This window comes from Mesorhizobium sp. WSM4844 (genome assembly GCF_055811775.1).
In genome coordinates this window covers 1-56,388 of record NZ_JBVVQB010000013.1, presented here as the reverse complement: position 1 = coordinate 56,388, position 56,388 = coordinate 1, and the positions used below count along the sequence as shown (strand labels likewise).

General features: G+C 62.5%; 53 protein-coding genes, 1 tRNA gene and 1 pseudogene. 29 read left to right on the top strand and 26 right to left on the bottom strand.

The features are described from left to right. Positions 1-217: 217 nt before the first annotated feature. The 3 genes from AC0L2A_RS13250 to AC0L2A_RS13240 form a co-directional block, all read right to left on the bottom strand. Complete coding sequence (locus AC0L2A_RS13250) at positions 218-457, bottom strand: DUF2188 domain-containing protein (RefSeq protein WP_023798198.1); 240 nt, start codon at positions 455-457, stop codon at positions 218-220. A gap of 31 nt (positions 458-488) precedes the next feature. Further along, complete coding sequence (locus AC0L2A_RS13245) at positions 489-797, bottom strand: DUF982 domain-containing protein (RefSeq protein WP_287376131.1); 309 nt, start codon at positions 795-797, stop codon at positions 489-491. Positions 798-898: 101 nt separating this feature from the next. Further along, positions 899-2,002: an NADH:flavin oxidoreductase/NADH oxidase gene (locus AC0L2A_RS13240; RefSeq protein WP_473609182.1), complete on the bottom strand. Its 1,104-nt coding sequence runs from the start codon at positions 2,000-2,002 to the stop codon at positions 899-901. A gap of 198 nt (positions 2,003-2,200) precedes the next feature. Here AC0L2A_RS13240 and AC0L2A_RS13235 point away from each other — a divergent pair, with 198 nt between their 5' ends. Next, entirely contained in the window at positions 2,201-2,779 is a 579-nt protein-coding gene (locus AC0L2A_RS13235) for an NUDIX domain-containing protein (protein WP_091591316.1), read from the top strand. A 112-nt stretch (positions 2,780-2,891) separates the two neighbouring features. Here the strand turns inward: AC0L2A_RS13235 and AC0L2A_RS13230 are convergent. Continuing rightward, positions 2,892-2,980 (bottom strand) — tRNA-Leu (locus tag AC0L2A_RS13230). Between the two features lie 678 nt (positions 2,981-3,658). Here AC0L2A_RS13230 and AC0L2A_RS13225 point away from each other — a divergent pair. Then, on the top strand, positions 3,659-3,838 hold the full coding sequence (locus tag AC0L2A_RS13225) for a hypothetical protein (protein WP_091591311.1): 180 nt from the start codon (positions 3,659-3,661) through the stop codon (positions 3,836-3,838). Positions 3,839-4,257: 419 nt separating this feature from the next. Next, the gene (gene ade / locus AC0L2A_RS13220) at positions 4,258-6,069 is read left to right on the top strand and encodes an adenine deaminase (protein ID WP_287376098.1); all 1,812 of its coding nucleotides are present in this window, start codon (positions 4,258-4,260) and stop codon (positions 6,067-6,069) included. Between the two features lie 25 nt (positions 6,070-6,094). Here ade and AC0L2A_RS13215 read toward each other — a convergent pair whose 3' ends face one another. Both AC0L2A_RS13215 and AC0L2A_RS13210 read right to left on the bottom strand, forming a co-directional pair. Then, entirely contained in the window at positions 6,095-7,255 is a 1,161-nt protein-coding gene (locus tag AC0L2A_RS13215) for an alpha/beta hydrolase (RefSeq protein ID WP_473609180.1), read from the bottom strand. A 1-nt stretch (position 7,256) separates the two neighbouring features. After that, positions 7,257-8,324, bottom strand: a complete 1,068-nt coding sequence (locus tag AC0L2A_RS13210) for an alpha/beta hydrolase (protein ID WP_023798191.1) — start codon at positions 8,322-8,324, stop codon at positions 7,257-7,259. Positions 8,325-8,546: 222 nt separating this feature from the next. On the opposite strand from AC0L2A_RS13210, the gene ilvA reads away from it, so the two are divergent. Both ilvA and AC0L2A_RS13200 read left to right on the top strand, forming a co-directional pair. Further along, positions 8,547-9,803 (top strand): threonine ammonia-lyase IlvA, encoded by a 1,257-nt coding sequence (gene ilvA, locus AC0L2A_RS13205; RefSeq protein WP_287376102.1) that lies wholly within the window; start codon positions 8,547-8,549, stop codon positions 9,801-9,803. Then, positions 9,800-10,360, top strand: coding sequence for a DUF1697 domain-containing protein (locus tag AC0L2A_RS13200; protein WP_473609179.1), 561 nt, complete (start codon positions 9,800-9,802; stop codon positions 10,358-10,360). The genes ilvA and AC0L2A_RS13200 overlap by 4 nt, the downstream gene beginning before the upstream one ends. 4 nt (positions 10,361-10,364) lie before the next feature. Here the strand turns inward: AC0L2A_RS13200 and AC0L2A_RS13195 are convergent, their stop codons facing one another. Beyond that, the gene (locus tag AC0L2A_RS13195; protein ID WP_128182250.1) at positions 10,365-10,658 is read right to left on the bottom strand and encodes a DUF2218 domain-containing protein; all 294 of its coding nucleotides are present in this window, start codon (positions 10,656-10,658) and stop codon (positions 10,365-10,367) included. A 27-nt stretch (positions 10,659-10,685) separates the two neighbouring features. Then, positions 10,686-11,126 (bottom strand): lactoylglutathione lyase, encoded by a 441-nt coding sequence (gloA, locus tag AC0L2A_RS13190; protein ID WP_236378228.1) that lies wholly within the window; start codon positions 11,124-11,126, stop codon positions 10,686-10,688. Positions 11,127-11,365: 239 nt separating this feature from the next. Here gloA and AC0L2A_RS13185 point away from each other — a divergent pair, with 239 nt between their 5' ends. The 3 genes from AC0L2A_RS13185 to AC0L2A_RS13175 all read left to right on the top strand — a co-directional run bounded on the left by AC0L2A_RS13185 (position 11,366) and on the right by AC0L2A_RS13175 (position 13,405). Then, positions 11,366-11,941, top strand: a complete 576-nt coding sequence (locus tag AC0L2A_RS13185) for a cold-shock protein (protein ID WP_329608822.1) — start codon at positions 11,366-11,368, stop codon at positions 11,939-11,941. 163 nt (positions 11,942-12,104) lie between these two features. After that, positions 12,105-12,617, top strand: a complete 513-nt coding sequence (locus tag AC0L2A_RS13180) for a DUF192 domain-containing protein (RefSeq protein WP_473609177.1) — start codon at positions 12,105-12,107, stop codon at positions 12,615-12,617. Between the two features lie 20 nt (positions 12,618-12,637). Next, positions 12,638-13,405: an alpha/beta fold hydrolase gene (locus tag AC0L2A_RS13175; RefSeq protein ID WP_473609176.1), complete on the top strand. Its 768-nt coding sequence runs from the start codon at positions 12,638-12,640 to the stop codon at positions 13,403-13,405. Positions 13,406-13,576: 171 nt separating this feature from the next. On the opposite strand, the gene AC0L2A_RS13170 is transcribed toward AC0L2A_RS13175, so the two are convergent. Further along, the gene (locus tag AC0L2A_RS13170; RefSeq protein ID WP_473609175.1) at positions 13,577-14,176 is read right to left on the bottom strand and encodes an HD domain-containing protein; all 600 of its coding nucleotides are present in this window, start codon (positions 14,174-14,176) and stop codon (positions 13,577-13,579) included. Positions 14,177-14,328: 152 nt separating this feature from the next. Here AC0L2A_RS13170 and cysE point away from each other — a divergent pair, with 152 nt between their 5' ends. Together cysE and AC0L2A_RS13160 are read left to right on the top strand one after the other, a co-directional pair. Next, entirely contained in the window at positions 14,329-15,177 is an 849-nt protein-coding gene (cysE, locus tag AC0L2A_RS13165) for a serine O-acetyltransferase (protein ID WP_023798183.1), read from the top strand. A 196-nt stretch (positions 15,178-15,373) separates the two neighbouring features. Next, complete coding sequence (locus AC0L2A_RS13160) at positions 15,374-15,577, top strand: DUF3126 family protein (RefSeq protein ID WP_013531334.1); 204 nt, start codon at positions 15,374-15,376, stop codon at positions 15,575-15,577. A 219-nt stretch (positions 15,578-15,796) separates the two neighbouring features. Here the strand turns inward: AC0L2A_RS13160 and AC0L2A_RS13155 are convergent, their stop codons facing one another. Then, complete coding sequence (locus AC0L2A_RS13155; protein ID WP_473609173.1) at positions 15,797-16,528, bottom strand: hypothetical protein; 732 nt, start codon at positions 16,526-16,528, stop codon at positions 15,797-15,799. A gap of 320 nt (positions 16,529-16,848) precedes the next feature. Here AC0L2A_RS13155 and AC0L2A_RS13150 point away from each other — a divergent pair, with 320 nt between their 5' ends. Continuing rightward, complete coding sequence (locus AC0L2A_RS13150) at positions 16,849-17,376, top strand: gamma carbonic anhydrase family protein (RefSeq protein ID WP_473609172.1); 528 nt, start codon at positions 16,849-16,851, stop codon at positions 17,374-17,376. 53 nt (positions 17,377-17,429) lie between these two features. On the opposite strand, the gene AC0L2A_RS13145 is transcribed toward AC0L2A_RS13150, so the two are convergent. Beyond that, a complete protein-coding gene (locus tag AC0L2A_RS13145; protein WP_473609171.1) occupies positions 17,430-18,056 on the bottom strand; it encodes an ankyrin repeat domain-containing protein in 627 nt (208 codons plus the stop codon). A gap of 467 nt (positions 18,057-18,523) precedes the next feature. Here AC0L2A_RS13145 and AC0L2A_RS13140 point away from each other — a divergent pair, with 467 nt between their 5' ends. Together AC0L2A_RS13140 and AC0L2A_RS13135 are read left to right on the top strand one after the other, a co-directional pair. Further along, a complete protein-coding gene (locus AC0L2A_RS13140; RefSeq protein WP_473609248.1) occupies positions 18,524-20,536 on the top strand; it encodes a BTAD domain-containing putative transcriptional regulator in 2,013 nt (670 codons plus the stop codon). 1,461 nt (positions 20,537-21,997) lie between these two features. Further along, positions 21,998-22,837, top strand: coding sequence for a hypothetical protein (locus AC0L2A_RS13135; protein ID WP_473609169.1), 840 nt, complete (start codon positions 21,998-22,000; stop codon positions 22,835-22,837). Between the two features lie 152 nt (positions 22,838-22,989). Here AC0L2A_RS13135 and AC0L2A_RS13130 read toward each other — a convergent pair whose 3' ends face one another. The 4 genes from AC0L2A_RS13130 to AC0L2A_RS13115 form a co-directional block, all read right to left on the bottom strand. Further along, positions 22,990-23,406, bottom strand: a complete 417-nt coding sequence (locus AC0L2A_RS13130; protein ID WP_473609168.1) for a hypothetical protein — start codon at positions 23,404-23,406, stop codon at positions 22,990-22,992. 710 nt (positions 23,407-24,116) lie between these two features. Then, positions 24,117-24,725, bottom strand: coding sequence for a transglutaminase-like cysteine peptidase (locus tag AC0L2A_RS13125; RefSeq protein ID WP_287074461.1), 609 nt, complete (start codon positions 24,723-24,725; stop codon positions 24,117-24,119). A 271-nt stretch (positions 24,726-24,996) separates the two neighbouring features. After that, the gene (locus AC0L2A_RS13120) at positions 24,997-25,614 is read right to left on the bottom strand and encodes a PilZ domain-containing protein (RefSeq protein WP_027154470.1); all 618 of its coding nucleotides are present in this window, start codon (positions 25,612-25,614) and stop codon (positions 24,997-24,999) included. Between the two features lie 117 nt (positions 25,615-25,731). Further along, positions 25,732-26,370 (bottom strand): PAS domain-containing protein, encoded by a 639-nt coding sequence (locus AC0L2A_RS13115; RefSeq protein ID WP_473609167.1) that lies wholly within the window; start codon positions 26,368-26,370, stop codon positions 25,732-25,734. A 420-nt stretch (positions 26,371-26,790) separates the two neighbouring features. Between AC0L2A_RS13115 and AC0L2A_RS13110 the strand changes: the two genes are divergently transcribed. From AC0L2A_RS13110 to AC0L2A_RS13090, 5 genes are all read left to right on the top strand, one after another. Continuing rightward, entirely contained in the window at positions 26,791-27,549 is a 759-nt protein-coding gene (locus tag AC0L2A_RS13110; protein ID WP_473609165.1) for a rhomboid family intramembrane serine protease, read from the top strand. A 102-nt stretch (positions 27,550-27,651) separates the two neighbouring features. Next, a complete protein-coding gene (locus AC0L2A_RS13105) occupies positions 27,652-28,083 on the top strand; it encodes a CBS domain-containing protein (protein WP_023798170.1) in 432 nt (143 codons plus the stop codon). Between the two features lie 344 nt (positions 28,084-28,427). Continuing rightward, on the top strand, positions 28,428-29,927 hold the full coding sequence (gene gatB, locus AC0L2A_RS13100; protein ID WP_473609164.1) for an Asp-tRNA(Asn)/Glu-tRNA(Gln) amidotransferase subunit GatB: 1,500 nt from the start codon (positions 28,428-28,430) through the stop codon (positions 29,925-29,927). 4 nt (positions 29,928-29,931) lie between these two features. Continuing rightward, complete coding sequence (locus AC0L2A_RS13095; RefSeq protein WP_128168559.1) at positions 29,932-30,420, top strand: GNAT family N-acetyltransferase; 489 nt, start codon at positions 29,932-29,934, stop codon at positions 30,418-30,420. A gap of 256 nt (positions 30,421-30,676) precedes the next feature. Then, positions 30,677-31,129, top strand: a complete 453-nt coding sequence (locus tag AC0L2A_RS13090; RefSeq protein WP_027154463.1) for a phasin — start codon at positions 30,677-30,679, stop codon at positions 31,127-31,129. A 134-nt stretch (positions 31,130-31,263) separates the two neighbouring features. Here the strand turns inward: AC0L2A_RS13090 and panC are convergent, their stop codons facing one another. Continuing rightward, positions 31,264-32,115, bottom strand: a complete 852-nt coding sequence (panC, locus tag AC0L2A_RS13085) for a pantoate--beta-alanine ligase (protein WP_473609163.1) — start codon at positions 32,113-32,115, stop codon at positions 31,264-31,266. Continuing rightward, positions 32,112-32,954 carry a 3-methyl-2-oxobutanoate hydroxymethyltransferase gene (panB, locus tag AC0L2A_RS13080; protein WP_473609161.1) on the bottom strand — a complete coding sequence of 281 codons (843 nt, stop codon included), beginning with the start codon at positions 32,952-32,954 and terminating at the stop codon, positions 32,112-32,114. Before panB ends, panC begins: the two co-directional genes overlap by 4 nt. Positions 32,955-33,202: 248 nt before the next feature. Between panB and AC0L2A_RS13075 the strand changes: the two genes are divergently transcribed. From AC0L2A_RS13075 to AC0L2A_RS13065, 3 genes are all read left to right on the top strand, one after another. Further along, a complete protein-coding gene (locus AC0L2A_RS13075) occupies positions 33,203-33,601 on the top strand; it encodes an NADH:ubiquinone oxidoreductase subunit NDUFA12 (RefSeq protein ID WP_023798164.1) in 399 nt (132 codons plus the stop codon). Positions 33,602-33,867: 266 nt separating this feature from the next. Then, positions 33,868-34,461: a DUF2155 domain-containing protein gene (locus AC0L2A_RS13070; RefSeq protein ID WP_473609159.1), complete on the top strand. Its 594-nt coding sequence runs from the start codon at positions 33,868-33,870 to the stop codon at positions 34,459-34,461. Positions 34,462-34,578: 117 nt separating this feature from the next. Continuing rightward, on the top strand, positions 34,579-34,947 hold the full coding sequence (locus AC0L2A_RS13065; protein ID WP_287234631.1) for a hypothetical protein: 369 nt from the start codon (positions 34,579-34,581) through the stop codon (positions 34,945-34,947). Between the two features lie 25 nt (positions 34,948-34,972). Here AC0L2A_RS13065 and aat read toward each other — a convergent pair whose 3' ends face one another. The 6 genes from aat to AC0L2A_RS13035 all read right to left on the bottom strand — a co-directional run bounded on the left by aat (position 34,973) and on the right by AC0L2A_RS13035 (position 40,531). Beyond that, positions 34,973-35,590 (bottom strand): leucyl/phenylalanyl-tRNA--protein transferase, encoded by a 618-nt coding sequence (gene aat, locus AC0L2A_RS13060; protein WP_091591262.1) that lies wholly within the window; start codon positions 35,588-35,590, stop codon positions 34,973-34,975. Between the two features lie 29 nt (positions 35,591-35,619). Then, complete coding sequence (gene accC / locus AC0L2A_RS13055; RefSeq protein ID WP_128246567.1) at positions 35,620-36,963, bottom strand: acetyl-CoA carboxylase biotin carboxylase subunit; 1,344 nt, start codon at positions 36,961-36,963, stop codon at positions 35,620-35,622. A gap of 19 nt (positions 36,964-36,982) precedes the next feature. Further along, a complete protein-coding gene (accB, locus tag AC0L2A_RS13050) occupies positions 36,983-37,441 on the bottom strand; it encodes an acetyl-CoA carboxylase biotin carboxyl carrier protein (protein ID WP_023798158.1) in 459 nt (152 codons plus the stop codon). A gap of 26 nt (positions 37,442-37,467) precedes the next feature. Next, positions 37,468-37,902 carry a type II 3-dehydroquinate dehydratase gene (aroQ, locus tag AC0L2A_RS13045; RefSeq protein ID WP_031254564.1) on the bottom strand — a complete coding sequence of 145 codons (435 nt, stop codon included), beginning with the start codon at positions 37,900-37,902 and terminating at the stop codon, positions 37,468-37,470. A 307-nt stretch (positions 37,903-38,209) separates the two neighbouring features. Beyond that, positions 38,210-39,013 (bottom strand): DsbA family protein, encoded by an 804-nt coding sequence (locus AC0L2A_RS13040; protein ID WP_473609158.1) that lies wholly within the window; start codon positions 39,011-39,013, stop codon positions 38,210-38,212. 123 nt (positions 39,014-39,136) lie between these two features. After that, the gene (locus AC0L2A_RS13035) at positions 39,137-40,531 is read right to left on the bottom strand and encodes a M48 family metalloprotease (protein WP_473495172.1); all 1,395 of its coding nucleotides are present in this window, start codon (positions 40,529-40,531) and stop codon (positions 39,137-39,139) included. 207 nt (positions 40,532-40,738) lie between these two features. Here AC0L2A_RS13035 and AC0L2A_RS13030 point away from each other — a divergent pair, with 207 nt between their 5' ends. Continuing rightward, complete coding sequence (locus AC0L2A_RS13030) at positions 40,739-41,887, top strand: pyridoxal phosphate-dependent aminotransferase (protein ID WP_473609157.1); 1,149 nt, start codon at positions 40,739-40,741, stop codon at positions 41,885-41,887. Between the two features lie 4 nt (positions 41,888-41,891). After that, positions 41,892-42,821 (top strand): glutaminase, encoded by a 930-nt coding sequence (locus AC0L2A_RS13025; RefSeq protein ID WP_254017964.1) that lies wholly within the window; start codon positions 41,892-41,894, stop codon positions 42,819-42,821. Positions 42,822-42,915: 94 nt separating this feature from the next. Here the strand turns inward: AC0L2A_RS13025 and AC0L2A_RS13020 are convergent, their stop codons facing one another. Beyond that, positions 42,916-45,948, bottom strand: coding sequence for an Rne/Rng family ribonuclease (locus AC0L2A_RS13020; RefSeq protein ID WP_473609155.1), 3,033 nt, complete (start codon positions 45,946-45,948; stop codon positions 42,916-42,918). 688 nt (positions 45,949-46,636) lie between these two features. Here AC0L2A_RS13020 and AC0L2A_RS13015 point away from each other — a divergent pair. The 6 genes from AC0L2A_RS13015 to AC0L2A_RS12990 all read left to right on the top strand — a co-directional run bounded on the left by AC0L2A_RS13015 (position 46,637) and on the right by AC0L2A_RS12990 (position 54,138). Beyond that, positions 46,637-47,929 carry an N-acetylmuramoyl-L-alanine amidase gene (locus AC0L2A_RS13015; RefSeq protein WP_473609154.1) on the top strand — a complete coding sequence of 431 codons (1,293 nt, stop codon included), beginning with the start codon at positions 46,637-46,639 and terminating at the stop codon, positions 47,927-47,929. Positions 47,930-48,141: 212 nt separating this feature from the next. Then, a complete protein-coding gene (locus tag AC0L2A_RS13010; RefSeq protein ID WP_473609153.1) occupies positions 48,142-50,598 on the top strand; it encodes a penicillin-binding protein 1A in 2,457 nt (818 codons plus the stop codon). 137 nt (positions 50,599-50,735) lie between these two features. Continuing rightward, positions 50,736-51,867 (top strand): peptide chain release factor 2 gene (gene prfB / locus AC0L2A_RS13005; RefSeq protein ID WP_128173254.1). Its coding sequence is split into 2 segments (ribosomal slippage): positions 50,736-50,801 and positions 50,803-51,867, totalling 1,131 coding nucleotides; the frame shifts between segments, so codons are not numbered across the junction. 444 nt (positions 51,868-52,311) lie between these two features. Next, entirely contained in the window at positions 52,312-52,698 is a 387-nt protein-coding gene (locus AC0L2A_RS13000) for a hypothetical protein (protein WP_287223767.1), read from the top strand. A 220-nt stretch (positions 52,699-52,918) separates the two neighbouring features. Further along, complete coding sequence (locus tag AC0L2A_RS12995; protein ID WP_473609151.1) at positions 52,919-53,287, top strand: GFA family protein; 369 nt, start codon at positions 52,919-52,921, stop codon at positions 53,285-53,287. Positions 53,288-53,487: 200 nt separating this feature from the next. After that, a complete protein-coding gene (locus AC0L2A_RS12990) occupies positions 53,488-54,138 on the top strand; it encodes a YiaD family glycine zipper/OmpA-like lipoprotein (protein ID WP_031254560.1) in 651 nt (216 codons plus the stop codon). A 77-nt stretch (positions 54,139-54,215) separates the two neighbouring features. Here AC0L2A_RS12990 and AC0L2A_RS12985 read toward each other — a convergent pair whose 3' ends face one another. Together AC0L2A_RS12985 and AC0L2A_RS12980 are read right to left on the bottom strand one after the other, a co-directional pair. Further along, positions 54,216-55,859, bottom strand: a complete 1,644-nt coding sequence (locus AC0L2A_RS12985; RefSeq protein WP_473609150.1) for a DEAD/DEAH box helicase — start codon at positions 55,857-55,859, stop codon at positions 54,216-54,218. A 190-nt stretch (positions 55,860-56,049) separates the two neighbouring features. Beyond that, positions 56,050-56,388 (bottom strand): annotated as a pseudogene (locus AC0L2A_RS12980) (NAD kinase); the annotation flags it as partial.

The following is a 56,388-nucleotide window of genomic DNA, read 5'->3' as shown; positions in this document are numbered from 1 at the left end:
GCTCCTCCCTGGTCACGCGCGATGATGAAACGGTAGCGCTACCAGACTGCCCTGTAAAGCGGCTGCGTGGCAAGCGCCCTTCTTCGTCGCGCCTGATCGTACTTGTCCCCAATGGGATTGGAGTTCGCCATGTCCAGGGTCGTAGCAGGAGCATGATTTGCCCAGCCCCAGCTCTTAAAACCGGAGGTGCGAGAAGCTATCAGCGACGACACCAGCCTTAATCGGAAACTTCGGTTTGCGGCCGGTCCCGACCGTCGGCAAGCTCGTCGTGCCATTTGCCTTCGGCGTCCTCGTACTGGATGCCGTCGGTGGTGCCGGCGACCTGCTGTTCGGCCGAAGCGATCTCGGCGGCGCGCAACGCATCCTCGTGCGTAGGGAACGTCTCCGAAAATGTCTCGCCGACCTTATAGGCCCAGCCCCCGTCATGCTCGACGATCTTGTAGGTCAGCTTGGCCATGAAATCCTCCAGTGGAAAAAGCTCAGGTTGCTCAATGCGGTTTGCCTTGGGGCAGTTTGCGGTCGGGCAGTTTGCCTTGGGGCAATCTCTCGTCGGGAACCAGCACGTCCGATTCCTTCGCGGCCTCGACCAATGCCCGGCGCGCATCCGCTGTCGAACGATAACCTTCCAGCACTTTTAGGCAAGTGTCGAGAGCATCGCGATGCCGAGGGCCACGATTGAGCGGCCAGACGGTCATCAGGCACTCCGCAGCTTCCTGGGTGCTGCGGATCTCACGGTATTTGCCGACACGGCCAAGTTCGACCACGACCGGCTTTTCAAAAGGCTTGCTGTCCATCATCGCCGCCAACGCGGAGCCGCTGATTTGGTTGCACGCCCCTTGGCGTGCGCAAATGTCTCGGGGTAACGGTCGTTGCGGCGGCGGCCCTGCAATCGGGCCGGTCAGCCGGCCGCCTTCATCCAGTGCTGCATCGTCGTCACCGAGCGGGCAAGCTGCGGCGCCGGCTGGATTTTTTCGCCGAAGGTGGCCGCGGCGCGCCACGCCCAGCGCGGATCGGCGAGGAAGGCGCGGGCCAGGGCCACCATGTCGGCACGGCCCTCGGCGACGATCGCCTCGGCCTGCTTCGGATCGTCGATCAGGCCGACGGCCCTTGTTGGGATTCCGGCGCCGTTGCGAACGGCCTCCGCCAGGTGCACCTGGTAGCCGCGACCTGCCGGCAGCTTCTGCAGGGGCGAATTGCCGCCGCTCGAGCAGCAGAGATAGGCGACGCCCGTTGCCTTCAGCGCCTTGGCCACTTCGATTGCGTCGGCGACGTCGAAGCCGCCATCGACCCATTCCTTGACCGACAGGCGCGCCCCGAGCATCAGCCCGGGCACTGCCTTTCTCACCGCCTTGGCGATCTCGACGACAAAACGCATGCGGTTTTGCAGCGAGCCGCCCCAGCGGTCGGTGCGCTGGTTGGAAAGCGGCGACAGGAACTGGAAGATCAGATAGCCGTGCGCCGCGTGCAATTCGATGAAGTCGAAGCCGGCACGTTCGGCCCGCCGTGCCGCCTCGGCGAAGCGTTCGATGATCTGCAGGATCTCCTCGTCCTCCAGCGCCCGCGGCACCTGCCAGCCCGTGTCGTAGGCGATTGCCGAGGCAGACACGATCGGCCAAGGGTCCTGATCGGCGTTCAGCGGCCCGCCGCCTTCCCAAGGTTTTTGGTTGGAGGCCTTGCGGCCGGCATGGGCAAGCTGCGTACCGAACCTGGTGCCGGGAGCGGCAACGCGCTTGGCCGCATCCAGCGCGCGCCGGGCGGCCGCCTCGTTGTCGTCGGAATAAAGGCCGAGGCAGCCATGCGAGATGCGGCCGCGCCGCTCGACGTCGGTCATCTCGACGGTGACCATGCCGGCGCCGGACATCGCCAGGTTCATCCAGTGATACAGGTGCCAGTCGCTCGCCGAGCCGTCTTCGGCGGAATACTGGCACATCGGCGCCACCGCGATGCGGTTGGGAAAGGTGAGGCCGTCAAGCGTGATCGGCTGGAAAAGGGAAGGGGTCATCGGGAAACTCCGGGGAGGGGCTGTCGCTATTTAGGCAATGGTTTGCGCCTGCGCCATACACGAGGCGGTGAAGCGCTGCCCGTCTACCCCTGCCGGGCACCTCAAACGTTCCGCAGCAGGCACCGTCGGCCAAGCTGCTGTCGGGATTGCGCGAAGGCCCGATCACCGCTACGCCTCGCCGGCAACACGGAGTTCACCATGGAAGACCGCATTCGCATCCGTTCGGAGGAAGTCCTTTCCGACGACTGGGCAGTCCTGAAAAAGACCGTCCTCGATTATCGCCGGCGCGACGGGCAGTGGGAGACGCAGATCCGCCAGACTTACGATCGCGGCGACGGTGCGGTGATCCTGCCTTACGACCCGGAGCGCTCGACGGTTCTGCTGGTGCGGCAGTTCCGCTACGCGGCCTACGCCACCGGCCACCGCGAGCCGCTGATCGAGGCCTGCGCCGGCCTGCTCGATGAACACGATCCCGAAACCTGCATCCGCAAGGAGGCGGAAGAGGAACTCGGCTACCGGCTGAAGGACGTGGAGCGGCTGTTTTCGCCCTATATGAGCCCTGGCAGCGTGACTGAGCGGCTTTGGTTCTTCGTCGCCCGCTATTCACCGACCGACCGCATCTCCGACGGCGGCGGTGCATCGGACGAAGGCGAAGACATCGAGGTCCTGGAAATGCCGCTCGACGAGGCGCTGGCCGGCATCCACGACGGCAGCATTATCGACGCCAAGACCATCATCCTGATCCAGCATCTGAAGCTGAATCCGATCCGGGTTTGATCCAAGCCCGAACCTGGATGCGCCAGCGCAGTGGCGCCGGCGTTGCTGGTGCGGACGACGGGAATCGAACCCGTACGATCAGAGATCGAGGGATTTCAAGTCCGATGTGAGGTGGTGCGAGCGACGGGGATCGAACCCGTAAGCCATTGTAGTGGCGGCAGATTTTAAGTCTGCTGAGTTTACCAGTTTCTCCACGCTCGCTGGCACAGTTGGCCCTGTTTGGCACAGCCGTGGCACTGTGTCACGAAGGTTTCTCAGCAGGATTGGCACGGGCAAACTTGGTGCGCTGCTGCGGTGCAGAACCTTTTGATGGCGGAGCGAGGCGCCCCCCTCTTTCCTGCCGGACAGAGGGGGGCGCGAAGGATCGCTACGGAGCGCGTTTATTCTGAGCCGTTGCATTCTTCGGCGGATGTCACGGAATGGATCCCAGGGTCTGCGCCGCGTCGCTAGGATGACGAAGGCGCGGCGGCTTTCGGCCAATCGCAGACGTTGGAGAATTGGCGGCTGCAGGCCGGTCAGCAGCGACGGGCCATCCACTGGTTCAAACTTGATCAAAATCATCCCGGAACCATTTCGCAACGCCTGAGTTTCGGGCTAAAGCTACTGGAACCCCTGACATGGCAGAGTTTGACACAGGACAAGGGAAGTCTGTTGCCAACGCGGTACGGCAATTGCTGCGTTCCGAAGACTATCGCCGGCACTTGCACGGCGTGCTGAATCTTGCCGTCGACCCACGACTGCCCAGCACCTTTGTCCCATTGCTTGAGGCGCTTGATCAGGCCGGGCGGGAACCGTTTTCGCATTCCCGGAGCCCAAACGAGCGATAACCGAGAAAACGCGCTGATCTTCTCCTGCACCCGCTAATCTCTCCTGCACCCCATGACTCAACGCTACGACACTGAGAAGACACCTGAAGGCACATGGGACATCATCGATGTGTTCACGGGACTGCCGGTTGTCGAGGTCGGCGTCCCGTTGATCGACATGCCGATCGAAGAGGCCGACGATCTGGTCGAGCTTCTCAACTGCCGCGACAGGGAACTGCGGGGCGATACTTGAGCGCCCGATTGCCTGATCGAAACTCCCGAACGTCAATTCAAAGAAAGATCCGCTAGCGAGTGGCGAGCTGATTTAGGCCCGCGCCTGATCGTCTGCGTTCCAGCGCTGGCGGTTGGCGAAAGCCGACGCGACACCAGATCTCCCCCCTTGCGGGGGAGATGTCCGGCAGGACAGAGGGGGAGGATCGCGGCTTCATTCCAGCTTGGGTTCCTCTCCCACGGAGGCAGCTCAGATCTTGAGAAGTCGGAGGGACAGCACCCCCCTCTGCCTTGCCAGGCATCTCCCCCGCAAGGGGGGAGATCGGCAGCTTCGCCGACGGCGCCTACTTTGGAGAGTCCGGCGACGAAAGGTGAAGACCCAGTTCTCCGCTGGTCAAAATCCGCGCGGCTTGGCACAGTCGGGAAAACAGGAGTCTCCTCATGGCGAAGACCGCGCGTGCGACGAAACCAAAACCGTGGGCCGAGTCGGCGACGCATCTGGTCGACGTCGCGATGGGCAGGAGGCCCGCCGATCTCGTCATCCGCAACGGGCGCTGGGTCAACGTTCATTCCGGCGAGATCATCGCCGGCACCGACATTGCCATTGCCGGAGGCCGTTTCGCCTATTGCGGGCCGAATGCCGGCCATGCCATCGGCCAAGGCACCAAGGTGGTCGACGCCGGCGGGCGCTATCTGGTGCCGGGCCTTTGCGACGCGCACATGCATGTCGAGAGCGGCATGGTGACGGTGACGGAGTTTTGCCGCGCCGTCATCCCGCATGGCACCACCTCGATGTTCATCGACCCGCACGAGATCGCCAATGTGCTCGGCCTGCCGGGTGTGCGGCTGATGCATGACGAGGCCGTCGCCATGCCGATCAACGTGCTTGTGCAGATGCCGTCCTGCGTGCCTTCCGCACCTGGGCTGGAGCATGCCGGCGCCGAGCTGACGGTTGCCGATGTGACCGAGGCGATGGGCTGGGAAAACATCGTCGGACTTGGCGAGGTGATGAACTTTCCCGGTGTCGCTGCCAACGATCCGGTGATGGCCGGCGAGATCGCCGCGACGGTGAGGGCGGGCAAGACCGTCGGCGGCCATTATGCCTCGCGCGATCTCGGCCTGCCGTTCCACGGCTATGTCGCTGGCGGCCCCGAGGACGACCACGAAGGCACGCGCGCCGAGGACGCCATCGCTCGCGTCCGCCAGGGCATGAAGGCAATGCTGAGGCTGGGCTCGGCATGGTACGACGTCGCCTCGCAGATCAAGGCGGTGACGGAGAGCGGGCTCGATCCGCGCAACTTCATCCTGTGCACCGACGACAGCCATTCCGGGACGCTCGTCCATGAAGGCCATATGGACCGGGTGGTCCGCCACGCCATCGGCCAGGGGGTGAAGCCGGTGACCGCGATCCAGATGGCGACGCTCAACACCGCCCAGCATTTCAGGCTGGAGCGCGAGCTGGGGTCGATCGCGCCGGGGCGGCTCGCCGATCTGCTGATCGTTTCCGATCTGGCCGCGATGACCATCGACGAAGTCTATGGCCGCGGCGTCAGGCTGGCCAAGGGCGGCAAGCTCGACATCGACATCCCGGCCTATGACTATCCGAAGACGGCAAAGAACACCGTCAAGCTCGGCAAGAAGCTCAAACCGGGGGATTTCGACATCGTGGCGCCTGTCGGCGCCAACGAAATTCGGGTGCGGGTGATCGGCGTGATCGAGAACCAGGCGCCGACGCGGGCGCTCGAGGCCGACCTTCCGGTGGAGGACGGGCTCGTCGCCATGGACCGCCGCAACGACGTCTGCCAGATCGCGCTGGTCGAGCGCCACCGCGGCACGGGTGGTGTCACCAACGCCTTCGTCTCCGGCTTCGGCTATATGAGCGACTGCGCCATGGCCTCCAGCGTGGCGCATGATGCGCACCACATCATCGTCGTCGGCACCTCCAAGCAGGACATGGCATTGGCGGTCAACCGGCTGGGCGAGGTCGGGGGCGGCGTCGTGCTGTTCTCCAGGGGCAAGGAACTGGCGCTGGTCGAAATGCCGATCGCCGGCCTGATGTCGGACGAGCGCGCCGAAATCGTCGCCGCCAAGGCCGACAAGCTGACCGAGGCAATGCGCCAGATGGGCTGTTCGCTGAACAACGCCTATATGCAGCACTCGCTGCTGGCGCTGGTCGTCATCCCGGAACTGAGGATTTCCGATGTCGGCCTGATCGACGTGACGACGTTCCAGAAAGTCGACCTGTTCGTCTGACAACGATCAAGGGCGTGTCCACTCCTCATCCGCCGGTGGCGATGGTCAGCACCTTGAACGGCGTGGTGATGACGATCTCGGCGACGGAGCCGACGGCCTTGCCGATGCCCTGGCCGAGATTGTTGATCGGCTGCGCCGGATCGACCTCGTCTGATGCCAGGCCGGCCGGGGCGCGCAACCGGTCGCCGAGCAGTTGCACCAGGAACGGGTTGTCGGCGAATTTGGCGTGGTTCAGGCGGTCGCCGCCTTTGGTCTTGCTCAGGTCGACCACCGACACGCCATAGCTGGCGAGGTCGGCCGCGTCGCCATAGTCGCCGACGCGCGGCTTGTCGCCGGAGATCAGCGAGGACAGCCTCAGGGCGCGATCGTCGCCCGAAAGCAGGATGGCGAAAGGCTTGTCGGGCTTGCCGTAACGGATCATCTGCTTCTTGAACACATCGACATCGATGTCGGGCGAGGCCAGGATGACATAGCCGAGCTTGTCGCCGAGATCACGGTCGCCGGTGATGGCAAGCTGGCGCAGCGCCTCCATCGTCACCCAGGTGCCCATCGAATGAGCGATGATGTCGATGCTCTTGGCCTTCGTCTTGGCCAGCATCCGCAACGTCTCTTCGAGATCGTCGCGCGCCGCGTTGGCGCTTTCTTTGTCGTAGATATAGCCCGTGGTCTTGCCGCTCGACGCCCATGAGAACAGCACCGGCGTGCCGGAGTATTTGGTGTCGTGCACGATCTGCGTCAGCCGGTAGATGCCGTCGTCGAAACCGTTGTTGAAGCCGTGCACGAAAACCAGAGCGCGGTCGCCGCGCATGGCGATGTCGGCGCCGACCGCCTTGGCGAATTGCGGGGCGCCTTCGTAGAATTCGACCTCGGTTGCCGTGAAGTCCTTCGCCGGGTTGCTGTTGGCGGTGCCCCTGACCCGCTCGATGGCGCCGACCTGATGGGTTTTCGGGACGGTGACTTCGACACTGGCAAAACTGGTGGTCGGTGAACGGTCACCGTCGAACACCTGCCGCGGGTCCTTCGTCGCCTTTTTTCGGGTGGTGGCGACGAAGATCTCATGCGTGGCGGCGATGTCGGAGGCAGGCACCGTCACGGTCGTCGTGTTGAGAAGGTCGTGTGTCTTGCGGCCGGCGCAGCCGGTCACCGCGAGCGCAAACGCTACGACGAGAAAAGTCTTCGAACGCACCTCACTGCCCGAGCAGGCTGATGCGGTCGGTCACCTCGCGGTCGCTGGCAAATCCGTCATCCTCGCGCAGCCGCTGGCCGATCATCTTCACCAGCTCGGGGTTGTCGGCAAATTTGGTGTGGTTGAAGCGATCCGATCCCTTGACGCTGGAGAGATCGACGACGCTCACGCCATAGTCGGCGAGGTCGGCGGCGTCCTTGTAATCGCCGACGCGCGGCCGCGAGCCGGCGATCAGGCCGGAGAGCCGCAGCGCCCGGTCGTCGTCGGACAGCAGAAGGATGAATGGCTTGTTCGGCTTGCCGTAGCGGCGCATCTGGCTCTTGAACACGTCGACATCGATGTCGGGCGAGGCCAGCACGACGTCGCCGAGCTTGCCGCTGAGATCGCGGTCGCCATTGATGGCGAGCTGACGCAGCGCTTCCATGGTAACCCAGGTCCCCAGCGAATGGGCGACGATGTCGATGCGCCGCGCGCCGGTCTGCGAGAGCATTCTCAGCGTCACTTCCAGTTGGTCGCGGGCGGCACTGGCGCTTTCCCTGTCATAGACATAGTCCCGGGTCTTGGCGCCCGATGCCCAGGAAAACAGCACCGGCGTGCCCGGGTAGCCGGAATCATGGGCGATCTGGGTGACGCGGTAGACGGCGGCGTCGAAGCCGGTGTTGTAGCCATGGACGAAAAGCATGACGCGGCCGCCGCGCGCGGCGATGTCGGCACTGAGCGCGTTGGAGAATTTCGGCGCGGTGTCGTAGCCGACGACGTCGGAGGCCATGAAATATTTGGCAGGGTCGTTCGACTTGCCGCGTGAGCGCCGCTCGATCTGACCGGCTTCGTGGGTCCCCGGCACGGTGACGTTGACGCGGGCATAGTTCAGCGTGGCCGAGCGCTCGCGGTCGAAAACCTTGCTGGGATCGTCGGAGCGCTTGCGTGTCGTGGCGATGAAGATGCTGTGGTTGCCGGCGATATCGGTCACCGGCGCCGACACCATGGCGCTGCCGAGCAGTTCCTCGGTCTGCCGGCCGCCACAGCCGGCAACGAGCAAGGCAAGGACAAGGATACAAATCTTCTTCAACTCTAGAATTCCACTCCGGCCGAAAGGCTTGATCCAACCTCCGCGACCCCTCCCGGACAGCCGAAGTGCGGCAGAAGTAAGTCGTTTCCTGCCGAAATGCGCTCAGCGGCTTGCGACAGTCATCGCACTGTTGCGCGAAAGCCAGAACGATTGCCCTGATCAAACACGTACGGCGTGTGCTAGCTTCGCGAACACCACAGACGATCCGGGGTAATTTTTTCGATGACCAGTTTCTCTTCCCGCGTCGCGGTCGCCGCTGCCGCGATCCGCCAGATCTTCCCGGAAACACCGCTGCAGGAAAACGATTATCTGTCGAAGAAGACCGGCGCGCGCGTGCTGCTGAAGCGCGAGGACCTGTCGCCGGTGCGCTCCTACAAGATCAGGGGCGCCTTCAATTTCTTCCGCAAGTCGCTCGCCGCCGGCAACGATGCCGAGCTGTTCGTCTGCGCTTCCGCCGGCAACCATGCCCAGGGCTTTGCCTTCGTCTGCCGTCATTTCGGCAAGCGAGGCGTGGTGTTCATGCCGGTGACGACGCCGCAGCAGAAGATCGACAAGACGCGGCTGTTCGGCGGCGAATTCGTCGAGATCAGGCTGGTCGGCGACTTTTTCGACGACTGCTACCGCGCCGCCTCCGAATTCACCGAAAGCGCCGGCGCGCACATGGTGCCGCCGTTCGACCACAAGGACATCATCGAGGGGCAGGCGACGGTCGCCTACGAGATATCAGGCCAGATGCCGGGCGCGCGCATGCCCGACATCATCATCCTGCCGGTCGGCGGCGGCGGTCTGGCAGCGGGTGTGACGCATTATTTCGCCGACCAGCGCCGCGACACGCGCTTCGTCTTCTGCGAGCCGGCCGGCGCGCCAAGCCTGAGCGAGAGCCTTGCCACCGGCAAGCGTATCAGGCTCGCCAGGGTCGACAATTTCGTCGATGGCGCGGCGGTGGCCGAGATCGGCCGCGAGCCGTTGCGGCATCTCAAGGCGTTTGCCACCGAGGCCGTGCGGCTGATCCCGGAAAACCGGCTCTGCGCGACCATGATCGAGATGCTGAACGTCGAAGGCGTGGTGCTGGAGCCGGCCGGCGCACTGGCGATCGACGCGTTGAAGGATTTTTCGAAGAAGGAAATCAGGGGCAAGACCATCGTCGCGGTGGTTTCGGGCGGCAATTTCGATTTTGAGCGGCTGCCGGACGTGAAGGAAAGGGCGCTGCGCTTCGAGGGGTTAAAAAAGTATTTCATCATCCGCTTTCCGCAGCGGCCGGGCGCGCTGCGCGACTTCCTCGAATTGCTCGGTCCCGACGACGACATTGCCCGCTTCGAATATCTGAAGAAATCGGCGCGCAATTTCGGCTCGGTGCTGATCGGCATCGAAACCAAGGACCGCCGCAATTTCGAGCTGCTCAACGCCAATTTCGAGGCCGAGGGCGTTCAGTATCAGGACATCACCGACAACGAGACGCTGGCCGGGTTCATCATATGAGCGCCCAGGCGAAGATTTTCGTTGCGTTGTTTTCCGGCATCAATGTCGGCGGCAACCGCATCGTCAAGATGGCCGAACTCCGGTCGTTCTTCGAGGAACTCGGCTTTGGCGACGTCGCCAGCTATGTGCAGAGCGGCAATGTCGTGTTCCGTTCGGCAAAGGGCGACGCGGCCACCCTGGCCAAACAGCTGGAAACAGCCTTCGAGAAGAAATGGGGATTTCACTCGCGCATCATGGTGCGCGATCTCGGCTGGTTCGAGCGGCTGGTGGCGGAAAATCCCTATCCGGAAGTCGTCGGGGAACCGACGAAGCTTCACGCCTATGTGCTGGAGCGCCCGCCGACCGCCGACGAGGTCGCGCGGCTGGCCGAAAAATGCACCGGTCCCGAACGGTTCGAGGTCAGGGGCGACGTGCTTTACCTACACGCACCGGAAGGCCTCGGCAAATCGGTATTTGCCAACCTCATCCCGCGCACGCTGAAAGTGCCCGCCACCGCGCGCAACTGGCGCACGGTGCTGATGCTGCTGGCGATGGCCGGCCGCAATGGCGGAGCGTAGTCGCCTACGCTGCCGAAGCCTTTCTCCAATCGAAGGTCAGCTCTTCGCGGAAAGCGAAGCGTTTGATGTGGTCGGCGACGACCGTCTCCAGCCGCTCCAGCGAGCCGGCTTCGTCGGCGGTCACCGCGATATGCAGCGCTGCCGGGTCGGCATCGAGAACCGTGCGGCCCAGTGAGAGATCGATCGTGCCGTGGTTCGGATCGAACGCGACGGGAAACTTGTGCGCCCAGTGCTTGCAGAGCTGCTGCAGATAGCGGCTCGCATGTTCAGTGACGACATCGGCATGGCTGGTCGGCATGAATGAATTCTTCCCCAATGCGGCCCGTTACCAGCTTCCGGTATTGGGCATCGACGCCCAGGGCTCGGCCTTGGCCTTGGCCGGGCCTTTCTGCAAAAGCTCGATCGAGATGCCGTCCGGCGATTTGACGAAGGCCATGTTGCCGTCGCGCGGCGGCCGGTTGATGGTGACGCCCTTGTCCATCAGATGCTGGCAGGTGGCATAGATGTCGTCGACCTCGTAGGCCAGGTGGCCGAAATTGCGGCCGCCCTTGTAGTCTTCCGGATCCCAATTGTAGGTGAGCTCGATCAGCGGCGCCTTGTCGGTGATGCCGCTTTGCTCGTCTTCGTCCGCTGCAAGGAAGATCAGCGTGTAGCGCCCCTGTTCGTTTTCGTGGCGGCGCACTTCCTTGAGGCCAAGCTTGTTGCAGTAGAAATCGAGCGAGGCATCGATGTCGGCGACACGGACCATGGTGTGGAGGTAGCGCATGTGATTTTCCTCGAAATGTTGCTTTGCGGCGGAACATAGGGGCCACCCGGCCAAAGGGCAATTCCCGATAGCCGCTCCTGCCGGCAAACAACAAATCCGGTATTCCCGCAATGAACCGTGAAAAAACGCAGCTCAGGTCTTGCACACACCGGAAACGGAAGTGTTAATCTAACGTCAAGAATCAGTTGCGGTATTCTTGGAAAAAGGGGGGCGTTGTTATGGGGGAAAAAGCCTCTTTCATGGGGCGGGACGGAACCGGTCACGACGCCTTGCAAAGAGACGAGAGCGGCGACACCGCCGGTCTTGTCGAGATTGCTGGTGCTATCAAATGGTTCGACGTGGCCAAGGGTTACGGTTTCATTCTTCCCGATGACGGCTCTTCCGGCGATATTCTCCTCCATGTGACGTGTCTTCGAAAAGACGGTTTCCAGACCGCCTTGGAAGGTGCGCGCGTCGTCTGCCTGGTCAAGCAAGGTGAGCGCGGATTGCAGGCGTTCCGCGTGCTCTCCATGGATCTCACCACGGCGACCCATCCGGCGGAGATGCAGGAGCAGCGCACCCACGTCTCGGTGACGCCGGAAAGCGGCCTCGAACGGGCGCTGGTGAAATGGTTCAACCGCACCAAGGGCTTCGGTTTCCTGACCCGGGGCGAGGGCACCGAGGACATTTTCGTCCACATGGAGACGCTGCGCCGTTACGGTATTACCGAGCTCAGGCCGGGGCAGGTCGTGCTGGTCCGCTTCGGGCGCGGCGACAAAGGCCTTATGGCTGCCGAAATTCACCCGGATATGGGGACCTTGCCCGTCTCGCACTAAAGTCCCACCTCGATCGAATCGGGATGCGACCTGGTGCTTTCCGCTTGACCATGATCTTTTTCGACCCGTAGGTTCGGGATCATGGTCCAGGTGGTTTGAGATTCAGGTCAGGCCGACCTCACCTGAATTTCAGCGTACCTAGGACGATGGCCGAGGATTCTGAATGACTTACAGGAACTGGCTGACAACGGGCGTAGTCTGCGCCGCGATCGCCTTTGTCATCGCCGCAGGCGCTTTCCTCCATTCGCAGCGACCGGCTTCGGCAGACAGCCGGGCGATGATCCTTGCCGTCGACCCGCAGCCGCTGGTCGCGGTGACGAACGGCGGCGAACGCTCATTCTCCGTCGAAATCGCCGACACCTCCGCCGAGCGCGAGGCTGGCCTGATGTTTCGCCAGGAGATGGCCGATGACCATGGCATGCTGTTCGTGTTCGAGGAGGCTCGGGATGTCAGCTTCTGGATGAAGAACACGCCGATGCCGCTCGACCTGATCTTTGTCGGTCAGGACGGCAGGATCCGGGCGATCAAGCAAGGCGAGCCGCAATCCGAGGCGATGATCTCGCCCGGCGAGCCGGTTCGCTTCGTGCTCGAGCTCAAGGCGGGCACCGCCGCCAGGAGCGGCATCGAGGACGGCGACCTGTTGCGTCACCCGGCAATCGGCACCGCGCGCAACTGAACGCGCAGGATCCATCGCAGATGCAGTTTTTCTCCCATGACGGTTTTGACCTTGCCTTCCTCGACCGCCAGCCGGCATCGGGGCAGGGCGATCCGGTGCTCATGATCCACGGCTTTGCCTCGACCCATTACGTCAACTGGGTATCGCCCGGCTGGTTCAAGGCGCTGAACGATGCCGGCTACCGCGCCATCGCCTTCGACAATCGCGGCCACGGCGCCTCGTCGAAGAGCTATCAGGAGGCAGACTATACGCCGGCAAAAATGGCTTCCGACGGGGCAGCGTTGCTGAACCATCTCGGCATCGAACGCGCCCATGTCATGGGCTATTCGATGGGCGCGCGGATTTCCGCGTTCCTGGCGCTTTCCGACCCGGATAAGGTGGCGACGCTGGTCTTCGGCGGTCTCGGCGTCGGCATGGTCGACGGCGTCGGCGACTGGGATCCGATCGCCGCCGCCCTTCTGGCCGACGATCCAGATAGCACCAGCCATCCACGCGGCCGCTCGTTTCGCGCCTTCGCCGACCAGACCCGCAGCGACCGCCGGGCGCTGGCCGCCTGCATTGCCACCTCACGGGAATTGCTGGCCGAGGCCGACATTGCGCGCATTGGCCAGCCGACGTTGATTGCCGTCGGCACCGGGGACGATATCGGCGGTTCGCCCGACGAACTGGCCGCCTTGATGCCGAACGCCAGGGCCTTCCATATCGAGGGCCGCGACCACATGCTGGCCGTCGGCGACAAGTCCTTCAAGCAGCGGGTGCTGGAGTTTTATGCCGAAAATCCGCTGTGAGTAGTAGGTGCGCCTCTCCCTTCTCCCCTTGTGGGAGAAGGTGTCGCCGAAGGCGACGGATGAGGGGTGTTCCAGCTCGACACCGACAGCGCTCCGGCCAGCACCCCTCATCCGTCTTGGCGCTGCGCGCCAATCCACCTTCTCCCACAAGGGAAGAAGGAAGAAGCCAGGTCATCCCCCGAGCGCTTCGAGCGAACGCGCCATGTTTTGCCGAGCCTGAGCCTCGAACCGCTGCCGGAACTCCTCGGTGTGGAAGATGTGCGGGCGGGCGAGGAAACTCTTCAGAACAGCACTGCGGCCGGCGCGCCACATCGGCTCTTCCACCCAGCCATATTCGCGCCGCACCGCCTGTTCATAGGCGTCGAACGCATCAGGCGGCGCCCCCAGGATCGCCAAGTCCATGTCGAGGAACAGCGCTGCATCGCGGGCGGCATTCTCGTCGGCAAACTGCGGCAACTCATGCGTGGCGGTGGCCGATATCATCGCGGTGATGCGGCCAAGGCGCTGCGCATCGGTGCGGCCGGCGAGCTTTTTCTCGGCAAGGGCGGCACTCTTCGCCTCGTTGTCCTTGGCCCGGCTGTCATAGATGGCGTCGTGGAACCAGATCGCCGCCTCGACCGCCTCGGGATCGTGCAACGATGCCCGATAGTGGCCGGCCAGCGCCAGCATCGCCTCGATATGGGCAAGGCTGTGATAGTGGCGGCCTTCGGCCTCATAGAACGCGGAAAGCTCGCGCTTCAGCGGCTCGTCGATCAAGGCTTGGTTTTCCATGGCCGCTTGAATTTCCGTGAACCAAATCCATTTGACGATGCACTAAGGAAAATTGAGTTCAACCGTGCTATGATCTGGCTTATAGAGCATGTCGCGCAAATGTGCGCAGCGGTTTTGGTGCCAAGCCGGAGACATTAGGCCGGAGACCATTGATGAACAGCGTTACCATTGCCCGCCCGACCATGGTGAAGCCGATCGACCCGATCTGGCGCTCGATCCGCGACGAAGCGATGGAGGCGGTCAACCGCGATCCGCTGCTGGCGGCGTTCCTTTATTCGACCATCCTCAACCAGGAAAGCCTGGAGGAGGCGGTCATCCATCGGCTGGCCGAGCGGCTCGCCCATCAGGATATCGGTTCCGATCTCATCCGCCAGACATTCAAGGCGATGGCAGCCGACGACAAGGATTGGGCTTCGACGGTGCGTGTCGACATCCAGGCCTATTACGACCGCGATCCGGCCTGCGACCGCTTCATCATGCCGGTACTTTATTTCAAGGGTTTTCATGCCATCCAGACGCACCGGCTGGCGCATTGGCTGTGGAACCAGGGCCGCCAGGATTTCGCGCTCTACCTGCAGAGCCGGTCGTCCTCGGTGTTCCAGACCGACATCAACCCGGCCGCCCGCATCGGCAAGGGCATCTTCCTCGACCACGCCACCGGCCTCGTCGTCGGCCAGACGGCGGTGATCGAGGACGACGTGTCGATCCTGCACGGCGTGACGCTGGGCGGCACCGGCAAGGCCGGCGGCGACCGCCATCCAAAAATCCGCTACGGCGTGCTGATCGGCGCCGGCGCCAAGATCCTCGGCAACATCGAAGTCGGCCATTGCTCCAAGATCGCGGCAGGGTCGGTAGTGCTGTCGCCGGTGCCGCACAACAAGACGGTTGCCGGCGTGCCGGCCCGCGTCGTCGGTGAGACCGGCTGCGACCGGCCCTCGCGGCAGATGGACCAGCTTTTGCCGTCGCAATCGATGGACCACGTCGTCAGCTTCGACATCTGAACGCTCGGGCAGGGCCCGTTGCAAAGGCGTCTTTCTCCCCGTCACTATACGGGCAGAAATGCCCGGCAGGGCAATGAGGGGCAGCGCAAACCTCTAGCGATTGCCCCGGTTCTCTCGCAGGCTTGCCTTTACATCGCCATTGTCGACGTGCCAGAAGCGCGCTCAAACGAGCAAGACCGACGATCGGAGAAGACTTTTGAAGCCGGACGAAATCAGAAAGCTGGACGCCTATTTCAAGCGCGTCTTCCAGAACCCCAAGCTTGAAGTGAAGGCGCGGCCGCGCAAGGATGATTCGGCTGAGGTCTATGTCGGCGACGAATTCCTCGGCATCGTCTTCAAGGACGAGGACGACGGCGACTATAATTTCTCGATGGCGATCCTCGACATCGACCTCGCCTGAGCCGGGAGGCGATCGGTGCCGGCCGACCTTGAGCCAGCTTGCTCTCTTCAACGTTGGCGATTGGCGAAAGAAGAACGAATAGCCAATCTCCCCCCTTGAGGGGGAGATGCCCGATAGGGCAGAGGGGGGTGCTGTCCCGCCGACGTCGCGCAAATTTCTGCGCTGCTGCGCGATCAAAAGCACTGAGCAGATTCTCGCACGGTTCGCTTCATCATCATCCTAATGCCCGGCCTTCAGCATACGCGCAGCCTTGGCGGCGATGGCTGCGTCGAGCGCCTGCCAGTCGCCCAGAAATTCCATGGGAAAGCGGTAGGTGAGGCTGAGATTGTCGCCGACCAGAATGTCGCGTTCGCAGGGCGCCAGCGATTGCGCAGCACTTGGGCCGCTCAGGCAGCGGGCCACGAACGGGTCCTTGCCCCGGCGATTGCCGACCGCCAGCACCTCGTTGAAATAGCCCGATTTTTCATTGAAGCCGTAAAGCGTCGTGCCGCCCGGACCGGGCGTGCCGGGCTCGACGATCAGGGCGCTGTAGATCGGCGCGAAGCGGCCGCTCATGTCACGCGACATGACCTGTCGTTCGAACGACAGAAAAATGATGCTCTTGGCTGATCCAGTGTGGTTGAAATCGTCGCGGGCCGCCTCGCTGTAGCCGTCCATGTCGGGATAACGCAGATAGAGGTCGAGGCGCGAGGCGATGCCGTCGCGCCGCGCCTGGTCGAAGCGGATGACATTGGCCGGCACGGCGATGACGTTGTTGCCGATCACCACCTCGTGGACTGTCGTGTCGTCGGTATATCCGGCCATGGCGATCGAGCGGCCCAACCATTTGCCGCCAAGGCTGATCGTCATCGAAAGCACCACCAGCGCCGCGAACACGTAGAACACCCGCTTCATCAGCTGGGAATCGACGACGGTGAGTTGCGGACCGTTGGCGGTGGCTGCCTGCTTCATCGCGATCCCCGATTATCGGCAGCCTGTCTCAATGTGTCTGTTCCCTTGGGCTGTCCTTGAGCGACCCATGTGCGTGGCACGGCTCTTGCGGCACGCCTGTCGAAACACGACTGTGCGATTTCATGGTAAATGGAAGGTGAAGATGGGTCCGGTTGGACACACACTTGTTGCTTTTAGTGTTGCCTGACGGCGCTGATCTCTTGCGGTTGCACGGCGACGATCTTTGGCGTTGGGCGTCGTGCTGATCGACATTGCATCCCAGGCAGGCACTCTCCTAGGGTCGACCGATCTTTCAGCCTGAGACGATTCGGAGGAGAAAAATGCCGCTCTATGCGATCGATGGAAAAGCCCCCGGTTTCGAGGACGCCGACAGCAACTGGATCGCGCCCGACGCTACCCTGATCGGCGACATACAGATCGGCCGCAACGCGGGCTTCTGGTTCGGCGTCGTCATCCGCGGCGACGACGAGCCGATCATCATCGGCGCCGATACCAATGTGCAGGAACACACGGTCATGCATACCGATGTCGGTTTTCCCCTGACCATCGGGCAAGGCTGCACGATCGGCCATCGCGCCTTGCTGCATGGCTGCACGATCGGCGACAACAGCCTGATCGGCATGGGCGCCATCGTGCTGAACGGCGCGAAGATCGGCAGGAATTCGCTGGTCGGCGCCGGCGCCCTGGTCACCGAAGGCAAGGAATTTCCCGACAATTCGCTGATCATCGGCTCGCCCGCCCGCTTCGTGCGAACACTGGACGATGCCGCGGTCGCAAGCCTGCGCGCTTCGGCCGCGCACTACGTCGCCAACGGCAAACGCTTCAAGGCGGGGCTGACGAAGACCTGAGGCCAGCCTTGTCAAATCTTTGGCTATATGGTTCACCGGCATCGTCGCCCAGCTCACCGTCCATTGGAGCCGCGCCTGGTCATTGCATCGCGCAGCAACGAAGCGCCGGCTTCAAAGCCGGCATTGTCGGCGTCCTCGAGGGCTGTCGTATAGTCGTCGATGCGGGTTTCGAGCGATGGGTCGGCGCCCGCCGCCAACAGCAGGCGGATGGCATCGACGCTACGGATGGCGACCGCATAGTGAAGCGGTGTCCAGTCGTTTACGCCCCGCATGTTCAGGTCTGCGCCCCCATCGATCAGGGTTCGGACTATTTCCAGTCTGTCAGCCCGGTCGGCGGAGAGTGCCGCAATGATAGCCGGAAAACCGCCGTGGTGGTGATAGTTCGGGTCCGAGCCCGCATCCAGTAAGATCGAGATGAAAGCGGCGGGGCTCCAATAGATCGCATACTCCAGTGGATGCCCAAGGCCGAGTTCAAAGGGCATCTGCTCGTCGAACCAGCCGGGTGAGCCGCCGAGAGCCACACCGAGGCCCTCGAAGTCGCCCGCCTTGAACGCGTCGTCGATGGCCTCGAACAGGCGGTGGCGCTCGCATCGATCTTTCGGGATTTCCAACATCGCAGCGATCCGGAGGTTGAATTGGCCGCCATATTGCTCCCATCCGCCGCTGCCTGAAAGCCTCATGGCGGGCTGCGATTGGAGAGCAGGTCGATAGCTTTGCGCAGCCGTACGCCGGACTTATCGCATCGACATCAAGTTCGTGATCAGACCTGCCTTGATGTCGAGTGCGGGTCGATGGGCCTCCGGATGACCGATGTCGTTCAGCTGATCGGCCGTCAAGTCGGCTAGTGCCCTGCGTCTTGCGACGGTCCGTCGCCACCCCCTGAAATCGGCGATCATCATTGTTACGCTTTTCAGGCTGGGTCCAAACAGATGTCTTTTCGAGGTGCGGGCGGCGCGAGTTTGCGTGTCAGCCATTTTTAGTCTCCCATTTCGAGATTTGCGGATGAGAGCGTGCCACGCGGGTGTTTTCGGGCTGTTCGGCTGTGCGTGAAAAAAACCGAAAAGCCCGACGAGCTGCCGTTAAATCGGTGTTAAAACTATCCTCCGAAATGTATTCCGCCGCGGCGGTCAAAGTCTGGAGACCATCCGTGCGCATCAGGTTGCTGGGCGGCCTCGAGGTTACCTCCCCGGAGCGCCGGCCCGTCCGCTTCGCCACGCGCAAGACTTCGCTGCTTTTTGCTGCCTTAGTGCTGGCGGGCCGCCGCGGCCATCGTCGCGAGCAGCTTTCCGAAGCCTTTTGGCCGGGACGAAGCAATGGCCAGGCCCGCAATAGTTTGCGGCAAGCGCTGGTCGACATCCGGCGCTCGTTCCCGACCAGCAAGGATGCCATCGTCTACATCGATGGGGATCAGGAAGCCATCGCGCTGATTGCCGGTCCTGATGACGCGGACATTTCGATCTTCGACCGGAAACTGGAGCAGGGCGGGGCGGCCGATCTGGCCTTCGCCGCCGACCTCTACCGCGGTGGGCTGCTTGCGGGGGAAGCCATTCCTGAGGAACTGGCTGAGTGGTTTGGACCCTATCTGGACAGGTATCAGCGCAAGGCCCTGCAGTTGGTCGATCGGCTGAGCCTCGCGCTGCCGATACCCGGCTCAGCGGAAGAGACGGCCTGCGAAGGGCTGGCAGAGAGATTGCTCGCCTCAGATCCTACCGCGGAGGCCGCCCATCGGGCGCTTATCCGGATCCATGCTCATCGCGGTCACGAAAACGCCGCCTTGCGCCAATTCGAGCTCTGTCGCAATGCCCTGAGAAAGCATCTGGATGCGGAGCCGGAGGCTGAGACAAGCTCGCTGGCGGCTTCTCTGCAATCCCGCGAACGAATTGGATATCAGCGGCCCGGGCCGAGCTCTGGCGTCGTGTCGCTGCCGCAGGGCCTGTCAGTCCCAGCGAGACACGACGATCGACCGTCGGTGGCAGTGTTGCCGTTTCAAAATCTGAGCGGTGATATGGAGCAGGAATACTTTGCCGACGGTATGGTGGAAGACATCGTCACCGCCCTGGCTCACTTTCGTCACCTGTTCGTAGTCGCACGGAATTCGAGTTTTGCCTACAAGGGACGCTCGATAGACATAAAGCAGGTCGGGCGTGAACTGGGCGTGCGCTATGTGGTCGAGGGAAGTGTGCGGAAAGCGGGTGAGCGCCTGCGCATCACCGGACAACTCCTCGACGCTTCGAGCGGCCTCCACCTGTGGGCTGACCGTTTTGAAGGTACTCTAGCCGAGGTTTTTGATTTTCAGGACCAGATCGCCTCGAGCATCGTCGGCGCGATCACCCCAAAGGTCGAGGAGGCGGAAATTGAGCGCGCCAAGCGCAAGCCGACTGAGGACCTCGACGCCTACGACTATTATCTGCGCGGGTTGGCGTCCCACGACCGAGCGGTCAACACCAAGGAAACCATGGATGACGCTCTGCGGTTCTTCATGAAGGCGATCGGCTGTGACCCGGTGTTCGCTGCCGCCTATGCCCGGGCGGCGCGCTGCTATGCGGCGCGAAAGAGCAACCGCTGGATGATCGATCGCTTTGAAGAGACTGCCGAGGCGACCCGACTGGCAAAGAGAGCGATCGAACTTGGATGGGACGATGCAATTGCCCTTTCGTACGGCGGATACGTGCTCGGCTATGTAGGCGGCGATGTGGAGGAAAGCGCGGCGTGCATCGAACGCGCGCTTGGCCTGAACCCGAACTTGGCTGCGGCGTGGGGTTACAGCGCGTGGGTTCAAGCGTGCTTAGGTGAGCCGGAGAAAGCCGTCGAGCGCGCCGCGCAGGCAATGCGCCTCAGTCCGTTCGATCCTCGCTTTTTTGTTTGGGAATTTTGCACCGCGCTCGCTCACTTTTGTGCCGGGCGCTACAACGATGCTGCTGAGTGGGCGAAAAGGTCTTTGCGTTCGCAACCAAACTACGCGAGCGCGGCGCGTGTGGCGACGGCAAGCTACGTCTTGGCCGGTCGGCTTTCGGAAGCCGAGAAGATGATGGCTCGCCTGCGCGAACTCGACCCTACGTTGCGGCTTTCGAATCTCGCTGAGGTGCTGCCGCCGTTTTATCGACCGGACGATCGCAGCAGATATATCGAAGGCCTTCGCAAAGCGGGCCTGCCGGCCTAACGCCGTGTCAGCGCCAAGCGAGGCAAACGGCTTGGCACCAGATGGCCGACGTACTGCCGATGGATGCTAACTATAAGGTGACGGTTGACCGTGGAGGCCTGTGACCTAGCTTAAAGCTTAGCCGGACCGTCCAGAGCCGGAAATGGTGGGATGGTGCGCTACCGTGGGAGAACTCTCGGGACGTTGAGATGCAGAGGTGCAAGTCGGCTTTTCAGAGCCTGTGCGCCCTTGGTGGCCGACAATCGGCGGCCAGGGCCTGTCAAGTTTCGTTTCAAACAAAAGTCATCTGCGCCGGCACGCCTATCAACGCGCGACCGCCGCTCCGCCATGCAACAACAATTCGAGCACTGGAGGGACCTCGAAGCAAGTGACAGCTTCGAACGCGACCAAAGGCTTTAGCCAGCACCAAGGCGAGGGGCCAACAACGCTTCACGATCTTAAGATTACACCCAAAACCGCACAGGCACGGCAATGCCAAATCATCTTGCCGAAATTTACGCAAACAGCGCAGATCTCGCCGTCCTGGGCGGGATAGCAACATTTGCCTCGATGGGCCTCTATCTTGTGCTAAGGCGTATCCTTATCGGGGTGCAACGGCGTCGCCTCAAATCAGATGTGAGCGAACGCGGATCTGACCTCCCCGAGGAGGAGGAGGTTTCTTGGGATTGGGAAAGCCCCGTCGACCTTGCAACCGAGCCTGCTTCTTCTTCTCAGGTTGCCGTGCCCTCAGACACGGCAGACCTGGGTATTCGACGTCAGGATGCCAATAGCCTTCGGTTCGGGGTGCAAATCGAGTATTTCGACGTGATCTCCGAAGCTTGCGAGAGTTCGTCTGTGACCCAGACCAACGCTTTCGCTTCCGCGACGAACATAGCGCAACCCGGCCGACTTGCGACATCGATCAGGGAAATCGCTGGCTATGTCCATAGGCAGGTGGCGGCTGATCTTGCCGCCCTAACTAGTCCAGTCAGGGCTCTGAGCCGTATGCCGACGCAACTCGCCCTCGCGGAGAATCCCGACCCCACCACAGCGACGGCCTCACCTCCTCGCGTTCGCAGGCCGATCGGTCTTGTGCCCCGCTTTGGCGTCGCAGCAATCTGTCTGGCCGTGCCGCTTAGCTATGCGATGACGAGACAAAACTGGGTCGAAAGCGCCCCCGCCATTTCGCTGGTCCAGGGCAACGTCAATCCGGAGCTTTCGCGATCCTTCGAGCTTCCGGCGAGTGCTGCATTGGATGTGCGTAGGCCAGCTCAGGGAGACGAGCGCACGAGTGTCGAATTGCTCAGCCCGGATCTCACGGCTGCCCGGGCGCAAGTCGGAGCAGCTGGTGCTCAGGCAGCCGCAGCGAATGAATTGGACGGCCAGGAGCGCCGGGCGGCGGAAGGTGAGCGCGCCAGGAGCGCCGCTCTGCAGCGAGCGCTGCTCAAGTCGCGCAAGGAGATCGACGCGCTGAGGACAAGCATGGCAGCCACCGCCAACGTACGCCAGGAGCAATTGCGCAACGAGCTCGCGGCAGCCCGTACAGCTGACGCATTGCGGCGCCTTGCGGGAGATGCCCGCACGATGCTGAGCGAGGCCACCAACTATGTCTTTACGGAGATGCCCGCTGCTCACCTGGAGCGTCAGCGAGCCGGATGGGTGGCGCGCGATCTATCGCGAGCGCAGGCGCAAATTGAGCGGCTTGAGACCGAGGCCGCCGAGGATCGCGCCAAGGCCAAGGCTTCGCTGGCGCAAGCGAGCGGAATGCTCGATGACGAACGCCGAAAGTCAGACGAACTTCGTGGCGAGCTCTCCAAAGTGAAACTGTCCAATGCTGCGCTCATGGAGCGCGCGGACGCGGCTGAGCAGGAATTGACCGGCGCCGTCGCAGCGAGAGAACGAGTGGAGCAGACTGCAACCGAGACGGCGCATGCTCTGGCACGAGAACGCGCTGCGGCAGTCTCGACCCATGAGGACCTCGATAAAGCTCGCCTCGAGCGCGACGCCGCCCGAGCACTTTTGCTACAGGTCGCCAAGCTGAAGGAGGCTTTGGACAAGCAACGTGACGTCACTGTTTCTCTTTCCCGCGACCTGGCCGCCGCGCGCGCGGACAATGACAGGCTCAGGGCTGAGCGTCGCAGCGCCAAGATTGAGCCGCCGCTGAAGCGGCGCGCTGGCCGCGCAGCCGCCGCTGCCGGCGGGGTGGAGGCTGTCAGCCAGAAGACTGCACGCAGCAAGGCTCGCGACCCGGCGCGGATTGCGGGGGTGCGTTCTCTCACACTTCCCTATCCCCTCAGGCCAAGACAGGCGACATTGGAGTGACTTCCAAAACGACTGCGCGGTCCTCCTGTTGAAGGCCCAAGCTCTTTGAGATCATTGCGACACGTGTGTATTGCGAGAGTAGACTAGGATGAATCGAATCACCCCATTCGAATTCATTCTGCTCTCGTCGGCGAGTAGTTCTGCGCGATACGCTATGTCAGCCCGATCACACTGCCTGTAGCATTCAATTCGCATTTGATCGGCGCCTGCCGCGTCTCCACGTTGCCTTGCCGTCCATAGTCGATGCTGACCTCGACGGGAGCTGAGATCGTATCCGGGCTCAACCGACGTATGGAACCTGCGCTGCTGACGCGCACACTGGTCGCGCCAAACGGGGCGGCGGCCGACTCGATCGCATCACGGCAGGCGCGAACGACTTCATCCGGGACGCCCGGCAGCGCCCTGATTGGACTGACCGTTGCTGGACTGTCGACGTCACCAGGAGGCTGAAGGCTGGACGGAAGGTCGAGCGACCGTCCACTTGCGGACCGGGCGACACTGACGGCAGTGGCGGCCGTGGTTGCCGCAACTGCCGCCGTTGCAGTGGTGCTGGTCTCATCGTCATCCACCGGTGACCTGCTGCTGGAGCCGCTGGGTCCTTTGTGCGCGCCGTCTTTGCGGCCTTCACCGTGATGGCTGGCAGCGCTATTGCCTCCGCCACCGTGGCTGCCAGCGCTATTGCCTCCGCCACCATGGTTGCCACCGCTATTGCCTCCGCCGCGCTCGCCGCCGGCGGCAGCTCCTGCGCAAGCTACCGCGATCGAGCAAACGAATGCGAAATATGCCCAGCTGGATTCAGAGGATTGACGCACGACCACCTCCATAAAGTGCGTCGGTCGAACCGTCTTTCCGCAGCATGCAGTCAGGACGGCACAACCGCCGCTGCCCCCAGGCAAAACTCGCGACCAAGGCTCCCACGGAGGTAACTAGGGGATCAATCCGGTGCATCAAGGACGCGGTAAGCGGTACCGGCGTCATCCCGGTTGCTGGCGGGAGGGGAGGCCACGATCTGATCCCGTCGCTGCCATTCTGAGGTGCAGCCTAAGCGATTCCGTCGCGCCGCGGAGACGCCGTTCAACATGGTGCTGGAGGCTCGCCCCTAGTGTGCGGACGCTACCTGGCGCTGCCGTCACAAATGCATGTCGCGCAAAAGTGCGCGGCGCTTCTGCGACAGCGTGCCGCTTCAAAAAAGTGGAGCCGGCCCGGGGACTGGGCCGGCTCCTAAACCCGGTCGTTGGGGACGGGGAGTGGGGCTCGACCGGGTTTTTGCGTCGCGTCCTTAGCGGACGCTGGCAACCGCGCCGGAGCGGCCGTCGTTGATCGTTACCCAGGCGCCCGAATTCTGGCTCGATTGGCGCTTCAGATAGGTATAGTCGGTGTTGGTCCAGGACAGTACCCTGGTTTCGAGATTGTCGAGGATGAACTCTCCGAGGCTGGTGCGCACGGTCAGCACCGCGTGGCCGTCTCCGTTCGGCTGGCGCGCAACCGTCATCAGCAGGTCGCCGGCCGGAACGCCGATGTTCATCAACGCGCGGCGCTTTTCCAGCGCATAATCCTCGCAGTCGCCGAATTCGCTGTTGGAATAGGACCAGACCTCTTCCTTGCCCCACAGTTCCATATCGGTGCGCGGCGCGATCCTGCCGTTGACTGAATTGTTGATGCTGACGATCTTCGCCCACAGCTTGCGGGTCAGTTCGATCGGCGCCTGCTTCGGCGTCCGCTGACTGCATTCCTGCGGGATCTTCTGGCAGAACTCGTAATGGCCGACCGGCTGTGTGGTGCGGCTGCCGGTGTGCATGAAGGCAGGTCCCGCTGCATACGCTGTCCCCCAGGCGGTAAGCTGCGTCGCCATTGCCAAGAGCAACAGCTTGCCCCTCGTCTTCTTCATCGTCCAGTCTCCCCGTTTGAGGAGACAATGACACAATTGGATTTATTCGACGCAAAGGCTCGAAGTAGACATTAAGTAAAACGCCTATAGAATAAACATAAAATTTGAATCATTTCAGTATAAAGTTGTTGAGGCGTTTTTCGCGGGGATCACATCGGCGCGGCGCGGCGCGGCGCCTTGGCGCGGCATTGGTGGCAGGCTGCGTTGACCGGCGCTCCAACAAAAAGCCGGCCGAAATGGGCCGGTCGATTGCGGGAGTGTGCGCTGATTGTCAGGTGCCGGATGCGTTGAATTCGGAATCGAGCGTTTCCGGCCGCTGGATGACCGCGAACTCGATGGCGATGCCGTCCTCGAAATGGCGCACCACCTGGCCGCGCATGGTGCCCAGCATGACCTGGATGCCGATTGCCGGCTTGACGTCGATCTCGACCGCGGCGCCCGAAAGCGACAGGTCGATGATGCGGCACTGGTACTGGCGCCCGTCGCCGAGCTGAAGCACGCTGGTCGGATTGCGCGGCGCCACGCGTTCGTGGCGGCGGTCTTCCGGCAGGTCGAGCTCGTGCTTGTTGGCAAGCCAGGTCAATTGCGCTGCAAGCTTGTCCTTCTTGCGTTCCGACGCGATGACCGTCATCGCGAATCCGTCCTGCAGGATGCGGGTGACGACGCCTTCGATGCGGCCGATGTGATCGATATAGGCGATGACTTTCTCGCCCGGCATGCCGATGCGCTCGGTGCGAAGCGCTACATTGCCCGGCGACATGTCGACCACCTGGCACGGATGTTCGGTGCGATCCTCCAGCATGAAGCGTCCATAGATCTTCACGCGGACGCGCTGAAAGTTGCGCCTTTCAGCTTGGGACGGCGCGGTGTCGACCGCCGCTGACCTCATGACTGCCTACACCCCGTTTGGCATTCCGCGCGTTGATGCGAGGAACTTCGCCGGAAAGCTACAGCGAAGCGGGTTAACAAAGGGGAAAGCCTGACGCCGCTACTTTAGGATTTTGGATTATTCCCCGCGCCCGCCGTCGAATACGACCAGATGACGGATGCGGCGGGCCTGGCCGAGCGCCGAAATCGTCTGGGACGGATCGAGGTCCGACGGGACAAGCGAGGGAACGTCGATGGCCGGCCGGTTCTTGAGGAATTTCGGTTCCTTCTCCGGATCGACGAGACGGATCGAATCGATCAGGGCGTCGGCGATCGGATCCGCGCCCAGCCAGAAGGGTTTTTCAGCGGCGCTTATCACGCCGAGGCAGCGCGGATTGTCGACGCCGCCGTCGAGCGGCAGGGCGAGCAGCTCGAACTTGCTGGAACGGTCGGTGCGGCTGAAACCTTCATAGGTGATGAGCACGACGGATTTCTGATCGAAGACGCCCTGGATCAGTTTCGAGATAAGCCGCTGGTCCTTCTCGCGCCACAGCGAGGGAAAGGAAAACCCCTTGAGTTCACGGCCATAGACCGCGCAAAGCCTGGTGCCGGCGAGCCGGAATACCGCTTCGCCGCGCGTATCCTTTTCCAGGATGAATGTGTCGGCCAGCAGCGACTTGATATCGGCCGGCTCGACTTCCGAACGCTTCGGGGCAGGGCGCCCGTCACGCAGCCGGTTCCAATAATGGAACAGCGTGATCGATCCGTTCTGGTTCATGTTATGCTGCTCCGCGCAATCTGTCGTCTGATGTCCCATCGGTGAACAGAAGGGCGCCCTCCGAGGACCTACATGCGTTGCGGAGCAGGATGCGTGCCAGCATCGTTAACACTTGTTCACGGGTCGGGGCCGTTAAGGTTAACAATTGGTTTACGTTGCGCTCCGCCCAGGCCCGTGGCACGTTAAAACCACTCCAGAAGCGGTCGTTTCGCAGCGATCGGCAGCATTTCAGTCAAGAGTTTGGGGGAGCATGGGGGCTCGACCAGCCGTTCAAGGGCAACCTTGGACGGCTTCTTTTTGATTCGCGCCAATTTTGATTCGCGCCGTTTTGATTTGCGTGGGGCGATTCGCCCTTTGTGAATCGGGTGACCGTGATCTACATGCTCGCCAAGTCGAAACCAGCGACTGAGTGCGAGCCATATGAGCGAACCAGCAAGCCCCTCGGAAATCGAACAGGGCGAGGGCGGACCTGTCGGCCATGAGCCGGAGCCGCGCCGCGAGCCGGTGTTCAACATGCCGCCCGTTGTGCTGGCGGTGATCGGCTTCTGCGTCGTCCTCTATCTCATCCAGGAGTACGTGCTTAGCCAAAGCCAGCTGCTGACATTGTTGTACAATGTGGCCTTCATTCCAGTTCTTTATACTGGCCAATATGGCTTCGACTGGTTCCTGTTTTCCCGGCCCTTCACCTATGCCTTCCTGCATGGTGGCTTTGCTCATCTGGCCGTCAACATGGTGTGGCTGGCGGCTTTCGGCTCACCACTGGCGAACCGCTTCGGCGCGCTTCGTTTCAGCCTGTTCTTCGCCGCGACGGGGCTGGCGGCGGTGGTGCTGTTCTGGGCCGTGCATCCGCTCGGCGAGGCGCCGCTGGTCGGCGCATCGGGGGCGATTTCCGGCATGATGGGGGCCGCCGCGCGCTTCGGCTTCCGCACCGACCGCTCGTCCGGCAAAGCCGCTTTCGCCGGCGCGCCGCTGCCGATGGCGGCGGTGTTCCGCTCGCGCGGCGTTGTGACTTTTCTTGCCATCTGGATGGTGATCAATCTCGCCACCGGCCTCGTTGCCTTCGCGCCCGGCATCGACAGCCAGATCGCCTGGGAGGCTCATATTGGCGGTTTCGTCGCCGGCTTCTTCGGACTGCGGGCTTTCGATCGGCGGCAGCAGGCGGACGAGTTCAGCGCCTGAGCCTCGCCGCACTTGAAAACCAATCGATCGCGGCGCACGATGTCTGGCACTAGGGAAAGCCGGTCAGGGCAGGAACCGGCAAGGTAAACTGAGGAGGACGCCATGACTGTTAAGGCAATTCTCGAGCAGAAGGGCCACGACGTGTTGACGCTCGGGCCGAACGAAAAACTGAGCGAGGCCATTCGCATCCTGGCCGAGCACAGGATCGGTGCGCTGGTCATCACCAATGGTGATCACAAGATCGTCGGCATCCTTTCCGAGCGCGACGTCGTGCGGGTCCTCGCCAGGGAAGGGGCCGCCGCATTGGATATCGCGGTGCGTTCGGCGATGACCCCCAAGGTGAAGATCTGCAATGAGAACCACACCGTCAACGAGGTCATGGAGATCATGACCAGTGGCCGTTTCCGCCATCTGCCGGTGGAAAAGGACGGCCTGCTCGACGGCATCGTGTCGATCGGCGACGTGGTCAAGCGGCGCATCGAGGATGTCGAGCGCGAGGCCGCGGAGATCAGGGCCTATATCGCGACGGCGTGAGATCGCCAGCAAGTTTTGTCGAAGTCGGCGCCGCCCCTCATCGCCCTGCCGGGCACTTCTCCCCGTATAGTGACGGGGAGAAGGGGCCGGCCGCAGCCTTGGCGGCTTTTCTTGCTACAATGGAGATTGGCGAAATCGTTGATGCGGGCGCCCCTCTCCCCGTCACTACACGGGGAGAGGATGCCGGCAGGCAGGTGAGGGGCAGCGCAAACTTTTCCAATAACGGTTGCCCCTACCAGCCTGCGGCTTCACGCTTGTCTCCTTTTGCGGTTTGCATTAGCGGATGACTTCACTTTAAACGTCGAATTCACGTGAATTCCGTCACCGATAACGCGCAGGCCGCCATGACCCTCATCGACACCCGCACACCCGACGCCAAGCGCCTGATTTCAGGCGCCACCGGCGACTGGGAGATCATCATCGGCCTCGAGGTCCATGCGCAGGTGACCTCGCAAGCAAAACTGTTCTCCGGCGCCTCGACGGCGTTCGGTGCGCCGCCAAACGCCAATGTCAGCCTCGTCGATGCGGCGATGCCGGGCATGCTGCCGGTCATCAACGAGGAATGCGTCAAGCAGGCGATCCGCACCGGCCTCGGGCTGAAGGCCGAGATCAACCACAAATCGGTCTTCGACCGGAAAAACTATTTTTATCCCGATCTGCCGCAGGGCTATCAGATTTCACAGTTCAAGCAGCCGATCGTCGGCGAGGGCAAGGTGATCGTCTCCGTCGGTCCCGACCGGCAGGGCGAGTTCGAGGACATCGAGGTCGGCATCGAGCGCCTGCATCTGGAGCAGGATGCCGGCAAGTCGATGCACGACCAGCATGCGACGATGTCCTATGTCGACCTCAACCGCTCCGGCGTGGCGCTGATGGAGATCGTCTCCAAGCCCGACATGCGATCCGCCGACGAGGCCAAGGCCTATGTCACCAAGCTGCGCACCATCGTGCGATACCTCGGCACCTGCGACGGCAACATGGACGAAGGCTCGCTGCGCGCCGATGTCAACGTCTCGGTGCGCCGGCCCGGCGGCGAATTCGGCACGCGCTGCGAGATCAAGAACGTCAACTCGATCCGCTTCATCGGCCAGGCCATCGACTACGAGGCGCGCCGCCAGATCGCCATCCTTGAGGACGGTGGCAAGATCGACCAGGAAACGCGGCTGTTCGATCCCAACAAGGGCGAGACGCGCTCGATGCGTTCCAAGGAAGAAGCGCACGACTACCGCTATTTCCCGGATCCCGACCTTTTGCCGCTGGAATTCGACCAGGCCTATGTCGATGCGCTGGCAAAGGATCTGCCTGAACTGCCCGACGCCAAGAAGGCGCGGCTGATCTCCTCGCTCGGCCTGTCGACCTACGACGCTTCGATCCTGGTGTCGGAAAAGGCGGTCGCTGACTATTTCGAGAAGGTGGCTGCTGGTCGCGACGGCAAGCTTGCCGCCAATTGGGTCATCAACGATCTGCTCGGTGCGTTGAACAGAGCCGGCAAGGGTATTGAAAATGCTCCGGTTTCGCCCGATCAGCTCGGCGCGGTCACCGATCTGATAAAAGAGGGCACCATCTCCGGCAAGATCGCCAAGGATCTGTTCGAGATCGTCTGGAACGAAGGCGGCGATCCGCGCCAGCTGGTCGAAAGCCGCGGCATGAAACAGGTCACCGACACCGGCGCCATCGAAAAGGCGGTCGACGAGGTGATATCAGCCAATCCCGAGAAGGTCGAGCAGGCGCGCGCCAAGCCGAGCATGGCCGGCTGGTTCGTCGGCCAGGTGATGAAGGCGACTGGCGGCAAGGCCAACCCGCAGGCCGTCAACGACCTCGTCAAGGCCAAGCTCGGGATCGAATAGGATGATGTTCGTTCGCACCGCTGGCGAGCGCGATCTTGCCGCGGTCCGGGCGTTGCTGGTCGAAACGTGGCACGCCACCTACGACGCCATCTATGGTGCTGCCAAAGTCGCTGAGATAACAGATGAATGGCATTCGATCGCCTCGCTCAAGGCGCGGCTGACACGGCCGAACTCCGAATTCCTGGTCGCAGACGACGGCAACCGCATTGGCGGCATGGCGTTCGCCGCAGCCACCACGGATGCGAGGATCGTCATGCTGAACCAGCTCTACGTGCATCCGGCCTGCCAGAGGCAAGGGATCGGCCAGGCGCTGCTGGAAGAGGTCGAGGCCAGCTTTCCCGAAGCGCGGACGCTGCGTGTCGAAGTGGAAGAGGCAAATGCTCCCGCCGTCGCCTTCTATCGCTCGAAAGGGTTTTTGCCGGCCGGGAACACTGCTGACTGTGGCGGTGGCTCAGGGCTGCCGGCGCTGATTTTGGAAAAGGCGATCGAATAGATTTGCCTGGCCTGACAGGTCGCAGTCAGTTGCGTTTTTACGGGGCTGCGCCGGTCGGTTGCGGGCTGAATTGCGGAATCGCGGTCCGCAAAAAACAAGCCCGCAGGTCGAAATTCACCAGTGGCTAACGCTGAGGCAAAAAAGCATGGTGCGACGCACAAAAATATTGCAATGCACTGCAGATGCCGTAACGTCAGGTTCTAGATGAACGAGACGGCCTTTCTACAAAGGCCGCCCACCGCAAAGGATGGAAACTATGACCAAGACCGCTGATAAAACTGCTGAAAACGTTGAGAATGCAGAAGTCCAGACCGAGGTAACCGATCAGTTCCGCGCTGTCGCCGAAAAGGGCGTCGAGCAATCGAAAGAAGCCTTATCGAAATTGGCGACCGGCGCCGAGGCGACTCAGAAGGCTCTTGAGTCATCCTTCGAAACAGCCAAGACCGCTAGCAATGAGCTGTCGCTGAAGACGATCGCCGCTTTGCGCGCAAATGTTGAGGCCAGCTTTTCTCACCTCGAAGCCCTGGTTACCGTGAAATCGCCCTCCGAGTTCGTCGAACTGCAGACAGACTTCTTGCGCAAGCAGGTGGAAAAGACGGTCGAGCAGAGCAAGGAGCTTCAGGCGGCGGCGACGAAAGCCGCCGAAGACGTATCCAAGCCGATCAAAGATGTCTACGAGAAGGCGATGAAGGATCTCAAGGTCGCCTGATTGGCCTAAGGCATTCGCGCAAAAAGCACGGCCTCGGGCTTGAACCGAGGGTGCGAAGCGGTTTTGCAATAACGACATGCATCAAAGCAACAACTTGAAGCGCGTCGCATGAATCCATCCAAACGCGACGCACTTCAGGCGGAGGGAACCTCCACATTGTCGATCAGCCTGGTCTTGCCCAGCCAGGCGGCTGCGAGCAGGCGTCCGTCGCGGTCTGGCCGCCACGGGGCGAGCGTCAGGCTCTCGCGCGCCGCGACATAGTCGACTTTGTCGAAGCCGGCCTCGACCAGCGCGCGGCTGGCCTCGGCGGTCGCACTGCCTTCATCCGCGCCTGCCGCGAGTGCCGCCGCCGTTCGGCGCAAGATGGCGTTGAGCTGGCGCGCCACCGCGAGCTCGGTTTCGCCGAGATAGGCGTTGCGTGACGACATGGCGAGCCCGTGCGCGTCGCGTATTGTTGGCGCGCCGATGATGTCCACCGGTAGATCAAGATCGCTGCAGAGCTGCCTGACGACGCAAAGCTGCTGATAATCCTTTTCGCCAAAGACCGCGCAGTCGGGCGACGCCTGCAGGAAGAGCTTTGCCACGACGGTTGCGACGCCGTCGAAGAAGGTCGGCCGGAAATCCGATTCCAGCCCGGCGGCTGGCCCGCCGACCGAGATCTTGGTGGCGAAGCCGGCCGGGTACATCTGCGCCACACCAGGGGTGAAGGCAAGTTGTGCGCCGGCCTCGGCCAGCCGAGCGAGGTCGCGGCCGAGCTGGCGCGGATATTTGTCGAGGTCTTCGCTCGGCGCGAACTGGGTTGGGTTGACGAAGATCGAGACAACGCAGCGATCGGCCTTCTCCAGCGCGATCCTGATCAGCGAGATATGGCCGTCATGCAGCGCACCCATGGTCGGCACCATGGCAAGGCTAACGCCATCGCGACGCCAGTCGCGGATTTGCGCGCGAAGGGCGGCGACGCTGTCGACGACGAGAGGTCGGCTCATGCTTCGCTCTTGTCGGCTGCGGCCGAAAAAACGTGGCTCGGGCCGGGGAATGTCCGGCTGCGCACCTCCGCTGCATAGCTGGCTGCCGCCTGCGATATGACGCTGCGCAGGTCGGCATATTGCTTGACGAATTTCGGCACCCGGTCGACGGTCAGGCCGACCATGTCGTCGATGACCAGGATCTGGCCGTCGCAGTCGCCGCTGGCGCCGATGCCGATGGTTGGAATGGAAATGTGCCGGGTGAGGTCGGCGGCGACGGTCTCGACGGTGCCTTCTATGACCACCGAGAACGCGCCGGCCTTTTCGACCGCTTCGGCGTCGCGATAAAGCGCAGCCACATTCTCGTCGGTCCGGCCCTTGATCCTGTAGCCGCCGTCGCTTTTCACCGATTGCGGCTGCAAGCCGATATGTCCCATGACCGGAATGCCGGCAGCGACAATCGCCGCAATCTGTCGGGCAACTGTGACGCCACCCTCCAGCTTGACGGCCTGGCAACCGGTTTCGCCGACAATCCGCCGCGCCGAGGCGACGGCTTGGCGCGGCGTTGCCTCATAGCTTCCGGCCGGCATGTCGACCACCACACAGGCCTTGGCTGCCCCTCGCATCACCGCTTGTCCGTGGGCGATCATCATCTCCAGCGAGGCGCCCAGCGTGGTCTTGTGGCCATGGAGAACCATGGCCACGCTGTCGCCGACCAGAAGCAGGTCGACATGATCGTCGAGCAGGCGAGCGATGGGATAGGTATAGGCGGTGAGGCAGACGATCGGCTCGCCGCCCTTGCGCAGGCGAATGGAGCTGGCACTGATCCGCGGATCGGCGCCGGATGCGTCTGGGGCCATCATTCCCTCCCTCAACCGTCAATCAGGCTGGGTACCTGCATGCGGCGCGCTGAGCTTTAGAAAGACCGGGCAGCCTTGGCAAGGCATGCCTCGACAGGACGCGAAAGGCTTGCCACGATGCGTCGGTTTTCCGACGGCCATTTGCGCGGCTCATGCGGCAAAACCCTTGCCTTGGCGACGGCCTGACGCCATAAGCAGGAAACAGGCGCCGCCGCTGCCGCCGCGAGGACTTGCCGCGAGGATTTTGGATGAAGACTTTCCTTCTGCAGTTTTTCACCTGGTGGAACAGCCAGACGCTGGGCACGCGCTTCCACACCTGGCGGCATGGCAAGAAAGTCGGGCAGGACGAGGCTGGCAACGTCTACTACGAGGGTGGTGTCGATTCGGAAGGCCGCACCCGCCGCTGGGTCATCTATCGCGACTATTCGGAAGCCTCGATGATTCCGCCCGGCTGGCATGGCTGGATGCATCACCGCGTCGATGTCCCGCCGACGAGCGACACCTACAAGCCACGCGACTGGCAGAAGCCGCATCAGCCGAACCTCACCGGAAGTGCCGCGGCCTATCGCCCCAAGGGCTCGATACTCAGCAATCAGCACCGCCCGCAGGTGACCGGCGATTACGACGCTTGGACGCCGGGGTCGTAAGAGACTGTTTCGAAATTCGCTCTGGCGAGTCATATGGTGGTGGTTTCGAGAACCGGCGCGGAGCGGACATTTGGGTGCACCGGAAGCGCAGAAAGCGCCGTCAGATGGCCGCCAGAGTAGAGTTTCCAAACGGCCTCTAACCGCTCGCCATGGGCGGATCGATCCTTTATCGCCACAATTGGCGTTTAGCAGCTTGTCGATCTGACAGCAGCGACTAGCCTTGGGCGCGACAGAATCACCCCGGGCGCAAACCACCGGATCCCTGCATGAGCATTTTCAGCCGAATTTCGATAGGCGGACTGACGACGGCCGCCGCTTTTGTCGCTTGCGCCATGGCCGCCGCCCAGACGCTGGAGGCGCCAGTGGACCCGGGGGCGCCGACGGAATTTGAGGCGCCAGTGGACCCGGGGGCGCCGACGGAATTTGAGGCGCCAGTGGACCCGGATGCGCCAATGGAACCGGATGCGACAGTGGAACCGGATGCGACAGTGGCGCCGGCGGCACCGGCCGCACCACAACGCATCACCAATCCTGTCGCCGAATTCGCCGGCATCGACAAGATCACCGGCCGCATCATCACCTTCGATGTCTATATCGACGAAACGGTGCAGTTCGGCGCTTTGCAGGTGACGCCGCGCATCTGCTATTCGCAGCCGCAAACCGAAGAGCCGAAGACCGATTCTTTCGTCGAGGTCGACGAGATCACGCTGGATCGCAAGATCCGCCGTATCTTCACCGGCTGGATGTTTGCCGAAAGCCCCGGCCTCAACGCCGTCGAGCACGCCGTCTACGACGTCTGGCTGAAGGGCTGCAAGCAGAAGTCGGAAGTGCCGGCACCCGACGCGGCCAAAACCAATTAGCCAAGACCAGTTATAATGCCTGGCGTGCGGGATCGCCTGTCGGGATCCCTACTGAGCCTTCCGGAACCGCCTTATTCTCCGTGCGTTGGTCATGGCTGGCGTTACGGAGATGTTCCCATGATGGCCAACAAGAACGAACTCCTCGATCTCGAAAAAGGGTTCTGGACCGGCGACGCAGCCTATTTCAAAGCCAATGCCGACACCAAATGCCTGGTGGCTTTCCCACAGATGGCGCAAACGATGAGCAACGCCGATCTGGCCGAAACCGCGACGGGCCTAAATCGCTGGCGCGATCTCGACATCGACCTCAAGGGCATCATCGAGCCGGGCAGCGACATTGTCATGCTGACTTATGAGGCCCATGCCACGCGCGAGAATGGCGAGCCTTATGCGGCGCTGGTCAGCACCGGCTATGTCCATCGCGTCAATGGCTGGAAGATGATGTTCCACGCGCAGACGCCGCTTGAGCCTGCCGCAAAAACCTGACCAAAAACCCGACCTTTGGCGCAGATCATGGGAAAAACACCGCCTCGCCCTTCAGCGCGTCGGCCAGCATCTTTTCGTATTTGCCCCTTGGCACGTCGACCGCGCCGAAGCGTTTGAGGTGCTCGGTGGTGAACTGCGTGTCGAGCAAGGCGAAGTGTCGATCCTTCAGGCGTTCGACCAGGTGCACCAGGCAGACCTTCGACGCGTCCGTTTCCCTGGCGAACATGCTTTCGCCGAAGAACACCCGGCCAAGAGAAACGCCGTAGAGGCCGCCAACCAGCCGACCCTCGCGCCAGGCTTCGACCGAATGGCAATGGCCCATCCGATGGAGTTCGACATAGGCCTCGCGGATCGGCGCATTGATCCAGGTCGACCGGCGTTCCTCGCGCCTCTCGGCGCAGCCGTCGATGGTCGCCTCGAAATCAAAATCGAAACGGATATCGAACAGGTTTTTCCGGATCGCCTTCCTCAGGCTTTTGGGCGTGTGAAAACCATCCAGCGGGATGATGCCGCGCGTCTCCGGCCGCACCCAGAACACTTCCGGATCGGTGGCGCTTTCGGCCATCGGAAAGACCCCCGAGGCGTAGGCCTTGAGCAACAGGTCGGTCGGGATGCGATAGCCTGGCGCGTAGGGACGGGTCATCGCGCCATTATATTCTATAAGTTCACGTCCTAATCCTCATCGGCCAGATATTTTTCCAGCCAGTGGATGTCATACTCGCCATTGGCGATATCGGCATTGCCGACGAGATCGCGAAACAGCGGCAGCGTCGTCTTGATGCCGTCGACGACGAATTCGTCGAGCGCCCGCCGCAGCCGCATCATGCATTCGACGCGATTGCGGCCGTGCACGATCAGCTTGCCGATCAAACTGTCGTAGTAGGGCGGGATCTTGTAGCCGGAATAGACGCCGGAATCGACACGGATGCCGAGGCCGCCCGGCGTGTGGAAGTGGGTGATCGTGCCGGGCGAGGGGGTGAAGGTGCGCGGATCCTCGGCATTGATGCGGCATTCGATGGCGTGGCCCTGAAAGCGGATCTCTTCCTGGCGCATGGAAAGCCCGCCGCCCGAGGCGACGCGGATCTGCTCATGCACGAGGTCGATGCCGGTGATTGCCTCCGTCACCGGATGCTCGACCTGCAGGCGCGTGTTCATCTCGATGAAATAGAACTCGCCGTTCTCATAGAGGAATTCGATGGTACCGGCGCCGGAGTAGCCGAGATCGGCAATCGCCTTGGCACAGACGCCGCCGATATGTGCGCGCTCCTCGGCATTGAGCGCCGGCGAGGGCGCCTCTTCCCAGACTTTCTGGTGGCGGCGCTGCAGCGAACAGTCGCGTTCGCCGAAATGCACGCCGCGGCCGGCACCGTCGCCGAACACCTGGACCTCGATGTGGCGCGGCTTTTCGAGATACTTCTCGATGTAGACGGCGTCGTCGCCGAAGGCGGCACCGGCTTCCGAGCGCGCCGTCTGCAGTGCGACCACAAGATCGGCTTCGCTGCGCGCCACCTTCATGCCGCGTCCGCCGCCGCCGGCCGACGCCTTGATGATCACGGGGTAGCCGATCTCGGCGGCGATGCGTCTGGCTTCCTTTTCCTCAGTGACCGCCCCGTCGGAGCCGGGCACCACCGGAATGCCAAGGCGCTTTGCGGTGCGCTTGGCCTCGATCTTGTCGCCCATGATGCGGATGTGATCGCCGGACGGGCCGATGAAGGTGATGTTGTGCGCGGCGAGGATATCGGCGAATTTGGCATTCTCCGACAGGAATCCGTAGCCCGGATGCACCGCGTCGGCGCCGGTGATCTCGCACGCCGCGACGATCTGGTGGATGTTGAGATAGCTGTCGCGCGACGGCGGTGGGCCGATGCAGACGCTCTCGTCGGCGAGCCGCACATGCATGGCGTCGGCGTCGGCGGTGGAATGCACCACCACTGTCTGGATGCCGAGCTCCTTGCAGGCGCGCAGCACCCTCAGAGCGATTTCGCCGCGATTGGCGATGAGGATTTTCTGGAACATTTTTCGGCTGTTCCCGGCTCTACTCGATCACGACGAGCGGCATGCCATATTCGACCGGCTGCGCATCCTCGAACAGTATCGCCGTCACCGTTCCGGCACGCGGCGAGGGGATCTGGTTCATCGTCTTCATCGCCTCGATGATCAGCAGCGTCTGGCCTTCCTTGACCTGTTGGCCGACTTCGATGAACGCCTTGGCGTCGGGCGATGGCGCCAGGTAGGCGGTGCCGACCATCGGCGAGGCCACTGCGTTCTTGGACACGTCGGCCGCTGCCGGGGCGGCTGCGCCAGCCGGCTGCGCTGCCGGCGGCGCATAGGCGGGCTGCGCTGCGGCGACCGCATGGACGGCCGGCGCCTGTCGCGACACGCGCACCTTCAAGTCGCCCAGCTCGACCTCGATCTCGGTGAGGTTGGTGTCGTTCAGTATGCCCGCCAGATCGCGGATAAGCTGCTGGTCAACACCATTCTTTTTTATCGACATTTTCGAGCCTTCTGTTTGTTGGCCGGTCATAGGCGTGCGGCCAGCGCCTGCAGCGCCAGTGTGTAGCCGAGCGGCCCGAACCCGCAGATCACGCCGACGGCGACCGGCGAGACCATGGAGACGTGGCGGAATGATTCCCGCGCATGGATGTTGGAAAGATGAACTTCGGCGACGGGCAATGGCGCGACGGAGCGGATGGCGTCGTGAATGGCGATCGAGGTGTGGCTGTAGGCGCCCGGATTGATGACGATGCCGACAGCCTTGTCGGCGGCTTCCTGTATCCAGTCGACGAGGTCGCCCTCATGGTTCGACTGACGGAAATCGATCTCGAGCCCAAGTGCCGCACCTGCCTGCTTGCAATCGTCGGCGATCGCGGCCAGCGTCTTGCCGCCATAGATGCCCGGCTCGCGCTTGCCGAGCGCGTTGAGGTTGGGACCGTTAAGGACGAAAACCGTTTTCAAAATGCCGACCTTTTCCCGGTGTGGTTTCGAATCCGAAATTCGCAATACCTTGGAGCAGCGCTTTGAACGAATTTCGGCTTCAAAGCCACACTGGCAATTTATACATTTCTGATGTGGTGGATTTAAAGTTCCTGAACACTGACGCCACCAAAGCAGCAGGAACTTCAAATCCACCACATCAGCGCCGGCATCAGTCGGCGCACCGGGCCTCTATAATGGGCTTAGACGCCTGCGAAAAGAGCGCAAGTGGGTTCTTTCGCTGTCCACAACAGGCGGAAAATGGCCTGCGCCGAAAGCCAGCCGCCGATCAGAGTGCGGCCTTGGCCGCTTCGATCTTCTCCGCCAGCACGTCCTGGCCGAGTGCACCGAACACCACCTCGTTGCCGACCACATAGGAGGGCGTTCCGGTGATGGCCAGCTTGTTGGCAAGATCATAGGTCTTGGAGAGGGCCTCGGCGATCGACGGATCCTTCATCTTCTCGCGCAGCGTCGCTTCGTCGGCGCCGAGCGAGAGCGCTACCTTGATGGCCGCCGCTTCGGTGGCGCGTCCCTGGGCGCCGAGCAACGCGTTGTGGAACTGGCCGTATTTCTCCGGCATCATCAGGTGGAAGGCCATCGAGACGACGCTTGCCTTCTGCGAATCCGGGCCGAGGATCGGGAACTCCTTGAGCACAAAGCGCAGATCCGGATCGGCTGTCGTCAGCGTCTGCATGTCCTCCATGGCGCGTTTGCAGTAGCCGCAATTGTAGTCGTAGAATTCGACGATGGTGACCTTGCCGTTCGGATTGCCGACGACGCCGTCGAAGGCCGAGTTGAAGATCTGGTCCTTGGCATCCTTGATGACGTCGAGACTGGCGACGCGTTGCGCCTCCTTCTGCTTGGCCTCGAGCGCTTCCTGAGCTTCCAGCAGCACTTCCGGGTTCTTCAGCAGATAGTCGCGGATGATGCCTTCGACTTCAGCCCGGTCGATCTTGGTGTCGGCGGAGGCTGCCTGGGCAATCTGCGCGGCATCGGCCTTTGCCGTCTGCGGACTTCCGGTCACGAATCCGAAACCCAGCATGGCGAGAGCGACTGCCACGCCCGTGGTGCCCAGCAGAATTGCCTTGTTCATCATCCCTGATCCTCTTGCCTGGTTCCGGCCAGGTTGTCCGACCTGATTGGCCCGACTACCCGATTGGTTCGGTTCGTCTACCCGATTGGTCCGACTACTTGTCGCCGCGCACGGCCGGAAGGTTCACTTTTTCTTGCCTGATGGTGCGTAGTTTATGATGTCCTGCGCGCGGATCCAGCCCGGCTCGCCGCGCTTCATTTTCATCTGCGCGCGCATTGCGAAGATCTTGGCATCCTTGTAGGCGCCAGAATAGAAATGGCCCTCGGCAGTCGCAAGGTCGGCGGCCGGAATGTTGCCAAGCTCGCCATAGGCCTGCGCAAGATGGCGGTAACCGACGGCGTTTTCGCGGTCGCGCGCGAGACCCTTGTTGATCTGCACCACCGCTTTCTCCAGGGAATCGGGCGTGCCGACTGCCATCAGCGCCTGGCCGTAGGAAACCGGCAGCAGCCCGGATCGCGCTGGGTCGAGGCTGACCGCCTTGGCATAGGCTTCCGCGGCAGCCTTCGGTTTGTTCGCCTTCATCAGGATGTCGCCGCGCAATTCCTGGAAATAGGGGTTCTTCGGCTGTGCCTTGATCAGCGCGTTGGTCTTGGCAAGCGCCCCGGCCAGATTGCCGAAAAGGAAGCTCGTCTGCGCGTCGCCATATTGCGAGGCGAGGCTTCCCGGCATCTTGCGCATCAGCCGCGATGCGGCGGCCTGACCTCCCATATAGGCAGCGATCTTGATACGCATCATGTCGTGCCGCTGCTGCAGCGCCGGCGGATCGACCTTTTCGACGTAGGGGCTTTTTTTGACCAGGACTTCGAGGTTGGCGATGCGTTCGCGCGGCAGCGGATGGCTGATCCGGTAGGGGTCGACCTGCGCCCCCGACAGCGAAAGTGCGCTCTGAAAGCGGCCGAAGGTCTTCAGCATGCCCAGGCCGGACTGGCCGGTGGCATTGAGGTAGGTTATCGCCGAGCGGTCGGCGGTCATCTCTTCGGTGCGCTGATAAGCGAGGATGCTGCGCTGCGCCATCTCGCCGCCGCCAGCTGCAACCCCCATGCCGGCGCCGGCCAGGCCCCGGCTTTTGCTGGTGGCGCCGGCAACCATGGCACCGGCGCCAAGCAGCGTCGCGATGATGGCCATCGTCTTGGCGCGTTCGAGCTGGTTGCGCAATTTTTGCTGGTGGCCACCGGCGATATGGCCGGCTTCATGGGCGATGACGCCGATGATCTCGTTGGGCGTCTCCGCCGACATCAGGGCGCCGGTGTTGATGAACAGGCGGGACCCGGCAACGAAGGCGTTGAAACTCTGGTCGTTGACCAGCACGATGTCGACGCCGTCTTCCGGCAGACCCGCGGCCCTGAAGATCGGCCGCGCATAGGCGCGCACCAGCGCCTCGATCTCGGCATCGCGCACCACCGGCACATTTTGCGCAAAAGCGCTGACGGTGCCGGTCACAGCGACCGTCGCGGCAAGCGAAAGCGTCGCGAAGGCGCGCGCTGCCCTGGCTATCGTCGATTTGGGTCGGCTCAACATGGCAGGTCCACTGGTAGACGAGCGGGTGAAGGATGAAAAGTCGGCACTGAAACTTTACTGAACTTGTGAACCTCACATCAATCGGGCATTTGTGCGGCGCGGGACGCCAAAGCTCGGCGCCGGCAGCCGGCAAGCGCCGGCCCATGGGCGATCTCAAAGGGCTGACCTAAAGGGCGGACCCAAGGGCGAACAAGGAAATGAGGTCAAATGGTTGTATCGCTTTCGCGTCGCGGCGACGTCGAGCCGTTCCACGCCATGGACGTTCTGGCGGAAGCGAATCGGCTGAAGGCTAAAGGCGTGCCGGTCGTTTCCATGGCCGTTGGCCAGCCGTCCGATCCGGCGCCGGCCGGAGTCAGGCAAGCGGCGACGAACGCATTGAAGATTGGGCGCATCGGCTACACCGACGCATTGGGTCTTGCGGGCCTGCGCGAGGCTATCGCGCAGCACTATGCCGACCACTACGGGCTGGCCGTTTCACCCGGCCGGATCGCCGTCACCACCGGATCGTCGGCCGCCTTCAACCTGGCATTTCTGGCGATGTTCGATCCAGGCGACCGTGTCGCCATCGCCGCACCCGGTTATCCGGCCTATCGCAACATCATGGCCGCGCTCGGCATCGAGATCGTCGAGATCGAGCTCGACGGTGATGCCTATCTCCACGCCGAGCATCTGAAGGCTGCGCATCGCGAAAAGACGCTGAAGGGCGTGTTGTTTGCCAGCCCGGCCAATCCGACCGGGGCGATTATCCCCGCCGACGAGCTGTCGGCGCTGGTGACGACGGCACAAGAGCTCGGCATCGCCGTGATCTCCGACGAGATCTACCATCGGCTGGCTTACGCTGCGCCGGACAGCACAGCACTTGCCTGCGGCCCTGACGTGACGGTGATCAATTCCTTCTCGAAATACTACTGCATGACCGGTTGGCGCATCGGCTGGATGGTGCTGCCGGAACCCTTGGTGCGGCCGGTCGAGCGCATCGCCCAGAGTCTCTACATCTCACCGCCCGAACTGTCCCAGATCGCCGCGATCGAGGCGTTCAAGGCAACCGCGGAATTGGAGGCGGTGAAGGCGCGCTACGCAGGCAATCGCGAGCTTTTGATGCAACGCCTGCCGGAACTCGGCTTTACCCTGGCGGCACCGATGGACGGGGCGTTCTACGCCTTCTGCGATGTCACCAGGCACACCAACGACAGCATGGCCTTCGCGCGCAAGATGCTGGCCGAGGCGCATGTGGCGGCGACGCCCGGTCGCGACTTCGATCCGCTTCAAGGTCATCGAGCCATGCGCTTTTCCTATGCCGGCAGCCACGACGAGATGGTCGAGGCGATGATGCGCATCGAGCGCTGGCTGAGATAGCGTGATGCCGGACCTCGAGCAGGCTTTGACCGAGATTGCCGCCGAAATGGCCGAGCGCACCGATCGCGGCGACGTCGCGACCTACATTCCGCAGCTCGGCAAGGTCGATCCGAAAAAGTTCGGCATTGCCGCGGTGACCAATGACGGTCGCGTGCTGATGGCGGGCGACGCCGATGAGCCGTTTTCGATCCAGAGCATTTCGAAGGTGTTCACGCTGACACTGGCGCTCGGCAATGTCGGCGACGCGTTGTGGCAGCGTGTCGGGCGCGAGCCTTCGGGCAACCCGTTCAACTCGATCGTCCAGCTCGAGCACGAGAACGGCATTCCGCGCAATCCGTTCATCAATGCCGGCGCCATCGTCATTTCCGACATTCTGCTCGCCGGCCACCAGCCGCGCGAGGCGATCGGCGAGATCCTGCGCTTCATCCAGTTCCTGGCCGACGACGAGACCATCATCATCGACCGCGAGGTCGCGGCTTCGGAACGAGCCACCGGTTTTCGCAACTTGGCGCTCGCCAACTACATGAAATCCTTCGGCAATCTCAACCACGCGCCGGATCTGGCACTGGGCGTCTATTTCCACCATTGCGCCATCGCGATGAGCTGCCGGCAACTGGCTCTGGCCGGCCGCTTCCTCGCCAATGGCGGCAAGAACCCGGCGACTGGCCATTCCGTGGTGTCAGCCGAGCGCGCGCGCCGCATCGGCGCGATGATGCTGACCTGCGGCCATTATGACGGCTCCGGCGATTTCGCCTTCCGCGTCGGCATCCCGGGCAAGAGCGGCGTAGGCGGCGGCATTTTAGCAATCGTGCCGGGCGTGGCCTCGCTCGCCGTCTGGTCGCCCGGCCTCAACGCCAACGGCAATTCCAGGCTGGGGTCGATTGCGCTGGAAAGGCTGGCGAAGATGATGAACTGGTCGGTTTTCGCGCCATAGAGATTTGCCCGCTTCAGACAAGAGAATCCCGCGCTGTCGACAGGACAGCGCGGGATTTTTTTGTTCAAAAGATCAGGCTAAACTACCGAAAAGCTTAGAAAAAGCCTTTCCGCTGCCACCAGCCAGCACGCTTCGGCTTCTCCTCGGTCTTTTCCTCTTCGGCAACAGTCGAGGACACGATCGGCTCAACCGGAGCATCGACCGGTATGGGCTTGCGTCGCGATGGGCGGACCTTCGGTTTCTCGTCGACGGCGGCCATGGCTGTTTCCTCCGAAACAGCTGCGGGAGCCTCGGCAGAAATTTCCGGCTCGGCTACCGGCGTCTCGGCAACGACGTCCGCCGCGGCCTTCTTCGGCTTGGCAGCGCGGCGCGGCTTCTTCGGCTTTTCGGCGCTTGGCATGTCGTCATTGGCCGGAGCAAGGTCGACAGGCTCTTCGACCGGCGTGGCTTCGACCGGCGTTGCTGCCGCCGGTTCGCCGGAGACGGCCTCCAAGACCTCGGGACGGTCAGCCGACTCGGCAGTGCCTGCATCGACCTCGCCTTCGCCGTCTTCACGGCGATTGCGCTTGCCGCCGCGCTTGCCGCGCCGACGCTTCTTGCCCAGACCTTCGTCAGCCTCCAGACCTTCATCAGGCTCCCGACCTTCAGGCTCTTGCCCGTCATCCGACGCTTCCACCGCCTCGGTGACGCCGACCTGGTCCTCGTGGTCTGCTTCGGCGCCTTCATCGCTTGCGGCCTCGGAGACGCCATCGGCAGTGGCCGAGATGGACGCACCTTCCACGGGGGCGCCATGCTCGCGGTCGCGATCCTTGCCGCCGCGCCGTCTGCGGCGCTTGCGGCGCTTGCGGTCGCGGCCTTCGCCATCCTCGCTGGGCCTTGGCTGCTGCGGCTGCTGCGCCTGGCGCGGTTGTTCCGCCGGCGCAACGACCTCGTCTTCCTCCTCCTCGATGACGATTTCGTCGGCGGGCTCTTCCGGCTCGACATAGGCGGGCAAGGTCCGCACCTCGACGAAGCCTTCAGGCTTTTCAGCCAGCGCGCCGCGGAAGATCGCATAGTGCTGGGCGCCGACCGTGTCGTCGGCCTCGACGGTGATGGTCAGGCCGAAGCGGTTTTCGAGCTCCACCAGCGTGCCGCGCTTGTGGTTGAGCACATAGAGCGCGGTCGCCGCCGGCGTCCGCACCGTGATGTGGCTGCGCGAATCCTTGAGCAGGAATTCCTCGATCGCCCGCACCACCATCAGCGCGACGGACGAATCGGACCGCACATGGCCGGTGCCGCCGCAATGCGGGCAAGGCTTCATCGTCGATTCCAGCACGCTGGCACGGATGCGCTGGCGCGACATCTCCATCAGGCCGAAATGCGAGATGCGGCCGACCTGGATGCGGGCGCGATCGTTCTTGAGGTGATCCTTCAGCCGCTTCTCGACGGAGCGGTTGTTGCGGTTCTCCTCCATGTCGATGAAGTCGATGACGATCAGGCCGGCGAGATCGCGCAGCCTCAGCTGCCGTGCGACCTCCTCGGCCGCTTCCAGATTGGTGTGAAGCGCTGTGTCCTCGATCGAGTGCTCCTTGGTGGAGCGGCCCGAATTGACGTCGATGGCGACCAGCGCTTCCGTCTGGTTGATGATGATGTAGCCGCCGCTCTTCAGCGTCACCTGCGGCTGCAGCATGCGGTCGAGCTGCGCCTCGATGCCGCTGCGCACGAAGATCGGCGTCGTGTCGCGGAACGGCTGCACGACCTTGGCGTGGCTGGGCATCAGCATGCGCATGAAATCCTTGGCCTCGCGATAGCCCTCTTCGCCGGAGACCAGGATCTCGTCGATGTCCTTGTTGTAGAGGTCGCGCACCGAGCGCTTGATCAGGCTGCCTTCCTCGTAGACGAGGGCAGGGGCCGTCGACTGCAGCGTCAGGTTGCGGACGTTCTCCCAAAGGCGCATCAGGTATTCGTAGTCGCGCTTGATCTCGGCCTTGGTGCGGCTTTCGCCGGCCGTGCGCAGGATGACGCCCATGCCCTGCGGCACTTCGAGATCGGCAACGACCTCCTTCAGCCGCTTGCGGTCCTGTGCGTTGGTGATCTTGCGCGAGATGCCGCCGCCGCGCGCCGTGTTCGGCATCAGCACCGAATAGCGGCCGGCAAGCGACAGGTAGGTGGTGAGCGCCGCGCCCTTGTTGCCGCGCTCTTCCTTGACGACCTGCACCAAGAGGATCTGCCGGCGCTTGATCACTTCCTGGATCTTGTACTGGCGGCGCACCGGCTTGCGGCGGTTGCGCGCTTCTTCCAGCGCATCCTCGGCGCCGACCGATTCGACCTCATGGTCATCCGAATGCGATGACTGCACCTCTTCCAGCATGCCGCGATCATTGTCGGTGGAGGTGGCTTCGCCGGCCGCATCAGCCTGCGGCACGGCTTCGGAAATCACATCCGATTCGATGCTGGCGGCGATGGAATTCGGACCGCCTTCGGAAGGCCCAGTCTCGTCACCGCCAGTTTCGCCACGGCCATGGCCAGTCTCGTCACGGCTCGTCTCATCAGGACTTGCCTCGCTATGACTGGCGACATCCTCGCCATGTTCCGAAGCAGCGGACGGCGTGTCTACTTTTTCTGAGGCATCGACGTTCTGCGCGACCGCATCCTCGCCGTGTTCGCCGCCCTCATTGGAGCCGCTGTCGTTGGACCCGCTGTCATTGGAATCGCCAGAAGCGTCCGAATCGGCCGCACCTGCATCACGCTTGTGCTCGCCTCGGTCGCGGCTCTTGCCGCCGCGGCGGCGTCCGCGCCGGCCGCGATCGCGGTTCTGGCGATCGTCGCCATCGCCGTCCTCATCGTCCTCGTCTTCAGCCTCCTGCGCTTCCGCGCGCAGCAGCGCCTGACGGTCGGCGACCGGAATCTGGTAGTAGTCGGGATGAATTTCACTGAAGGCGAGGAAACCGTGACGGTTGCCGCCGTATTCGACAAAGGCTGCCTGAAGCGAGGGTTCGACGCGGGTTACGCGGGCGAGGTAGATATTTCCTTTGAGCTGCTTCTTGTCCTGGGATTCAAAGTCGAATTCTTCAATACGGTTACCGCGAACGACGACAACTCGTGTTTCCTCCGGGTGGGAGGCGTCTATCAGCATTTTGTTGGGCATTATTTCGTTTCCCCCCGGCAGCCGTCAGCCGCAGCTTGCGAGGCAAAGCCCGCCGCTGTGAGTGTGGATGAACATGGGTGCCGGGCAATTGAATGTCCGCCGGCCGCTGCCTGAGCGCCATGGCGGTGCCGCCCGCAGCCATAATGGCGCGGTTTGCTGCGGACCTTTCCATGATTGCGCTTGAAGCCATCGTAACCAGCAGAACCTTTTTGAACCAAAGCCCGGGAAAACCGGACCAGCTTGTTTGCTCGTACAGAGCCGGCGCGGGACAATCCCGGCCGTTTTCCTCACGCAGGCGCTTCCCCCGCCACGGGCTTACACCTGCGAAATTCGTCGCGATCACCTGTTGCCTTTTTCGCCTGACGCGAAAGGAGCCGTCGTTCATCTCACCTGTAGCAGGAAGCTGCGGAGAAGGACGGTTCCAGGATTGCAGTGATCCACCATCGCTTTTATGATTTGGCGGGTTGGAAGGCAACCCCGATTTCCGATGCCGGCAAAATGCAGTTCCGCAACGGAAGCACGGCTTTAAGCGTTGCGTGAAAAGGCTTGGTTAACCTTCTCTGGTTACCAACCGTTAATCGCGTTCGCGGCCTGACCGGCGTTTCGACAAGACGACGACACTCCGACAAGCAAGATTGGCCGACAACAGGATCGGGCGCGTCACGCCAAACCGGAGCGACTGGAAGAGATGGCACTGGCAGTCTTCACGCACATGAGTGGTCACGCCGGAGGCATTTTTTTCTACGCCGCCTACTTCCGCGCCGCCCGCTTCCACGCCGCTTGTCTGCTGTTGCTGGTTGTCGCTTGCCTGGCTCGTTCGCCAGTCTCCTTTGCCGCCGACGCGCCGCTGGCAGTGACGAGCTACAAAATGGCCGGTGACGCCACCAAGATGCGCATCGTCATGAATTTCGATCGTGAGCCCGACGTCAAATGGTTCCTGCTGCGCGGCCCCCACCGTCTGGTCATCGACCTGCCAAGCACGAGATTCGCCATCAATGCCAAGGATGTGAAGGCGCGCGGCCTGGTCAGGAGCGTGCGCTACGGCGATCTCGGCGAGGGGGTGTCGCGGCTGATTCTCACCGGCAAGGGCCCGTTCGCCGTCGACAGGTTCGACGTGCTCGAGAACGATGACGGCAACGGCTACCGCATCGCCATCGACATGTCGGCGGCGTCCGTGCGGGAGTTCGACGCCGCTCTTGCCAATCAGGCGTTGACCACCGGCTCGACGGTCTCCTCCGACAAGGGCGGCAGGGTCGGCACCGGCCCTGTCTCCAATCCAGGCCATCGCTTCACCGTCGTCATCGATCCAGGCCATGGCGGCATCGACGGCGGCGCCGAGGGCATGAACGGCACCGTCGAGAAGAACGTCACGCTCGCTTTCGCCACCGAATTGCGGGACAAACTCGCCGCAGTCGGCAAATACGACGTGTTCATGACGCGCGAGACGGACCAATTCCTGCGGCTGGACGACCGCGTGCGCATTGCCCGCCAGCACGAGGCCGATCTGCTCATTTCGATCCACGCCGACACCATCAGGGTCAAGGGCCTTCGCGGCGCAACCGTCTACACAGTCTCCGACAAGGCTTCCGATCCCGAAGCGCAGGCGCTCGCCGACCGTGAAAACCTTTCCGACCAATTCGCCGGCATGGAAATCAAGGACGACGACAAGGAAGTAACCGACATCCTGATCGACCTGATTCGCCGCGAGACGCACAGTTTCTCGATGAGCTTTGCCCAAACGCTGGTCGGCCAGCTTTCCACCAGTGTCGGTCTCATCAACAATCCGCAGCGTTCGGCCAGCTTCAAGGTGTTGAAGGCGCCGGATGTTCCCTCCGTGCTGGTCGAACTCGGCTATCTGTCGAATGCCAAGGACGAGGCACAACTGCTCAGCGCCGATTGGCGCAGCAAGGCGGCCCAGAGCATAACCAATGCCATCGCCCTATTCGCTTCAGCCAAGGCCGGAGCCGGAACCGGAGGCTGAAATGCCCGCCGCCGCCACAACCAGAGGCAGCGTTGCACGACGACAACACTTTGCACTTATATTTTCGCCATTCGAAGCCGAAATTCCAGGCTGCCGCATTTTGCCCACATGGTGGCGACATGGATTTTCGATTACCGGTCGGGATCGTCTCGAAAGCTTGCGCGAAAGGCGGCTTCGTTTAGGCAATTCCCGAACCAAGGACTGGAGCGGGCATGATTCGTCTTATTGGCTATTTCTTCGGCATCGGCACCGCGCTGGCCCTTTTGGTCGCGGCCGGGGTGGCGATCTATATCAGCCATTTGTCGAAGGATTTGCCCGATTACGAGGTCCTGGCCAAGTATGAACCGCCGGTGACGACCCGCATCCATGCGTCCGACGGTGCGCTGATGGCCGAATATGCGCGCGAGCGGCGCCTGTATTTGCCGATCCAGGCGGTGCCGGATCGTGTCAAGGCGGCCTTCCTGTCTGCCGAGGACAAAAACTTCTACAATCACCCCGGCATCGATATGACCGGCCTTGGCCGCGCAGTCATGGTCAATCTGCAGAATGCTGGCTCGGGCAAGCGCCAGGTCGGCGCCTCGACGATCACACAGCAGGTGGCGAAAAACTTCCTGTTGTCCTCGGACCAGACCTACGAGCGCAAGATCAAGGAGATGATCCTCGCCTTCCGCATCGAGCAGGCCTATTCGAAGGACCGCATCCTCGAGCTCTACCTTAACGAGATTTTCTTCGGGCTTGGCGCCTATGGCGTCGCCGGCGCAGCACTCACCTATTTCGACAAGGCGGTGAATGAACTCACCGTGGCGGAGGCGGCCTATCTGGCGGCTTTGCCGAAGGGCCCCTCCAACTATCACCCCTTCAAATATGCCGACCGCGCCATCGAGCGCCGCAACTGGGTGATCGACCAGATGGTCGGCAACGGCTACGTTACGCAAGAGGAAGGTGCCAAGGCCAAGGCCGAGCCGCTCGGCGTCAAGCCACGCCGCTCCGGCACCTATCTGTTCGCCGGCGAATATTTCACCGAGGAGGTGCGTCGCCAGATCAGCGCGCGCTACGGCGAGAATGCGCTCTACGAGGGCGGCCTGTCCGTCCGTACGACGCTCGATCCCAAGATGCAGCTCATCGCCCGCAAAGCCATGCAGAACGGCCTGATGAAGTTCGATACGCTGCGCGGCTATCGCGGGCCGGTGAAGACCATCGACGTGTCCGGCGACTGGGGCGTGCCTTTGAGCGAAGTCAAGGGACTGGACGACGTGCCCGAATGGTCGCTCGCCGTCGTGCTCGACAGCTCGGAGAGCGGCCTGTCGATCGGCCTTCGGCCGAACCGGCAGATCTCGGGCGAACTCGTCAAGGATCGCGTCGAAGGCACCGTCAGCCGCGAGGACATGAGCTTCGCCATGCGTCATGTGGTCGGCGGCAAGACCGTCAAGGCCAAATCGCCGGCGGACGTGCTGAAGCCTGGCGACGTCATCTTCGTGCAGAAGAAAGAAGATACGGATGGGGTCTATATCTTGCGCCAAGCCCCCGAAGTGGAGGGCGGCCTGATCGCCATGGATCCGCATACCGGGCGCGTTCTGGCCATGGTCGGCGGGTTCTCCTATTCGCTATCCGAATTCAACCGTACCACGCAGGCCATGCGGCAGCCGGGTTCGTCGTTCAAGCCGATCGTCTATGCGGCCGCTCTCGACAATGGCTATACGCCGGCTTCGGTGATCATGGACGGCCCGATCACCATCAAGAGCGGCAACACGACCTGGACGCCGAAAAACTACGATGGAAGGACAGCGGGCCCGGCGACCTTGCGGTCCGGTATCGAGAGGTCGCGCAATCTGATGACGGTGCGCCTGGCCAATGACATGGGCATGAAACTGGTCGCCGAATATGCCGAGCGCTTCGGCGTCTATGACCGACTGGCGCCGTATCTGCCGATGGCGCTGGGGTCGGGCGAGACGACCGTGATGCGCATGGTATCGGCCTATTCGATCATGGCCAACGGCGGCAAGTCGATCAAGCCGACGCTGATCGACCGGATCCAGGACCGCTACGGCAAGACGGTCTACAGGCAGGACGAACGCGGCTGCAAAAATTGCAATGCGGCCGAATGGCAGAACCAGCCTGAGCCGGAACTGGTCGACAATTCCGAGCAGGTGCTCGATCCGATGACCGCCTATCAGATCACTTCGATGATGGAGGGCGTCGTCGAGCGCGGTACCGGCGCTACCGTCGCCGAACTCGGCCGCCACATCGCCGGCAAGACCGGAACGACAAACGACGAGAAGGATACCTGGTTCATCGGCTATACGCCCAACCTCGTTGTCGGCCTTTATATGGGCTATGATCAGCCCAAAGGTCTTGGCAAGGGCGCGACCGGCGGCGGCCTTGCTGCGCCGATCTTCAAGGACTTCATGCGCGTGGCGCTGGACGGCACGCCCAATGTCGATTTCCAGGTTCCCGAAGGCATGAAACTGATCGCCATCAATCGCAAAACCGGCATGCGGGCCAACCCGGACGACGCCGGCGCCTTTATCGAAGCCTTCAAGCCGGGCACCGGCCCCGCCGACAGCTATTGGGTGATCGGCATGGGTGAGGACGGCTCCAACGCCTCCGGCGGCGCGCTGTCGCCACAGGCCAACCAGGCCATCCAGTCCGGCGGCGGCGGGCTCTACTGACATAGGATAGGGTATTTTGGCCGGCTTTCGAGCCGGCCCATTTCGCTTTACGGCGGTGCCGTCCCTATGTATCGCGCCAACCCAAGCTCTGCTCAAGCGACAGGGCACCACTTCAGCACAGGACAGAACGGCCAGCCATGCGCGCGGAAACGCAGAATATTGTCGACGAAATCAGGCAGGCGATAACCCTGCTGAGGAGGCATCTTTGACTGGGATCAAGCCATAAAGCGGCTTGAATACCTGAATGTGCGTGCCGAGGATTCGAGCCTCTGGAACGAGCCGCTGGAGGCGCAGAAGCTGATGCGTGAGCGCCAGGGCCTCGAGGAAGGCATCGCCGCGGTCAAAGGCCTCACCCAGGCGCTGGAAGACAATATCGGCTTGATCGAGCTTGGCGAGGAAGAGGGCGATGAGGGCGTCGTCGCCGAAGCGGAAGCGGCGATCCGCTCGATGCGCGGCGAAGCAAAGGCCCGCCAGATCGAGACGCTGCTTTCCGGCGAGGCCGACGCCAACGACAGCTATCTCGAAATCCATGCCGGCGCCGGCGGCACCGAAAGCCAGGACTGGGCCTCGATGCTCTTGCGCATGTACACGCGTTGGGCCGAGCGGCGCCGCTTCAAGGTCGAGGTGCTGGAGGTGCATGACGGCGAAGAGGCCGGCATCAAGTCCGCCACGCTGCTGATCAAAGGCCACAACGCCTATGGTTGGCTGAAGACGGAATCCGGCGTTCACCGTCTGGTGCGTATTTCGCCCTATGACAGCAATGCGCGCCGTCACACCTCCTTCGCCAGCGTCTGGGTCTATCCCGTGATCGACGATACGATCGAGATCGACGTTTCCGAATCGGATGTCCGCATCGACACCTATCGTTCGTCCGGATCGGGCGGCCAGCACGTCAACACCACCGATTCAGCGGTCCGCATCACCCATCTCGCCACCGGCATCGCGGTCGCCTGCCAGGCTGAGCGCTCCCAGCACAAGAACAAGGCGAAGGCCTGGGAGATGCTGCGTTCGCGGCTCTACGAGGAAGAACTGAAGAAGCGCGAGGCGGTGGCCAACGCCACCGAAGCGTCGAAGAGCGATATCGGCTGGGGCCATCAGATCCGCTCCTACGTTCTGCAGCCCTATCAGTTGGTGAAGGATCTGCGCACGGGCGTCGAGAGCACAAGCCCGTCGAGCGTGCTGGACGGCGACCTCGACGATTTCATGGAGGCCTCGCTGTCGCAGCGCATCGAGGGCGGCGCCGGCGAAGTGGTGGCCGATATCGACTGAAGCTTCTAAGCCCCAAGCAGCAGGAACATCACGCTAGAGTAACAGGCTCTTCACTGTAATTGAGCGGGTGCTTTATGGCTTTGTTTTTTCATCGAATTTTCGACAATTACTTCTACCTCCGGGTTCATTGTTGCAGGCCTGCCGTCGCCTGGCCCGGAACCACTGCGAGTTCAATCTCGTTATCCGCGCGATCCCACTGCCGGGGTTGATGAAGTCACTCTCGTCAGCCCCGGCAGGCTGGTTCCGGCTGCAGATGTCGGCGCTCGATTGCACAGCAATTTCTTGCGCCAGCAAAGGAATCAGGCCAGCATCCGAACGTTGGGGGAAAAAGCATTTATGGCCGGACGCGGCGTATCTGCGACCTGACGAGCCGGCCACTGGGAAGATACGTTCCAAGAACGGGCAAGCGAAACGCTTGATAACTCGGTGATAGGAATTGCGCCCATGCCTGCTTCCACAACCCGACTGGCCTCTGCCGTCAAGACGGCGCGCCGCCTCCTGAATTCGATCATTGCGGTGATGGTTCTGACGGCCGCCACCATTGTATTTGCAGCGCCGGCTTTGGCGCACGACGCCACGCCGACTGCAGCGAAGCCGCAAGGCTGGAGTTACCCATTCTCCTGTTGTTCCGGCTACGATTGCCGCGCGGTCTCGCAGACGTCGATCAGCGAGCGTCCGGAGGGCTATGTCATCAAGGGAACAGGCGAGGTCGTGGGCTACAGCGATGCACGGATCAAGAATTCGCCCGACGGCGAATATCACTGGTGTTCGGTCGCCGGCGCCAATGACGGAAAGACCATCTGCCTGTTCGTGCCACCGTCGTCGTTTTGATGCATGTCGCCCAAAGGCTTGCCCCCAAAAGCTTGCTCCAAGCGGGCCATGGCCTGACCCGAGGGTGCGCAGCGGTTTTGGGATACGACATGCATCAAAAAGAGTGAAGCGCGCCACGCGTCCGACGCAGGCAAGCCGAGTCTGCTGACAGACGGTTGTCAACGGCGCCTCTTTATGTTGCCTTACCGCGCTGGCGCGAAGCAATCGCGAGGGAGGCGTCGTGACCATAAAGGCAAGCTGCCACTGCAGGGCGACGACGTTCGAGGTTTCGGAAGCGCCGCTAACCGTGACGCAATGCACCTGCTCCTTCTGCTCGAAACGCGGCTCGTTGTGGGCCTATTACGTCCCGTCGCAATTCAAGCTCACCAGCCCGCTCAAGAATGTCTCTTTCTATCAATGGGGCTCGAAAACGGTAAAACATGGTTTCTGCGCCACCTGCGGCTGCGGCACCTTCACCGAAACGCCGGACTGGTCGACCGGCAAGCCGGATTTCGACAATCCGAAAATCAGCGTGCATTCTCGCCTGTTCGACGATTTCGACCTCGATCAGGTTGAAGTCGTCGTCATCGACGGCAAGAATCTCTGGTAGCCGACAGTCTCTGCCAGCCGATCGGAATTGCGCAAATAGCGGCGGTTGAATTGACCGGGAAAAGCCGTGGCCAGCCGCTTTTCCCCTTCCATTTTTCGCCGCATTTCATGTTACAAGCATAGAGCGACGTGCGTCCACTTGGACGCACAAGGGATGCGGCGCGCCACTGGTGGGACCGCGGACTGGAGAGGGACTACCTGATGAAAAAGACTGTGCTCGTCGCAGTGGCGACGGCTGTGCTCGTGAGTGCCTGCACCACCACCGATCCGTATACCGGACAACAGAAAGTTTCCAACACTGCAGCCGGCGCCGGCATCGGCGCGCTGGCGGGTGCGGGGCTCGGCCTGCTCGCCGGCGGCAACGATCGCCGCAATGCGCTGATCGGCGCTGGCGTCGGCGCGCTCGCTGGCGGCGCCATCGGCGCCACAATGGACCAGAACGAGGCCGAACTGCGCCGGCAGCTTCAGGGTTCCGGCGTCAGCGTCACCCGCAGCGGCGACCAGATCATCCTCAACATGCCGTCCGACATCACCTTCAACGTCGACCAGGACGCGGTGAAGCCCGGCTTCTATCAAGTGCTGAATTCGGTCGCACTCGTGCTGAACAAGTTCCGCCAGACCACCGTCGACGTGTTCGGCCACACCGACTCGACCGGTGGCGACGAACACAATTTCGACCTGTCGCAGCGTCGCGCGCTGGCGGTCGCCAATTATCTGTCCGGGCAGGGCGTCGATACCCGCCGCTTCGCCGTCACCGGCTTCGGCAAGACGCGTCCGATCGCCTCCAACGCGTCGGCCGCCGGCCGCGCCCAGAACCGCCGCGTCGAGATCCAGCTCTCACCACTCACCTGAGCAAGACAAACAAGAAGACCGCATTGCACATGAAAACGGCCCCGCAAGGGGCCGTTTTTCTTTGAGGATTTCTGCTGTTAGCCTTTGGCGACGATGCGCATGAACGCGGGCATGTCGTCACCGAATCCGACGGTCCCATCGTTGTCTTCCTGGCGATGGCGGGCCGGGCGATTGCCGTCGCGCTGCGGCCTGGTGTCGCCACGTTCCGGCGCGCGCTGTTCGTTGCGATGGCGATCGGGCGAAGCCTTGCGATCGGGGGAAGATTGGCGATCGGGTGAAGCTTGGCGTTCGGGTGAAGCTTGGCGCTCGGTGTTTTCCGAGCGGATCGCTTCCTTGCGCGCGCGCCGCTCACCGGCATCGGCGACCGCCGTCTCGGCCGCCACCGGCTGTTCCTCGGGCGCCGCATCCGGTGCTGCAGCTTCGCTTTGCTTGGCGTGGCGTTCGCGTGGTCTGCGTTCGCCCCTCTCCTTGCCATCGTCCTTGCGGCCGGCGCGGCGCGGCGCGCCGCGGCCACGGCGGGGAGCATCGTCCTCTCCGCCCTCGCTGGCGACGACCGTCGACAGATCGCCGTCATGCCACTCGATCTTGTTGCCGATCAGCCGTTCGATCGCGTCGATGTATTTGGTGTCGGACTTGGTGGCGATGGTGAAGGATTTGCCCGAGCGGCCGGCGCGGCCGGTGCGGCCGATGCGGTGGACATAGTCCTCGGCATGGATCGGCACGTCGTAATTGAAGACGTGGCTGACATCGGGGATGTCGAGGCCGCGCGCCGCGACGTCCGACGCAACGAGATAGCGCAGTTTGCCGTCACGGAAATTGGCCAGCATCTGCATGCGCGCGCGCTGGTCCATGTCGCCATGCAGCGCGCCGGCGTCGAAATCATGTTTCAGCAGCGAGCGGAAAAGCTCCGAGACCTCGATCTTGCGGTTGCAGAAGATGATGGCGTTCTTCAGTTCCGCATCCTCGGCCTTTATCAGATTGCGCAGCGTCTCGCGCTTGTCCCAGGGTTTCGAGCCGGATTTCACCAGACGCTGGATGATGTTGGTCGCGGCGGACGCGGCCTTCGAAACCTCGACGCGCACCGGCGCGTGCAGGAATTTCTCGGTGAGCTTGGTGATCTCAGGCGGCATCGTCGCCGAGAAGAACAGCGTCTGCCTGGTGAACGGGATCATCTCGCAGATGCGCTCGATGTCGGGGATGAAGCCCATGTCGAGCATGCGGTCGGCCTCATCGATGACCAGAATCTCGACGCCGTTGAGCAGGAGTTTTCCGCGCTCGCGATGATCGAGCAGGCGGCCTGGCGTCGCGATCAGCACGTCGGCGCCGCGCTCCAGCTTCTTGTCCTGCTCGTCGAAGGATACGCCGCCGATCAGCAGCGCGATGTTGAGCTTGTGGTTCTTGCCGTATCTGATGAAGTTCTCTTCAACCTGCGCAGCAAGCTCGCGCGTTGGCTCGAGGATCAGTGTGCGTGGCATGCGGGCGCGCGCCCGGCCTTTTTCGAGGCGGGTCAGCATCGGCAGCACGAACGAGGCCGTCTTGCCGGTGCCGGTCTGGGCGATGCCCAAAATATCCTTGCCGAGCAAGGCGTGCGGTATGGCGCCGGCCTGGATCGGTGTCGGTTCGGTGTAACCGGCGTCGGTAACCGCGGAAAGGACCTTCGGCGACAGGCCGAGGTCTGCGAAGGTCAACACGTCTTGAGCGATCTGGGTGTCTGAGGACAAGTTTGGCTGTCTTTGGCTGGTTCGGGGGCGCAACGCAAGCGGTCGCGGCAAGCGCCGCGCGCCTGCAAGATTGGTATTGCAGGTAGGCGCAAGCCCACGATTTGTCAACACAAACAGGCGGGGGACGGCACGATTGTGAAGTCGTAACCTTAATCGCGATGCTTAATCGAACTGCTGTCGCTGCGCCGGCTCAATAGCGGAACTGTTCGGCGAGAATGCGCTCGTTCCACGAGTGGCTCGGATCGAACAGCAGCGTCGCCGTCACCGTTGGCGATTCTTGCACCGTAACCGAGGTTACGGCCTTCACCTCGGTGTGGTCGGCGGCGGCGTTCACCGGCCGCTTTTCCGCCTCCAGAATGTCGAAACGAACGGTCGACTTGTTGGAGAGCAGCGCGGCGCGCCCCCGGGGCGGGGGGGACGGGCGGGCCGGGGGCAGCGCCCGCCCCCGCGCGGCGCGCGGCCGGCTCGGGGCCGGGGGGGGAAGGTTGTTGGGGGGCGCGCCCGCCCGCGGCGCGCCCCGCCCACCCGC

Coding starts and splice junctions, on each gene's coding strand:
- AC0L2A_RS13120 (WP_027154470.1), bottom strand. CDS start 25,614: ATGAGGTCAGCGGCGGTCGACACCGCGCCGTCCCAAGCTGAAAGGCGC.
- AC0L2A_RS13010 (WP_473609153.1), top strand. CDS start 48,142: ATGATTCGTCTTATTGGCTATTTCTTCGGCATCGGCACCGCGCTGGCC.
- AC0L2A_RS13035 (WP_473495172.1), bottom strand. CDS start 40,531: ATGTTGAGCCGACCCAAATCGACGATAGCCAGGGCAGCGCGCGCCTTC.
- cysE (WP_023798183.1), top strand. CDS start 14,329: ATGAACAGCGTTACCATTGCCCGCCCGACCATGGTGAAGCCGATCGAC.
- AC0L2A_RS13170 (WP_473609175.1), bottom strand. CDS start 14,176: ATGGAAAACCAAGCCTTGATCGACGAGCCGCTGAAGCGCGAGCTTTCC.
- AC0L2A_RS12990 (WP_031254560.1), top strand. CDS start 53,488: ATGAAAAAGACTGTGCTCGTCGCAGTGGCGACGGCTGTGCTCGTGAGT.
- panC (WP_473609163.1), bottom strand. CDS start 32,115: ATGAGCCGACCTCTCGTCGTCGACAGCGTCGCCGCCCTTCGCGCGCAA.
- ilvA (WP_287376102.1), top strand. CDS start 8,547: ATGACCAGTTTCTCTTCCCGCGTCGCGGTCGCCGCTGCCGCGATCCGC.
- AC0L2A_RS13095 (WP_128168559.1), top strand. CDS start 29,932: ATGTTCGTTCGCACCGCTGGCGAGCGCGATCTTGCCGCGGTCCGGGCG.
- AC0L2A_RS13090 (WP_027154463.1), top strand. CDS start 30,677: ATGACCAAGACCGCTGATAAAACTGCTGAAAACGTTGAGAATGCAGAA.
- AC0L2A_RS13015 (WP_473609154.1), top strand. CDS start 46,637: ATGGCACTGGCAGTCTTCACGCACATGAGTGGTCACGCCGGAGGCATT.
- AC0L2A_RS13115 (WP_473609167.1), bottom strand. CDS start 26,370: ATGAACCAGAACGGATCGATCACGCTGTTCCATTATTGGAACCGGCTG.
- AC0L2A_RS13200 (WP_473609179.1), top strand. CDS start 9,800: ATGAGCGCCCAGGCGAAGATTTTCGTTGCGTTGTTTTCCGGCATCAAT.
- panB (WP_473609161.1), bottom strand. CDS start 32,954: ATGGCCCCAGACGCATCCGGCGCCGATCCGCGGATCAGTGCCAGCTCC.
- AC0L2A_RS13180 (WP_473609177.1), top strand. CDS start 12,105: ATGACTTACAGGAACTGGCTGACAACGGGCGTAGTCTGCGCCGCGATC.
- AC0L2A_RS13025 (WP_254017964.1), top strand. CDS start 41,892: ATGCCGGACCTCGAGCAGGCTTTGACCGAGATTGCCGCCGAAATGGCC.
- AC0L2A_RS13125 (WP_287074461.1), bottom strand. CDS start 24,725: ATGAAGAAGACGAGGGGCAAGCTGTTGCTCTTGGCAATGGCGACGCAG.
- AC0L2A_RS13245 (WP_287376131.1), bottom strand. CDS start 797: ATGATGGACAGCAAGCCTTTTGAAAAGCCGGTCGTGGTCGAACTTGGC.
- accB (WP_023798158.1), bottom strand. CDS start 37,441: ATGTCGATAAAAAAGAATGGTGTTGACCAGCAGCTTATCCGCGATCTG.
- AC0L2A_RS13030 (WP_473609157.1), top strand. CDS start 40,739: ATGGTTGTATCGCTTTCGCGTCGCGGCGACGTCGAGCCGTTCCACGCC.
- AC0L2A_RS13195 (WP_128182250.1), bottom strand. CDS start 10,658: ATGCCGACCAGCCATGCCGATGTCGTCACTGAACATGCGAGCCGCTAT.
- AC0L2A_RS13110 (WP_473609165.1), top strand. CDS start 26,791: ATGAGCGAACCAGCAAGCCCCTCGGAAATCGAACAGGGCGAGGGCGGA.
- AC0L2A_RS13185 (WP_329608822.1), top strand. CDS start 11,366: ATGGGGCGGGACGGAACCGGTCACGACGCCTTGCAAAGAGACGAGAGC.
- accC (WP_128246567.1), bottom strand. CDS start 36,963: ATGTTCCAGAAAATCCTCATCGCCAATCGCGGCGAAATCGCTCTGAGG.
- AC0L2A_RS13150 (WP_473609172.1), top strand. CDS start 16,849: ATGCCGCTCTATGCGATCGATGGAAAAGCCCCCGGTTTCGAGGACGCC.
- AC0L2A_RS13075 (WP_023798164.1), top strand. CDS start 33,203: ATGAAGACTTTCCTTCTGCAGTTTTTCACCTGGTGGAACAGCCAGACG.
- AC0L2A_RS13040 (WP_473609158.1), bottom strand. CDS start 39,013: ATGAACAAGGCAATTCTGCTGGGCACCACGGGCGTGGCAGTCGCTCTC.
- AC0L2A_RS13250 (WP_023798198.1), bottom strand. CDS start 457: ATGGCCAAGCTGACCTACAAGATCGTCGAGCATGACGGGGGCTGGGCC.
- gloA (WP_236378228.1), bottom strand. CDS start 11,126: ATGCGCTACCTCCACACCATGGTCCGTGTCGCCGACATCGATGCCTCG.
- AC0L2A_RS13145 (WP_473609171.1), bottom strand. CDS start 18,056: ATGAGGCTTTCAGGCAGCGGCGGATGGGAGCAATATGGCGGCCAATTC.
- aat (WP_091591262.1), bottom strand. CDS start 35,590: ATGACCCGTCCCTACGCGCCAGGCTATCGCATCCCGACCGACCTGTTG.
- AC0L2A_RS13240 (WP_473609182.1), bottom strand. CDS start 2,002: ATGACCCCTTCCCTTTTCCAGCCGATCACGCTTGACGGCCTCACCTTT.
- AC0L2A_RS13135 (WP_473609169.1), top strand. CDS start 21,998: ATGGCAGCCACCGCCAACGTACGCCAGGAGCAATTGCGCAACGAGCTC.
- AC0L2A_RS13225 (WP_091591311.1), top strand. CDS start 3,659: ATGACTCAACGCTACGACACTGAGAAGACACCTGAAGGCACATGGGAC.
- AC0L2A_RS13235 (WP_091591316.1), top strand. CDS start 2,201: ATGGAAGACCGCATTCGCATCCGTTCGGAGGAAGTCCTTTCCGACGAC.
- gatB (WP_473609164.1), top strand. CDS start 28,428: ATGACCCTCATCGACACCCGCACACCCGACGCCAAGCGCCTGATTTCA.
- AC0L2A_RS13175 (WP_473609176.1), top strand. CDS start 12,638: ATGCAGTTTTTCTCCCATGACGGTTTTGACCTTGCCTTCCTCGACCGC.
- AC0L2A_RS13000 (WP_287223767.1), top strand. CDS start 52,312: ATGCCTGCTTCCACAACCCGACTGGCCTCTGCCGTCAAGACGGCGCGC.
- AC0L2A_RS13070 (WP_473609159.1), top strand. CDS start 33,868: ATGAGCATTTTCAGCCGAATTTCGATAGGCGGACTGACGACGGCCGCC.
- AC0L2A_RS13105 (WP_023798170.1), top strand. CDS start 27,652: ATGACTGTTAAGGCAATTCTCGAGCAGAAGGGCCACGACGTGTTGACG.
- ade (WP_287376098.1), top strand. CDS start 4,258: ATGGCGAAGACCGCGCGTGCGACGAAACCAAAACCGTGGGCCGAGTCG.
- AC0L2A_RS13155 (WP_473609173.1), bottom strand. CDS start 16,528: ATGAAGCAGGCAGCCACCGCCAACGGTCCGCAACTCACCGTCGTCGAT.
- AC0L2A_RS13065 (WP_287234631.1), top strand. CDS start 34,579: ATGATGGCCAACAAGAACGAACTCCTCGATCTCGAAAAAGGGTTCTGG.
- AC0L2A_RS13020 (WP_473609155.1), bottom strand. CDS start 45,948: ATGCCCAACAAAATGCTGATAGACGCCTCCCACCCGGAGGAAACACGA.